A 57671-nucleotide genomic window follows, 5' to 3' on the forward strand; every position below is an offset into this window, starting at 1 on the left:
ACCTGGAAAAACGGGAATGGAACGGAGAAGGCATACGTGTATTCTTATGACCCGTTGGGACAGTTGGAATCAGCTTCTTACAAAGAGAAGAGCGGGTCTAGTTGGTCAAATACGCCCGGGAAATACAATGTTAGCGGACTCACGTATGACCTGAACGGAAACATGAAGAGTATCCGTCGTAATAATAGCAACGGTTCTGTCTTGCACGCGATAAACTATACTTACGGCACTACAAATAACGGGAACGCCATTAGCCAAATCACCCTTAATAACACGTCATCGGGGACTTACGTGTATGATAAAAATGGTAATATGACAACCGATGGGTACAGGGGCATCACGATAACTTACAATGATTTGGATTTACCGTCAGAAATAAGTAAAGGACAAACAAAAATTTCGTACATTTACAGTGCTAGAGGTGAGAAGTTAGCACAAGAGGTGGCAACATCATCGGGGAGTTCTTTGACTTATTATCGTGGGGGAATGGTGTATAATGGAAATGCTTTGGATTATATATTGCATCCGGCAGGAGTAACACGCAAAGTAAGTAGCGGCTACGTTTATGATTATTATTTGACAGACCATCTTGGTAGTACCAGGGTTGTCCTCGAAGCGAGTGGCAACACGCTTGTGCCTATACAGACGACAGAATATTACCCGTTTGGCTTGGCTTTCGCGAACAACAACCTGGATAAAAACAAGTACTTATTCAGCGGGAAAGAAATACAAAACGTGACTTTCGGCAACGAGATGTTGGGAATGTATGATTTCGGTTCCAGGTTTTACGATCCTCTATTGAGCAGATGGTTTTGCCAGGATCCAGCATCGCAATTAGCTAGTCCTTACGGGTATTGCGCAAATAATCCGATTGCATTGGTTGATCCTGATGGAGAATTCATTTTTGGGTATTTATCTGGTTGGTTCTGAGGACTCTTCAAAGGTAAAAATCCATTTAAAGAAGGTTTCAAAGCTGCTAGAAATGAAGCTAAAATCACATTGGGATTATTCAGATCAGGAGGAGACCAGAATTTCTTTCAATCAGCATGGGAAGTTGTTTCTCGTTTCACGTGGCAATTGCCTCAGACGTTAGTTGGGTATGGCTATGCAAATTACTTGAATTATACTTCTGATACCAAGATTGATTATTACGGGGGAACAACAACAATTAGTACTCCCGCGATGAAAAATGCAGTTACACTTGGTAACTATATAGCAGGAAATCCAGACCTTGAAGCAGATCCATCGAACTATTTATTCCAGCACGAGTTTGGGCACTATTTACAAAGTAAAAAGTATGGACCTGCTTATTTGACTGCTTTTGCAATTCCAAGTGGATTGAGCGTGGCTAAAGGTAACGATCATAAATTATTTCGTGTCGAGCAAGATGCAAATGCACGGGCGATTAAGTATTTTAATAAAAGAGGTGTGCTTGATTGGAAATTTGAAAAAAATCAAATTGGTGATAATCCCTACCTGTGGGATATGTCAAATATATACGAGAATGCTTCTACACGAAAATTCACAGATGAATTTAGTAGTATGCTTAACTCTGTGATGAAAAAAGCAAGTTTTGGAGATTATTTTGCTCTATTTACCACTCCTTTAGGTGTGTATACTATCGGGAATACGCATTACAATTCTTATGAAAATATTGATTGGTCTGTTGTAAACCTTAATCGAGCACTTAATGTATCAACTGGAATTAGAAGATAAAAAATATGATATTATGAAACAGTTAGTTGTATTATTACTTATTTTTATAAGTATTCTTAGTTGTAGACGCCCTAGTAATAAAGAAGGGCGTCATGAAATTCTTCGGATTAGGAATGATTCGGATAAAGATTTGTATTACATCTCAAATTATTGCGATAGTATTTTACCTATAGATAATTTCATGAAAGATGCTCAAACGTTAGTGAAAAGTAAAAGCCAAAAAAAGGAATATGAACTTGGAGGATTTGAACATGATTTTCGTTTTTGTCCATACTTTATAATACTTTTTGTAGATGCAGAACTAAAAGAAACTCCATATGATACGATCAGAAAGTATGATATGGTACTCTACAGACGAAGTTATACTTTAGAACAACTAGATTCATTAAACTGGACAGTTACTGTACCATAAATACAATATTAGTAAGTGAAACAATATAAAAAGTGAAAGTAAGTGAATCTTGGAAACGGGACAAAATATCCCGTTTCCATAAAGGTAATAAATATTATTAGCCAAATTGCGCTTAATAACACGTTCTCTAAAACTTACATATATGAAAAAATGGTAATATGACAACCGATGGGTACAGGGGCATCACGATAACTTACAATGATTTGGATTTACCGTCAGAAATAAGTAAAGGACAAACAAAAATTTCGTACATTTACAGTGCTAGAGGTGAGAAGTTAGCACAAGAGGTGGCAACATCATCGGGGAGTTCTTTGACTTATTATCGTGGGGGAATGGTGTATAATGGAAATGCTTTGGATTATATATTGCATCCGGCAGGAGTAACACGCAAAGTAAGTAGCGGTTACGTTTATGATTATTATTTGACAGACCATCTTGGTAGTACCAGGGTTGTCCTCGAAGCGAGTGGCAACACGCTTGTGCCTATACAGACGACAGAATATTACCCGTTTGGCTTGGCTTTCGCGAACAACAACCTGGACAAAAACAAGTACTTGTTCAGCGGGAAAGAAATACAAAACGTGACTTTCGGCAACGAGATGTTGGGAATGTATGATTTCGGTTCCAGGTTTTACGATCCTCTATTGAGCAGATGGTTTTGCCAGGATCCAGCATCGCAATTAGCTAGTCCTTACGGGTATTGCGCAAATAATCCGATTGCATTGGTTGATCCTGATGGAGAATTCATTTTTGGGTATTTATCTGGTTGGTTCTGAGGACTCTTCAAAGGTAAAAATCCATTTAAAGAAGGTTTCAAAGCTGCTAGAAATGAAGCTAAAATCACATTGGGATTATTCAGATCAGGAGGAGACCAGAATTTCTTTCAATCAGCATGGGAAGTTGTTTCTCGTTTCACGTGGCAATTGCCTCAGACGTTAGTTGGGTATGGCTATGCAAATTACTTGAATTATACTTCTGATACCAAGATTGATTATTACGGGGGAACAACAACAATTAGTACTCCCGCGATGAAAAATGCAGTTACACTTGGTAACTATATAGCAGGAAATCCAGACCTTGAAGCAGATCCATCGAACTATTTATTCCAGCACGAGTTTGGGCACTATTTACAAAGTAAAAAGTATGGACCTGCTTATTTGACTGCTTTTGCAATTCCAAGTGGATTGAGCGTGGCTAAAGGTAACGATCATAAATTATTTCGTGTCGAGCAAGATGCAAATGCACGGGCGATTAAGTATTTTAATAAAAGAGGTGTGCTTGATTGGAAATTTGAAAAAAATCAAATTGGTGATAATCCCTACCTGTGGGATATGTCAAATATATACGAGAATGCTTCTACACGAAAATTCACAGATGAATTTAGTAGTATGCTTAACTCTGTGATGAAAAAAGCAAGTTTTGGAGATTATTTTGCTCTATTTACCACTCCTTTAGGTGTGTATACTATCGGGAATACGCATTACAATTCTTATGAAAATATTGATTGGTCTGTTGTAAACCTTAATCGAGCACTTAATGTATCAACTGGAATTAGAAGATAAAAAATATGATATTATGAAACAGTTAGTTGTATTATTACTTATTTTTATAAGTATTCTTAGTTGTAGACGCCCTAGTAATAAAGAAGGGCGTCATGAAATTCTTCGGATTAGGAATGATTCGGATAAAGATTTGTATTACATCTCAAATTATTGCGATAGTATTTTACCTATAGATAATTTCATGAAAGATGCTCAAACGTTAGTGAAAAGTAAAAGCCAAAAAAAGGAATATGAACTTGGAGGATTTGAACATGATTTTCGTTTTTGTCCATACTTTATAATACTTTTTGTAGATGCAGAACTAAAAGAAACTCCATATGATACGATCAGAAAGTATGATATGGTACTCTACAGACGAAGTTATACTTTAGAACAACTAGATTCATTAAACTGGACAGTTACTGTACCATAAATACAATATTAGTAAGTGAAACAATATAAAAAGTGAAAGTAAGTGAATCTTGGAAACGGGACAAAATATCCCGTTTCCATAAAGGTAATAAATATTATTAGCCAAATTGCGCTTAATAACACGTTCTCTAAAACTTACATATATGAAAAAATGGTAATATGACAACCGATGGGTACAGGGGCATCACGATAACTTACAATGATTTGGATTTACCGTCAGAAATAAGTAAAGGACAAACAAAAATTTCGTACATTTACAGTGCTAGAGGTGAGAAGTTAGCACAAGAGGTGGCAACATCATCGGGGAGTTCTTTGACTTATTATCGTGGGGGAATGGTGTATAATGGAAATGCTTTGGATTATATATTGCATCCGGCAGGAGTAACACGCAAAGTAAGTAGCGGCTACGTTTANTGATTATTATTTGACAGACCATCTTGGTAGTACCAGGGTTGTCCTCGAAGCGAGTGGCAACACGCTTGTGCCTATACAGACGACAGAATATTACCCGTTTGGCTTGGCTTTCGCGAACAACAACCTGGACAAGAACAAAATGTATGAAGCCGAGGGTTATTGGGGTAAAACAACTTCCTCAGGAGATATTTTTTATGGAGACTATGCATTTGATAACTATGCCATTTTGAAAGAAACATATATGAAAGAAAGCTATCATGCAAATAGAATTAAAAAAGGATTACCTATACCCGCTGTCCCTGATGGAGTTCCCTCTAAGTATTTAGAAGAAATAAATGGATATTTATATGCCTACAAAAATAGAGGATTGTATGGAAGAGGGAGCAAAAATATTCCATGGCAAGGAATAAATCATTACAAATTTCAATTAGAACTTTTTGATGTAAAAACCCCTAATTATCCTAAAAGTTTTATATACAAAATTTCAAGAAGATGGTAAAGAAAAGTATATTATTAAGTGTTATGTTTTTCATAATTTTGAATGTCCAAGCAATACATAAGTTCAATTGTAAGATTGAGGTTGCGGATACAACTAAGTTTAGTGATGATCTTATTACTTATATAAGTACTTCTCCTGTGTTTGACGGAGATATAGAAGGATTTATAAATAAAGAATTAATATATCCTCCACAAGCTTTAGCTGATTCTTTAGAAGGGGTTGTATATGTCAGTTTGTATATTGATACATTAGGGCAAACATTTAATCATTCTATAACACGGGGTATAAACCCAGAATTGGATCAAGAAGCATTAAGGGTTGCGAAATTAATACATTTCAAAAAACCCGCAATGCAAAAAGAAAAAACAATTATAGTTCCTTTGATCGTACCTGTTCGTTTTAGACTTTCTGACATTCAATACTTATTGAATAGGCAAAATAGAGCATCTAATCAATTGGAAATTTTTATCCAATATCCAATTGTAAAACATTGTCATAATTGTTGGACTATATCATTTGAGATTGCAAAAGATACTTTACATATAAACAAAATAACTTATACGATCTTTTTCAAATCTAAAAAAGATCGTTGTTTTATAGTGCAAATATCAAAAGAATCCGAGATTTTAAGTTTTTCAAATAATCAACGTATTGATAACAATACATATACAAGCAAATATGGTTGCATTTTTTATAAGGAGAAAGATATCGAATTATTAAGCTCCTTAAAAAAACAAAAGAATATAGGTCTAAACTTTTTTAAAATGAACAATGTTGAACGTTTAAAATATCTTGATTATCTATATTACAAGTACAACAAGAACTTGTAAGTATTTATTTAAAAACATAAAATTCTTCAGATCAAAAATGATTCAAATAAAGGTATGCTTCAACTTTAGCCTACACAAATGGCTTTCGACCAGATTTATTTCATATCATTTAATACAAAAATAAAATGAGAGCAATTATATTATTATTAATTAGTTTTAGTATTTGGGGATTGTTAGGAATGAAGGCAAATAAAAAAGAAATGTTTATTCGTTACATTCCTACAAAAACTCCAACGGATTTATCGATTGTTTTTATGTCTGTTGATAGTGCAGGAGTGATGAACGAAACAATGTATAAAATTCATTATAAACGAATATTATCTGACAAGTATAATATCTCAAGAATAAAAAAATATGATTTACAATTTAATGATTCGATAGAAAGACTGAAAAATGGTAATATCCGTACCAAGAAAACAGGACATGAATATTTGAGTAATGAGAATTATCGTTGTAGTCAGTATACTTTTCTTGATTCAGTGTTATTTGGAAATGAATACATATCTGGATATCATCAAGATCGTTCAAGAATACTTGATAGTCTTTATTTAAATCAAAATAAGTGATAAAGATGTGATTGTTGAACTTATGACTTAGTATATGTTATACTGAAAAATGATTTTTGAATTGAGCAAGGAGGGAATTTGTTTTTCTCCTTTGCTCATGATTTCGTGGGACAGGTTATTTACATGGAATGAATTTATTAAAGAGAATACATTGTGGAGAAAAATTATTAATAATATATATAAAATTCCAAGAAGATGGTAAGATACACAAACATGATAAGTCTTTTGCTTATAACATTTTATAGCAAACAGATAAATGATATGAATATAGTGAAGTATGGTTATACCAATACCTCATTTATTAGTCCAAAGTTAGGACTGGATTCAATTGTTCCAGTATCCAATGATAGTATTAGTAGTGATAGTACTGACTACGAGGATTATCTTATATTTGTTTATGATGATATGCCATCTACAAAAAAAGATTTGTGTAAATTTATAAAAAAGCAAATGAATTATCCTCCTAAAGCATTGAGAGATTCACTTGAAGGTCGGGTTTATGTAGAATGTATTGTTGATACATTAGGTTTTACAATCAACCATAAAATTATTAGAGGAGTCCGTCAAGACATCGATGATGAAGCTTTAAGAATTGCTCGTTTGATAAAATTTGACAAGCCTGCATTGCAAAGGGGAAAACCTGTTGAAGTGAAATATTGTCTTCCTATTATCTTTGAATTACCCACGAAGAAAAAAGATCGGAGAAGAAAACATTTGTCAACTTTTTGAATAAAAAAACATTACATACGACATAATCAAGTCTGAATGAAACAGATTATCGTGTTATTATTGGTATTACTAGGAGCATTTAGTTGTAGACCTAAAAATAAGGAAGGGCGTCATGAAATCCTTCGAATTAGGAATGATTCGGATAAAGATTTATTTTATGATCGGGGAACTTGTGATACCTTGCTACCAATTTATAATTTCATGGGACAAGCCCCTGCATTTATAAAAAGTAAAAGCCAAGTAAAAGAATATCGCATTGGAGGTTTTGAATATGATTTTCGTTTTTGTTCGTATCTAACACTACTTTTTATTGATGCAAAATTATTAAAAATTCCGTATGATACGATCAGAAAGTATGATATGGTACTCTACAGACGAAGTTATACTTTGGAACAACTGGATTCATTAAACTGGACAGTTACTGTACCATAAATGTAATATTAGTAGGTGAAATAAAAATCCCCTCTGGCATTTTGATTCCGAGGTGACAACAGCCCGTTATTACATCCCTTCGTTCAACCTGAGCGATGCTCATTGGAATGTTGTTTCACGGGCGGCAGACGGCCAGAACGGCAAGGGTATTAGTATCATTCGCCCGGGGCACGCTTGGTGGAAACGCCTCCGTCCGGCGGTAGAAAAGTAACCGGGAATCATCCGTGGGCAAAATAGACAACAATTTGTTCGCTTACACGCGAATGGGTAAAATCATCCCGCGTAAGTCCCCCGGTAAACACAAAAAAATGTGATACAATCTCAGTTCCTATTTAGTTATTCAACTGACACAAAGGTAAAAGCAAAGCCCCGCAACATATTTGCCGCGAGGCTCAATTTGCTTTGTTCTGGAGTCCGGTTCTTATTTTTCTTTCAGGACTTTTTTGAAGAACGTATCTATTTTATCGAAAGGAATCACTTCAAGATTGTCGTACAAATCGACATGGTTAGCTCCCGGAATAATCAGCAGTTCCTTGTTATCGCCTGTCAGCCGCTTGTAGGCATCCTCGCTGAAATAGCGAGAATGAGCTTCAGCGCCGTGTATCATCAGCACGGCATTACGGATCTCGCCGATATAGGAAAGAAGGGGCATATTGATAAATGCCAGAGAACTGGTCTTGTTAATTCCTTTGTTGGAATTGGGGGAACGACGGTGATAGCCTCGCTCCGTTTTGTAATAGTCGTGGTACTGACGGACGAAAAGCGGGGCATCTTCCGGAACGGGATCTACCACGCCACCGTCGCGTTCGTAACTACCGTTACGGTAATCTTCGGTACGCTGGGCATTGAGCCGTTCGCGTAGCTTGTAACGGTCGTCCGCCGACATGGTATCGAAATAACCGTTGGCATTCACACGGCTCATGTCATACATGGTGGAAGTAACGGTCGCTTTGATACGCGGGTCGTTGGCCGCGGCATTAAGAGCGAACCCACCCCAGCCGCAGATGCCAAGGATACCAATACGCTCCGAATCGACATCCTCACGGGTGGTCAGGTAATCGACCGCCGCGCTGAAATCGTCAGTACTGATTTCAGGTGAGGTCAAGTTGCGAGGCATGCCGCCGCTCTCGCCGTAAAACGAGGGATCGAAAGCAATGGTCAGGAATCCCCGCTCGGCAAGAGCCTGGGCGTAACGTCCCGACACCTGCTCTTTGACAGCCCCGTAAGGACCGCTTACGGCGATAGCGGGCAAAGTACCTTGCACGTTTTTCGGCTTGTACATGTCTGCGGCAAGCGTGATGCCGTAGCGATTATGGAACGTGATTTTTGTATGTTCCACTTTGTCACTTTGCGGGAATGTCTTGTCCCACTCCCGCGTTAATTCCAATGTTTCCATATCTGTTGATTTTATCTTCTTTTCCTTATTACTCACGCTGCAACTCGTAAAAGCCAGCAACGTCATGATAGCAAATGCTTGTATCTTCATAATCTGCTTGGATTCATATTATTTCATCTTGTAGCGCAGCCAGACTATATCCGTCGGCCACCGCTCCACGCTTTCCAGTTTCAGACGGAACGGGTTGCATCCCGTGTCGGCTATACCGTCGAAAACGGCCGTCTGCCCTTTGCGCCCGTCAATGCCGGGGGCTACCATGATACTGACCTCGTCGATCAGTCCAGCCTCCAGAAATCCGCCGCAGATATGCCCGCCCCCGACGATTGCAAGGCGTTTAACCCCGAAATGCTCGGACAGAGCTTCCATAGCTTTAGGCAGATCAATTCGTCCTTTTCCGACCGCAATCCAAGAAATACCTTGTTGCCGAAGTGTTTCCAGATACGCTTCGGATACTTCTTCACTGACGATGCAGAGTAACGGATGCCCGTCAGCCTCATTCGCCTGCCAGCGCAGTTTCCCACGCGTATCCACTACAATGGTGTATTCATCCGATTCTCGGGCAACATAAATGGAAGTCCTGCCTATCGGGGTTCCCTCCATTCGGGAAGATTCCTCTTTGACAGCCGTACATTCCAAAGCGGTAGTCACTCGCCCGGAAAGTTTCGAGCAAGAACCGAGTTTCTCCAACGCGATATAGTATTCGTCCGCACTCAGTTGCCCGACCATCGGGCAGTCGATGCGGCCATCGACGGATGTCATCATGTGACTGATAATGTAAGGTTTCATATTTTACTGTTTTATAATAATCTGGAACAAAGGTAGCTCCGTTTAGCCGATTCGTCATTAGACAGATTACGGATTGAGCTACCATTTTTACCGATTTTAGTGTCCGACCTGTTTTTGCTGTTCGGCGTTGTAACGATCTCCCACAACCGGAATGGCAACCACCGTATCTTCCAGTTCTCTCCACTCTTCCGGAGAGAAGGAAAATTCAAGCGTGCGCAGATTCTCTTCCAAATGCGACAGTTTCGTCGTTCCGGGAATCGGCACGATCCACGGCGGCTGATGTTCATTTTATTATCTTCTTTCATGGTTTCCATAAATCTTCATGTTTTAATGTTCTGCTACAAAGTTAAAAAAAGAGCCTCGCAACATCTTTGCTGCGAGGCTCAAAACACTTTGTCGGGAAGTTCACTCCGTTAAAATCACATGCCGTTTTTTATATGCTTGATCACTTTGGCAGGATTCCCGGCAACAATAGTGTCAGGCTCTACATCGCACGTCACGACACTGCCGGCCCCGACCACCGCATTCTCACCAACGGTAACACCTGGAAGAATCGTCACACCGGCTCCGATCCACGCCCGTCGGCAGATATGTATAGGCTTGCAGGTAATTACCCACCTATTTTCCAAATCGTGATTATTGGAGATAAATTCTTCCATAAACTTACTTGCTTGCCTGTTTCGCCCATTCTCCAGCTTGCTTTACACCTCCATTAAGCAGTCTGCCCTCTTTCCACACGATTTTCGGGTAGAGTTTCTTGAGCTGTTTGACACTGCCCATTATCGAACTTCCGCCGGAAGTGGCGAACGGAATGACAGTTTTACCGGAGAAGTCGTATTTTTCGAGGAACGTATTGACCGGACGCGGACACAAATCCCACCAAATCGGATACCCCACGAATATCACGTCATAATCTTTCGGGGCAACAGATTCACCGCCCAATTCCGGTCGTGAATTCTCGGTATTCATTTCAACCGAACTTCGGCTTTTCTTGTTGTTCCAATCGAGGTCGGCTGATGTGTAGGCTTTAGCGGGAGTTATCCGGTAAAGTTTGCCGCCGGTTGCTTTGGCAATGGCATCCGCTACTTTTTCAGTTGTTCCGGTGCAGGAAAAATAGGCGACAAGGATTTTTTTGTTCGATGACGCACTGGTGTCCGTGACTTGTTTCTGCGCATTTGCCGCGCCGCTGAAACTGATAAGGCTCATAATTATCAATATTACGTGTTTCATCTCATTTTAATTTTGAATATTCTTTATCACTTACAGGCTCAAGCCATTCGTTGCTGTTATTCTCACCGGGGACCTCAATGGCAAGGTGGGAAAACCAACTGTCGGGAGCCGCTCCGTGCCAGTGTTTCACGCCCGCCGGAATATGGATAGCATCACCGGGCCGCAATTCGACCGCCTCTTTTCCCCATTCCTGATAATAACCGCGGCCTCCCACGCATACGAGCGTCTGTCCGCCGCCTTTCGTGGCGTGGTGTACATGCCAGTTGTTGCGGCAACCCGGCTCAAAAGTGACATTTACGACAGGAACGCCAGCCGTCACCACGGGCGCAACATAGCTTTGTCCGATAAAATACTTGGCATAGGCATCATTCGGCTTGCCGACTGGAAAAATGATGGTTTGTGCATATGCTTCGAGCGAATCGACTGCAGTACTATCGGCATTTTCGGTCCAAACTTCTTTTGCCATACGAAAAGCTGCCCATGCCTTGGGCCAGCCTGCATAGAAGGCGGCATGGGTGAGGATTTCGGCCATTTCGGTTTTGCTTACTCCGTTTTTTTTGGCCGATTCAAGGTGATACTTGAACGAAGAGTCGGTCAATCCCTGCGACATGAGGGCGACCACCGTTACGATGGAACGGTCACGGAGCGAAAGCAGGTCGTTGCGGCTCCAGACCTCCCCGAAAAGGATGTCGTCATTGAGATGCGCGAACTCGGGAGCGAACTCGCCGAGCGCGTCACGTCCGGCTGTTTGCTTGATTTTTACTTGTGATCTTGCCATGATTGGAAATATTAAAGTTAATAATAAAACCAATGAAGTTACTTTTGTTTTCATACCGTTTGATTTTAATTCTACTTTTTATGGAGATCGGCATTCGATTCTCAAATGCAAAGATACGAAACAAGCCTTGCAGCAACTTTGCTGTAAAGCTCAAACTTCTTTGTCAGGAGGTTCATTTTACCAAGATGGAGCTGCCCCGTATGCCTCCTTGTATATTTTGGAGAAATGCGACAAGTTTTTGAAACCTACGTCGAAGCAGACTTCTGTTACCTTCTTTTTCCCCGATTTGATCAAGTCATGAGCAGCTTCGAGGCGCCGTTTGATGATCCATTTTTGAGGTGTCAGGTTACTCACTTTGGCAAAATCCCGTTTGAACGTGGCCAGGCTGCGCCCCGTGTAGCTTGCGATTTCCTCCATCGACAAGTCGCACATATAGTTCTCGTTCAGGTAATCGAGAATGTCTATTTTCCAAGGTTCGACGAAATCGAACAGCGAAGCATAAAGGTTCCTGTCCGTGTTGAGTAAGACATAGACGCCCTCGACCATCTTCAATTTCAGAATATCCTCCGAAGGCTTCTCTCCGGCATCGAAATAAGGGACAAGCGACTCGAACAGAGAGCGGATATCCGGTCGGTTGTTCGGCAACACACGCAGACTCACCTTTTCGCGCTTTGAATCAACAGGAATCTCTTGACGGTTGAGTGTTTGGTAAAACTCCCGAAGAAAAGCCCTTGAAAATTTCAACGTGATAGAGCGATAGGGTTCCTCATCCTTTACGTGTTTCTGTAACCACATCCTGTTGTCACGTCGCATGAAAGCGCAATCCCCCGGGTGCAAAACCGTTTTCTTTCCACATTCCTCGATTTCCAATTCTCCGGAACACAGATAAATAAGCGTATGTTCCCGATTTTCGTGGGCGCATCTCCGGTCATCGGTAAAATAACTCGCTATAAGCACATTCGAGCAATTGAATACATCAAGTTTTTCCATATCCTTGGCTTCTTATTTTTGCAAAAATAGTGCATTATTTTCAGACATTGTTTGTTATAGGGATCATTTTGAAGTCAAACATTTTTTTTCATTTTCAATTGAATTTTGTCACCCATTTTCCGTTTTTTCCTGTCGTAAATAGGGTCTTTAAAATAAAAAGAGAATTGAAGTACCCTATTTTAACCTTTCGTTCGTTATAAACGAGAAAGAGAAAATATAACTAAACTAATAACAGGAACATGACGAAAAGATTCATCTTTATCTGTTGCGTTTTGCTATTTGGCGGAAGCCTTAGCGCGCAAGAACTCACGGCAAAACAAATTCTGGAAAAAGTGACCAGCAACAAACAAGGAGAGACCCTTTACTCGGAAGTCACCATGACCATCGTGCGCCCGACGTGGACGCGGGTTGTAGGCATAAAGAACTGGACAAAAGGAGAAAAGTACTCCCTGATCCTGATCACTTCGCCAGCAAAAGACAAGGGACAGGCTTTCCTGAAAAGGGATAAAGACTTGTGGAACTGGATGCCGAGCATCGACCGGATGGTAAAAATGTCCTCCTCCGTCATGGGACAATCGTGGATGGGAAGCGATTTCACGAACGATGATATGACAAAACACTCGTCCAAGCTGGAAGATTACACCCACGAGCTGAACGGAACGGAAAACGTGAGGGGCGACGAGTGCTACAAACTGACTCTCGTTCCCAGGGAAGAGGCGGCAGTGGTGTGGGGAAAGATCGTCATGTGGATTACCAAAAAAGATTTTATCGAGGTGAAATCGGAATTTTATGATGAAGATGGTGTTCTGATCAATACTTATAACGGCTACGACATCAAGGAATACCAGGGACGGAAGATTCCTTCCCGGCTGGAAGTGGTCCCGGCAGACAAGCCGAACCAGAAGACCGTCCTGACCGTGCTCAAGAACGACTTCAACAAACCCATGAGTGACGACTTCTTTTCCCAACAAAACATGAAAAAACTTAGATAACATGATAAAACTCGCCTGGCGAAATATATGGCGCAACTCCCGGAGAACCTGTATCACGGTTGCCTCCGTGTTTTCAGCCGTACTATTCAGCATATTAACCATATCCCTATCCGACGGGAGCTGGAACAAGCTCATGGACAACCTCCTGCGTACCCAAGTCGGACACATCGAAATTCACCAGAAAGGATACCGGGAGGAGAAAACGATAGACAATTACATGACGATGGACGAGGCCACGATCGAGAAATTGCGTACCCTGCCCCACATCACGAACGTATCGCCGAGGGTGGAAACTTTTGCCATGGCTTCCTCCGACAAGACCACGAAAGGGGTCGGCATCGTGGGGATCGACCCCGTGCAGGAAGACTACAAATCTTCGCTATCCCAACGTATCGTCAAGGGCAATTACCTGAAACAGGATGATGACGGCGTCCTGCTCGGCAAAGGGTTGAGCGAATTCCTGCAAGTGCAGGTCGGCGACACGATTGCCCTCATGGGACAAGGCTACCACGGCACGAATGCCATCGGGTTGTTTCCCGTCCGGGGCATCGTGTCTATCATTATCCCGGAAATGGACAAAGGCTTTATATACATGACACTCCCGAGCGCCCATTCGTATATCAACATGGAGGACGGGTACAGCGGGATGCTCATTTCCATTGACAAAGACGAGAACTTGGAAAAAGCACGCGACGCCGTGTTGACCTCCATAGATGCCTCCCCGTATGACGTGATGCGCTGGCAAGAATCCATGGAAAACCTGCTGACGCAATCAAGAGCGAATAAAGTATTTTCCAAAATCATCATGTTCATCCTGTACGTGATCGTGGGATTCGGAATCCTGGGAACCGTGATCATGATGACGAACGAACGCAGGCACGAGTTCGGGGTGGTCGTCGCCCTGGGCATGAAACGGCAAACGCTGTCGAACGTCGTGTGCATGGAGTTGTTCTTCATGACGCTTCTGGGGGCTTGCCTGGCAATAGCGGTCAGCATCCCGATCACGTTCTATTTCAGCTACTACCCCATCCGACTCACGGGAGAACTGGCAAAAATCGCGCTCGGGTACGGCATGGAACCCGTGATCCCCATGGCTACCAGCGCGCACATTTACATCAACCAGGCGCTGGTCATTCTATTTATCACGTGCCTGACGATCACGTACCCCATCAGTAAAATACTTCAACTCAAAGTCAATAAAGCCATTCGCCCATGAAAATAACACTCATGCTGATGCGCCTGTCATGGAAAAACATCTGGCGCAACAAATTCCGCAGTATATTGATCCTTAGCGCAATTGCCATCGGACTCTTTGCCGGGACCTTCACGGTCGCGTTCATCGCGGGCTGGGGACGTGCCACGATCGAAACGGAAATATGCAACCAACTATCGCACACGCAAATACACACGCCTGACTTCAGTTACAATTACGATATCAATTCCTATTTCCTCGAGGATCGGATAGCCCCGGTCGTTGACTCGGTAACCCACTTGAATAGCATCAGTTACAGGTTGAAACTATACGGGGTACTTGCTTCCGCCTCCAACACCGTGGGGACGTTCGTCCATGCTATCGACCCGGAGGAAGAAAAGGCGACCACCACGATCTACCAGTATATCCCCGATTCACTCGGTACATTCCTGGAAAAGGGTAAATTACCCATCGTGATCAGCCAAAGGACGGCAAAGAAACTGAACGCCCGCTTAAAGACCAAAGTGGTGCTCTCGCTCCAGGACGTCAACGGCGATATGCAAAGCGTGGCATTCCGCGTGGGAGGAATCTTCAAGACAAACAACAGCATATTTGACGAATCCACTATATTCGTGCGAAAAAGCGATATTCTTCCCTACACGGGGCTACCGGAAGGCGTGGCGCACGAGGCCGCCATCCTCGCCAACAACGTCAGTACCGGCAAGGAAATCACGAAAGCCTTGGGTAAAGCCCTTCCCGACATGGATGTGCAAGGCTGGAACGAATTGCAACCGGCTCTCGGGCTTATTCACGCGTGGACAGACCTGATCAACGTGATTATCTTATCCATATTCCTCGTGGCGCTCTCTTTCGGTATCGTGAACACGATGCTTATGGCCGTGCTGGAACGCACGAAAGAATTGGGCGTGCTTGCCTGCATCGGGATGAACAAAAGGAATATATTCAAGATGGTGATGTTTGAAACGCTGTGCCTGACCGTCGTGGGCAGCGGGATAGGCATCTTGCTGGCGTCGTGGGTCATCGGGTACACGGGAGAACACGGCATAGACCTCGGGTTCATGCTCAATGCCAATTACGAACGCTTCGGGTTTAGCTCGGTGGTTTACCCGATACTGGAAACCCGGGCTTTCCTGGAGATCATCGCACTCGTGGTCATTACCGGTATTATATCAGCGATCTACCCCGCCCGGAAAGCATTGAAGATCAATTCCTGGGAAGCTACAAAATGTTAACAACTAAAACCAATACCATTATGCCAATCATAGAAACCATTAATTTATACAAGACATACAAAGAACAAACGTCTGAAGTACACGCCGTTGACAACGTAAATATCAGTATTACCGAGGGGGAATTCACAGCCATCGTGGGTCCCTCCGGCTCCGGCAAGACCACTCTGCTGAACCTGATCGGGGGATTGGATACCCCAACTTCCGGGAATCTGTTTATTGACGGGCAAGACATCTCGCGCTTGAAACCCAAGGAAATGGTAGATTTCCGGTTGCACCATATCGGGTTCGTGTTCCAGTCGTTCAACCTTATCCCCGTGCTAAGCGCCAAAGAAAATGTCGCTTTTGTCATGGAACTGCAAGGACGGAAAAAAGGTGAACGGGACACGCGGGCACAAGAACTGCTGGAAGCCGTGGGGCTTGGCGACCGGGCAAACAGCCGCCCTTCCAAACTTTCCGGCGGACAACAGCAGCGTGTGGCGGTGGCTCGTGCCCTGGCATCGAAACCCAAATTCATCCTTGCCGACGAGCCTACCGCGAACCTGGATAGCAAATCCGCCGAGAACCTTTTGGACATGATGGAAAAACTCAACCAGAAAGAGAATGTCACGTTCGTGTTCTCGACACACGACCCGCGGATCATGGCAAAAGCAAGGCGGATCATCACCCTCGAAGACGGTAAAATCATTAACGACATCGTGAAATGAAAAAATATATTGTTCTTTTTTGTGTTATCATTTCATCCCAAGACCTCTTCTCGCAAGAGGTCGGCAAGATCGAATTCACAGGCTACGTGAACGAAATGTTTTCCGTGTTCACCGAGAATTTGGATAATTCATGGTACTGGCAAAACACCGTGCACAACCGCCTGACGTTCGGTTGGCAACCCGGAGAATACTGGAGAATCGACGCCGGCATACGAAACCGATTGTTTAGCGGCGACTTTCTCGATATTCCCGGGTACGCCAAAAACATGGGAAAAGACAATGGCTACATGGACTTGTCGTGGAACATCATGGACAAGAAAAACGCCCTGCTGAACATGGCGTGCGACCGGCTCTATCTCACGTTCGAGAAAGAAAAATGGTGCCTGAAACTGGGACGCCAACGGGTAAACTGGGGACAGACGTTCGTGTGGAACGCGAACGACCTGTTCAATAGCTACTCGTTCTTTGATTTCGACTACATCGAACGTCCCGGCTGCGATGCTTTCCGGGGAACGTATTACCACAACGCCACCTCTTTCAGCGAAGTGGTCGTTTCCCTCGACCATTCCAAAAAGGTCACCGCCGCCCTTTTACACCACGGCACGATCAAGAACTTTGACTACCAAGTTATGACCGGTATTCAAGCGGAAGACGATTATGTCGTGGGAGGCGCTTTCACGGGAGATGTAAAAGGAGTGAATTTACGCGGGGAATTTGCTTACCGGCAGCCTTTGGACAATTTCGGCAAATCAACCGGGATTATTGAAGCCTCTTTCGGAGCCGACTACCTGTTCTCCAATCAACTGATGTTGCAGGGCGAGGTCATGTACAACAATAAAGGAAGCATCTTCTCGGCAAATAATATCCTCAACCTCATACTCCATCCCTCGTCGGCAAACATCATGAGTGCCATGAATAGCTGGAACGTGGTCGGCATGGTATTCTATCCCCCGACCGACCGCCTGTCCCTGTCCATTTCGGGGATGTATATGTCCGGGTTGGAAACCTGTTTCGCCGGGGTGATCATGGATTATTCCCTGTGGAGGAATCTTGATTTCTCGGTCATCTCGCAATACTTCACGACCGTGGGCGACACGATTCCCATTGACGCGAGGGCTTGGTTCGGTTTCGCCCGTTTAAAATTTTCGTTCTAAAGTAATGATTCATTCAAAAAAACTATATATTTGCAGTCGCAAATCATTCTTGGAACAAAGGGGAGATACCAAAGTGGCCAACTGGGGCTGACTGTAACTCAGCTGACATCGTCTTCGTAGGTTCGAATCCTGCTCTCCCCACGAGTAAAAAAACACCTCGGGTGAGGTGTTTTTTCCTATCTAACTAGGAACTAATACTATAGCAAACAGTTATCACATTCTATACACGCTCGAATTAGAGTCTTATCAAATTCGTCCCCGAAGGACTTTGAAAGGAGTTTGTAAGGAGTTTGAAAGGACTTTGTACCGGAACTACACCGGAAATTCAACGGGATTACACCGTGATTTCCTGGAAAAAAACACCTGGAGTTTCGGAAGTCAAAACGGCGACAAACAGCTGCAAAAGAAGCTCACGCACGTTACCAGACGTTCGTGTGTATCCGCTCCTCGACGTCGATTTCTTTTTGTTTGGGCAGAAAGGCGTTTTTCGCAGGATAACCCATCGTAAGCAGACAGGTGAACTCGTAGTCTTCTGGGGCGCCGACAATCTTCTTGATTTTTTCTACTTCGTCGGCAACAGGAATATGGAACACGGTCCCCAATCCTTCGGCAGTGGCGGCGAGCAGCATATTCTCCAACGAGCACCATGCCGAAGCAAAGTAGTTGAGCGAGCTTTGCTCTTTAGGTTGTAGCAGCGGACTTTGTTTCTGGCGGAAGAAAGGCAGGATCAGCACTCCGCTCTGCACCAGCATACGCTGTTGCTTGGGCAGGGCATCGGCAAACATATCCATCTTGTCCTTGTCGCCTGATTCGTCCACTTCATGCACCAGTTTCGTGAATGCCGCCATATTTTTGGCAAGCGGTTCAATTACTTTAGCAATGTTTTCACGTCCGCGCACCACGATGAACTCAAGCTGGCGCAGATGGTCGTTTGTCGGGGCTTTAAATGCCGCACCGATTACTCTTTTAAGGATTTCATCACTTACTTCACGGTCGGAATAGTCGCGATACGTGCGGCGTTTCTCCAATACTTCGTACAATTCCATAATGATATTATTTTGGTTTTACATATTGTTTTCGAGTGCAAAATTAGATATTCATGTTGTCTGCCATTTGTATTATTGTATCAAAAACTTGTTGCATATTTGCATCAAAATTTTGTTTCATGGAAGATACAGCCATACCATACAAGCTGCCTGAAGTGGAGAATCATTCGTTTTTCTTCATCGACCAGCGGGTGGAGCCGAGCCTCGAAGCCAAGCTCCATCGGCATGACGCATGGGAGTTATATTATGTTGTTCATGGACGAGGTAACCGGGTGGCAGGAGATACTTTACAACCTTTTGAAGCAGGAAATGTGGTACTGATACCACCTTCAATGCTTCACCGTTGGGAATATGAACCGAAGTCAATAGACGAGGACGGTCGCGTGCGTTATCTGATGGTGGCTTTCAGCCATTCGTTCGTTGAACGGTGTATGGAAGTGTTCCCGGAATTAAGGAACAGATTGGCTGGAGTAACATTCCCGACAGACGCGATGAAATACGGAACTGAAAGTTCACGGATTATCCGTAAAGCTTTGTTGGAAATAAATGAGATGAATGAGCTTGAACGATTGTGTGCAATGTTCCGCCTTCTACCTGTTGTATTTACCTCGTCAGACTGTACGTTTGCGGGGAGACCTATGCGTATCGAGAAAGACGCACGGCGTATGCAGCAGATTTCGGCGTACGTTATGAAGCACTACGTTCATTCCATCACGCTGGATGATATAGCAGCAGAAGTTGGGATGAATCGTTCTGCATTCTGTTCTTATTTTAAGCGGTGTAAGGGAATGACATTTTCTCAGTTCGTCACACGGTATCGATTGAACACCGCTTGTGAGTTATTGAAACACTCTCAAAAGAGCGTGTCGGAAATCTGTTATTTGGTCGGATTCAACGACCTCCCTCATTTCGTAAGAGTGTTTACAAGTTCTATCGGGATGCCACCATCAAAATATAGAAAATCGTTTTAATCGAATTAATCTATTATTGATACTTCCGATCTTCTCCCAAATATTCTTCCTTGAATATGTTCACGCAGAACGCAAAAATAGCCAACAACAAAGGTCCGAAAATCACTCCCATGAACCCGAATAAGGAAAGCCCGATAATCACGCCGAAAATCGTGATCAGGGGATGCGTGTCCGCCATCTTTTTCTGCAACATGAACCGTACAAGGTTATCGACATTGGCTATCACGATGACCGCGTAAACAGCCAAGCCGATGGCTGCCCCCCAATGCCCGGTCATCCCCATGTACAATGCCAGGGGAGCCCATACCAGAGCGGTCCCCACGATCGGGATGACCGTGGCAAAGCAGGAAAGGAATCCCCAAAGCAACGGGCTCGGGACACCGAAAATGAAGTACCCGATCATTGCCACCACGCCTTGAATCAATGCCAGTAACGGTATGCCAATGGCGTTCGACTTCACGATCATATTGAACTCGTGCAATATACTCTGTTTATTCCGCTTGTTAAATGGCAAAATATCGCTCACGTATTCCTCCATCTTGGTTCCCCCGATCAACATGAAATAGAGCACGAAAAGAAGCACCACCACGTTGATGGCAAAACTACTGATGCTTCCCATTAACATCTGCCCGATCTTGGGCAGCATCGAAAGCAAGGAATCCACGTTCGACTTGCTCATCACGTCATACCCGATACGCTGCTCGATAAGGTCTGCCACGTGTTCCGCGGGAGCTATCATGCTGTGCGGATCGAGGTTGATTTCCTGCAACTTACTCACGAACAGCCAAACGACCAAAGACAAGGGTACCAGAAAACAAAGAATCGTTTCCACCAGCAACAAAGCAGCCATCAGGCTCGGGCGCATCCGTTTCTTCACGGTCAGGTACAGCATCTGGTTGCGCAACAGGATATAAATAGTCATCGCACCTAATATCCCGCTGATAAAAGGCAGGCTTTTGAAAAATATAATCGTTCCCAGCAACAGGATGATTATTACTAGGGAATATCTCCAATATTGTTCTTTCAAACTCATTTTTTATTTATTTACAGTTAAATCATCATAAAGAAGAAGCCATCTCCTTCTACCCCATCTTTAACGAAATAAAGAATAAAAATGTTATATTTAAACCACCGGAATATAATCACATTATAGCCCGCCGCAAAGCCTGCCAATCAAGTATCGTGATCTCCCGCCGGTTCACGGTAATCAGCCCCTCGTCCGCCAGCTCGTACAGAACCTTAGCCAACGCCGGACGAGTGACCCCGAAGTATTCAGCCAGCTCTTGTTGCGACTTATCCAACATCACTTTTTCTTTTCCCGAAGAAGCCAATTCCAATATATAATGGATCAATTTGCCACGTATCGTCTTGAAGGAAAGGAATTGCAACCGCCCCGTCAGGAAAGTGGTACGATTGGAGTTCACGGCAAGGAAGTTTCGCATAAAGACCTCGCTATGTCCCAATTGCCGGAATACAGACTCTTTCGTGGCGATAAAGACCTCGGTTGCCTCTGCCACGGTAGCCGTCACCGGAAAATGATTGTCCTCGGCAAAAAGAAACGCGGGAGCGAGTGCCCGAGGTGCCCGAATCGTTTCAATACGCAACATGGCACCCGAATCATCGGTCATCTCCGCCTTGATTTCTCCTTCCAGCAGGATATACAGGAAACGACAAGGCTCCCCTTGCCGGAAGACGATCTCGTCACGGGCATACGTTCTGACCGTGTAGTCAAAACCTTCCAGAAAACGTTCCCGTTCTCCCTCGGGAATGCCAATACATAACGGACAATCGAAAAAACGAGCTATTGCCATACGTGTAAACTTTTGATACTCTCGCAAATATACCATTTTATCCTTGACTATACATTTTTTCCCCTTTCTTTTTTAACCTTTACACGAGTTGTCCGTATAAATTATTGAATATTAAACTCAGTTTGTAATTTATATTACAATTATTGTTTTCACGCACCCTTACATTCGCACCAAACAATTGAAAAGAAAAATTCATTTAACACACTAGACTATGGAAAAAATGTTTTGTTACCAATGCCAAGAAACCGCTAAAGGTACGGGATGTACGGTACGCGGCGTATGCGGAAAGACTCCCGACGTGGCTAATTTACAAGATTTACTTTTATTCGTCTTGAAAGGAATCGCCCACTACCGGGTACAACTACGGGCTTTGGATGCCGTAGACCACACTGCCGACCGTTTTATCCTCGACGGACTTTTTATGACCATCACGAATGCCAATTTCGACAAGCAACGTTTTATCGAGAAGATCAAAGCGGCTCTCGACCTGCGGGAACAATTGAAACAAACTTTCCTGGCAAAAGGCGGAAAAATCGAAAGCATCACCTTTGAAGGCGCACGCTGGACAGCCTCCACCCCGGAAGAGATGGAAGCCAAGGCGGGATGCGTCGGGGTGTTATCTACCGAAAACGAGGACATCCGCTCCCTGCGCGAGTTGCTCACCTACGGAATGAAAGGAATGGCGGCATACACGGAACACGCCCATAATCTCGGTCACGAGAATCCCGGCATATATGAATTTATCGACCGGGGATTGGTTGCCACCACAATTCCGCTTTCTGCCGACCAACTGGTGCAACTAGTGCTGGAATGCGGCAAAAACGGGGTCGATGCCATGGCATTGTTGGACAAGGCAAACACAGACACTTACGGGAACCCGGAAATCACCAAGGTTGACATCGGCGTCCGGAAGAACCCAGGCATCCTGATCAGCGGACATGACCTGCGTGACCTGTACGAATTACTGGAACAAACCGAAGGAACGGGAGTCGACGTGTACACGCATAGCGAGATGCTCCCCGCACACTATTATCCCGCTTTCAAGAAATATAAACATTTCGCCGGAAATTACGGCAATTCATGGTGGCGCCAAGTGTACGAGTTCCAGCATTTCAACGGTCCCATGCTATTCACCACGAACTGTATCGTACCGCCGCACCCGGACGCTAATTACAAAGACAGGGTATACACCACCGGATCTGCCGGCTTCCCCGGATTCAAGCACATCGAGAGAAAGCCGGGACAACCGAAAGATTTCAGCGAAATCATAGAACACGCCAAGAAATGCCCGCCACCGGAAGAAATAGAGAACGGTAGCATTATCGGGGGATTTGCCCACAATCAAGTATTCGCGTTGGCAGACAAAGTGGTGGAAGCCGTTAAATCGGGAGCTATCCGTAAATTCTTCGTCATGGCAGGATGCGACGGTAGAATGAAAAGCCGGGAATATTATACTGAATTCGCACAAAAACTACCGAAAGACACGGTGATCCTCACCGCCGGATGTGCTAAATACCGTTACAATAAACTTCCTCTCGGGGATATTAACGGTATTCCGCGGGTACTGGACGCCGGACAATGCAACGATAGTTACTCGCTCGCCGTTATCGCCCTCAAGCTGAAAGAAATATTCGGGCTGGAGGATGTGAACCAGTTGCCTATTGTCTACAACATTGCCTGGTACGAGCAAAAAGCCGTCATCGTGCTGCTTGCCTTGCTTTATCTCGGCGTGAAAAACATCCACCTGGGACCAACTCTCCCCGGATTTCTTTCCCCGAACGTGGCAAAAGTGCTGGTCGACAAATTCGGCATCGCCGGTATCACTACCGCGGATGATGATTTGAAATTTTTCCTGGAAAACTAAGAATGAGTTTACCCGAGGGTGTGTTTTGAACACACCCTCGAGTCTATAAAGTCTTTAAAGTCCATAAAGTCGTAAGGTCAAAATACTACAAACACATAGATAATCATATTGATATTCAATATTTTGTATAATATTTGACTTTATGAACTTTCAGAACCGAAGGTTCGACTTTATGGACTTTATGAACTAGGAGGTGTGACACACCTCCTCTTATATCATCTGTTTCAGAATCTTCAACGTATGCGTGTATCTTTTCATTTCCTCGTTGAAGATACCGTGATGGTCGATTTTATCTATTCTTACCCGTCCCGAGGCATGAATAATTCTTCCTTGCTCCCACAGGATACCGACGTGAGTGATACAACCGGAAGCATCCCCGAAGAAGGCTAAATCGCCGGGTTGGGCTTCCTCCAAAAATGACAATATCTGCCCTCCGTTCACTTGTTTTTCCACGTCCCGGGGAATAGAGATTCCCGCGAGGCGATATACCATCTGCACGAAACCGGAACAATCAACCCCTTTAGGCGTTCGCCCTCCCCAAAGATAAGGTGCGTTATAATACATCAACGCGTATTGTATCAATAACTCCCGCAAACTCTCGATGCCGACCTCCCGCAAGGCTCCCAAAACCACGTATTCCTCGTCACCCAGAAACATCTTCTTGGCGTAAGCATCATAAAACGGAAGCACGCTTCCGGCAACAATCAGGCGGTTCTCCCAATCTCCCTGTTTCACGACTAAATTGAAAACCTCACCCATGATTAATTGGTCAGACGCCCGGTAGTTTTCCACGTATGCCTCATCCACCTCCCGAAAAACCTTCTTCTCTACCCATCCCCTGCTATCATCATGCAGTAAGCGGATATAGAGCCACTTCTCGTCTATTTCCAACACCTCGTACACCTCACCAAACAGCACCTGGGAAACCATCTCGCTTCGCTCCGACCGTTCCCGCCGCATGGGGGTAATACTCAAATCCGCTATACCAAAACTCATAATAATGTAAAAGCCATTTTCATTTCAATCCCGCAAAAATAGGGCAAAGTTTTGAAATATCATAACGGAACACCTTTCACGAGTAAGATTTTTTACATAACTTGCTCTCGCATTCAAGGAATAAAACTTTATTTGATTATGAAGAAGTTAGTCGTTTTAACAGGAGCAGGCATGAGTGCCGAAAGCGGAATCCGTACTTTCAGAGATAGTGACGGGCTATGGGAAGAATACAACGTCATGGATGTCTGTACCCCCGAAGCATGGGAACGTGACCCGGAATTAGTCAACCGTTTCTACAATGAACGCCGGAAACAACTCTACGACGCGAAACCGAATGCCGGACATTACGGGCTTGCCGACCTTGAAAAAGATTACGACGTACAAATCATAACACAAAATATCGACGATCTTCACGAGCGGGGCGGAAGCACCAAGGTGCTGCACTTGCATGGAGAACTGAAAAAAGTAAGAAGCAGCCGGAATCCGAATTTGATCTACGACCTCGACGGCTGGGAATTAAAACTCGGCACCAAGGCAGAAGACGGTTCCATCCTGCGCCCCCACATCGTTTGGTTCGGGGAATCGGTTCCCAATATCGAACCGGCTATTGACCTGGTTCGGGAAGCCGATATACTGGTCATCATTGGCACCTCTCTTGCCGTGTACCCCGCGGCAAGCCTGTTACACTACGCCCCCGCCGGATGCCGTATCTTGTTGATCGATCCCAAAATACCGGAAGGCGTCAGAAACAGTAAAATCGAATTCATCGAGAAAGGTGCCTCCGAAGGAGTCAAGATTCTGAAAGAAAAACTTAAATTATAAATCCAAAATTGGAAATATGCGTGGTAAAAAGCCCCTACTGGAAAACGTTGAAATCAAAAAAATAGCAGCCGAAGGAAAATCCATCGCTTACGTGGACGAGAAAGTATTGTTCGTTCCTAATACCGTCCCCGGCGACATCGTGGACGTGCAAGTCACCCGAAAACGCAAGAGTTTTCTGGAAGGCTACATCGTTAATTTTCGGAAATACTCCGACATCCGCACCAAGCCTTTTTGCGCTCATTTCGGCGTGTGCGGTGGTTGCAAATGGCAAAATTTGCCTTATCAACTTCAAACCGAATTCAAGCAACAGGAAGTCATCGACAACCTGGAAAGAATAGGCAAAGTCGAATTGCAAAACATTGCCCCCATCATCGGTTCGCCCAAAACCACTTATTACCGGAACAAATTGGAATTTACCTTTTGTAACAAACGCTTCCTCACCCGCGAGGAAATAGCGGAAGGGAATGACCTCAATCGTACCCCGGCAGTCGGATTCCACGTGCCGGGACTTTTCGACAAGGTGATTGATATTGACACGTGCTACCTTCAGGCAGAACCGTCAAACGCCATCCGTAACTTTATCAGGGAATACGCTCTCAAGCGAAGCTTGAACTTTTATGACATCCGGGAGCAATCCGGCTTCCTGCGCACCTTGATCATTCGCACTTCATCCACCGGAGAGGTAATGGTCATCGTTACTTTCGGCAAAGAAAACCGGGAAGCGAGGGAAGCCCTGCTTCACGCTCTTGCGGAACAATTCCCGGAAATCACGTCCCTGATGTACGTGGTCAACGAGAAAATGAACGATACCATTACCGATCAAGAAGTAGTATGCTTCCACGGTCAAGATCACATATTCGAGCAGATGGAAGACCTAAGATTCAAAATAGGTCCGAAGTCCTTCTATCAGACCAACTCGGAGCAAGCCTACAACCTGTACGCCAAGACAAGAGAACTTGCCGGACTTACCGGGAAAGAAGTCGTGTACGACTTGTACACGGGTACAGGAACCATTGCCAACTTCGTCGCCCGCAACGCCAAAAAAGTCATTGGCATCGAATACGTACCGGAAGCCATCGAGGACGCCAAAGTAAATTCCGCCCTTAACGGTATCGAGAACACGTTATTCTACGCCGGAGATATGAAAGATGTCTTGAACGAAGAATTTATCGCTCGACACGGTCGCCCGGATGTCATCATCACAGATCCACCCCGTGCCGGTATGCACAAAGACGTCGTGGACACCATCCTGAAGGCAGCCCCGGAACGTATCGTGTACGTGAGTTGCAACTCCGCCACGCAAGCCCGGGACTTGAATCTCATGGATGCCGACTACAAAGTCATGGCTGTCCAAGCGGTCGATATGTTTCCCCACACGCATCACGTGGAAAACATCGTTCTGTTGCAACGCAGGTGAAAGAGTTTCAACCGGATCTCGTAGCGGTCAGAGCGACGACGGGAAGGAATGGAGCCACTCCACGGGTAGACGATTTCGATAACATTTGTGCCGCACTTATCCCATGAGATGCCGTGCAGCCGATGGGTAAATGTTGTATTGGAGTTGTTGCTCGTCCTCTCCCTTTTCTCGACCTGTTCACGGCTTGTCCTCCTTAAGAACGCCTCGCACACCCGAAGCATTGCGAGTAATAATAGTCTGTCATATCACCCAATTCGTATCCGGGTTGTGGCAGATTCATCCATTTGGAGAAGGCAATACCCGAACTACAGCAGTGTTTACCATCCAATATTTACGTTCGATGGGATTCGATGTTGAGAACGACCTTTTTGCCAATCATTCTTGGTATTTCCGTGATGCTTTAGTTAGAGCCAATTATCAAAACATACAGAAAGGTATCAAAAGAGAGTCTATGTATTTGGAACAATTCTTTCGCAACCTATTGATAGGAGAAAACAATGAGTTGAAGAATCGTTTTATGATAGTCAATGCGCCCGAAAACATGGTCACCTCCACCCCGACAAGTACCCCGACAAGTACCCCGACAAGCCTCGCCAGAAATATCTGTTAACTATTAAAGGATTGGCAGTGTATAACTCTAACAATCTGAAATAATAATAAACAAGAACAATTCATATATACGCACATTAAACCTGCACCGGGAAGTTGTTTCCCTGGACGGGTTATTTATGTTTATTTGTTGTTTTCAAGAGAGCGGGCTTTATGCAATCCTTTCACTTTGCCGAGGAACCGGAAACGGGAGTGGAAGTCGTCGCGGTAAGCGGAACTTACCATAAAATCCTGCTTGCCAATGTAGATCGTGTTGCCGATCACCCGGTCCACGAGGTCCAGGCAGACGGCATAACCGCGGTGTACCCGAGCGAATCGCTCGGGAGGAAGTGCCGCCAACACTTCTTTCAACGGGTGTATCACGATGATTTTGGTACCATCTTTGAGATGAATGTAACAATAAGCCCGATCCGCCTGCAACCAGGCGATACTCGAGAACAAGACCAAGCGGTACGAGCCATTACTCCAAACGAAAATACGATCGTTCATCAAACGATCACTTACCACAGCGGCAGGTTCTGCCGGGAGGCTATTTTCTATCTCTATGTTATTTTGTTTCTGTGTCATAATCTTTTAATATTATGCCCCAGGAAACAAGCCTCCCGGCAAGTAGTCAATGATACACCACATTCCCCAAAGTGGGTATCAAAAAGCATGAATTATCAACCTTCGATCAACCGACGAAACGCACTCACCGGAACCGTCAACTTCACGTTCATCTGCAAATAATAAGGAGGTTGATGCGAATAATATATCGCACGTATACAAGACACCATCGCCACCATATTCCCCCGGTCATCCATGATCGGCCCACCACTTGATCCCTTGGCAAAATCAGCCGTCATTTCCATCCGATTAGCAAAAGGATCTTCGGGATTCAACGTGACCGTCCGAGAGACTATTCCTCGCGTGTAAGTGTACGGGTATCCCTCTGGATTACTCAACAAATGCACGTCTGACCCTATCGGCAAATCTCGCCCTACAGGCATCGGAACCAACACATCTCCACGGGTATCTATCCTAAAAAAAGCCATGTCCGCCGCCCGGTTAAAACTCAAAACTTCCATAATTGGATACACCCGGCCATTTTCCGCGGCTACAAACATAACACTATCCCGCGGATTCAACTTCACTCCCGCATCTAACAATTCCCCAAACACGTGGTAATTCGTCACACAAATTCCATTCTCAGACAACACGACAGCCGTAGCCCAATCCGTGACCATTTCCGACCCTGCCATAGCCCGTAAATATTTATTCACCGTCAACACACTTTCACGCCTCCGCTCAATAATTTCTTCCGGTAGCAGTTTACGTCTTTCCTCTCTCCGAAGTTTAACATTTACCGGAGCACTCTCTTTCACCTCCAACACCTGTTTCTTCAACTCGTTTATTCCTTTAAATAAGGACATCACGTTCCCCCGTTTTAATGAATCAAGCAAAACCGCCTCCCGACGAGTATAATCGCGATAAACAACACCCCCTTCCTGTTGTGCCCGACAGGTTGTACCGATCAAACTCCCCAACAATACGACACATAATAATCTACAATAATATCCCATAACTCTATTATTCATCCGTATGACATTACAAAACATCTCTCGTTTTCCTTACCCCCTACCTTGGTTCAAAAACTTGCTCTAATACCTTTTCTAACTTTTCACCTCTCAAATCCACCGCCAAAATTTTTCCTTCCGGATCCATCAAGAAATTACTGGGGATTGCGCTCACCCCGTATAACTTTGCCACATCAACGCAACCGCTCCCTAAACCGGACAATTGTATCCAAGGCAAAGCATCTTGTCCGACAGCATTTTGCCATGATTTCCTGGAAGAATCCAAGGAATACCCTATCACCATAAAACCTTTCTCTTTAAAACGTTCGTACACTTTCAACACATTTACATTCTCCCGACGACAAGGCCCGCACCATGATGCCCAGAAATCCAATAACACATAATGTCCTCGAAAAGAACTTAACGCAACTTTTTCACCCGCAAGATTCTCTGCCGTAAAATCGGGAGCCAGATTACCCGGCTCGACGGATAAAGTTGCGGACAACAATTCCTTGTATTTCTTTCCCGGGATCGAATTTTTCACCCCTTCACTCAATGATTCAAATAAAGGAAGAATCGTTGACTTTTTCCGGGCTATATTGTAACTCCTTGCCAACCAATCCAACGACACGAAAGAGCCCGGGTGACTATCAAAATACCTTTTCTCGACCTCAAACTTTTTCTTCCTTACAACTACATTTTCCCCGTTCAAATCATCTAACGCCTTCCCGTCCCTATCCCGGTAAGCCTTCCCAAATCTCTCGCGATAGCCATCCAACCAATCACGATAAAAGCGAATGCTATCCGTGTAAACCCGGAAGTCATCATTCGAGGGTGTCCCGCTCACCACTGCCCCTCTCAACGTCTTATTTGCGACAACCCGTATATCTCCTTTTTCAAGAAACACGAATATCGCGTCGTCCGTGTAATCCACGCCTTCCTCAAAGGCTTCCGGCTGTCGTTGATTTCCCCGCATCACTCGCATCAGTGCCCGTTGAGGATAAGCGACACGTCCTTTCATCATGAATTTTCCCCCCTCGTAAACAGCGGAATCCACCCGAGCGCTATCATTTTCGCCTTTATAAAACAAGTAAAGCTTATTCCCGGGATCAGTTTCCGACATCGTGACCGTTAACGAAAATTCTCCTTCCCTCGCGAACCGATTACAACCGCACAAGAGCAAGCCACAAATCACCAATACAAATATCTTATTAAAAATCATATATTTTACAATCCTTTCAATTTACTCAATATTTTCTCAAATTTTACATCCGAAGGTTTCGGCAAATTCAAATCTACCACCCGCCCTTTCTTATCCAACAATATCAAACGGGGAATCGCCACAACTTGAAACGCTTTCATGAAATCGCCATTCCCCGCCCACCATTGTTTGACAAGTTTCGTCTGCAAGAAACCAAGTTCATTTTGCCATCTCCTTTCCGATTGGTCACAGGATACACTCACGAATACAATATCCTTTCCCTCGTATTTTTTCTCCAACTTCTTCAAATTCGGGAATTCCCGCTTGCATGGATAACACCACGAAGACCACACGTCCACGACCACATACTTCCCTTTGAACTGTTCCAAAGTCACCTCTCGCCCCTCCACATCCTTAAAAACAAAGGCAGGGCACCGATCACCTTTTTTCAAAACCTTTGTATCGTCCTCCTCCTGGCTCCATCCCCCGAAAGGGAGCAACAACCCTACTCCAAGTATTAATAACAATCTCTTTAACATACTACATCTCTTATCATTAGAATTTCAAATTCCGATTTGGAATCACACAGCTTGCGGTCTCGATTATTTTCAACCATCGTCACGTTCCCTTCCCTCGCGATAAATTAGAGGAGCCCACGAACTTACATTTCATGGACTCCACGAAACTCATAAAACTATAAATTCGGAATCATGGCATTGGCAAAATTCACCAACCCGTCCTTCAATACTACATTCTTTACCCGCTTAGACAAATCTCTCGACATTTTATCCAATTCCTTCTTGTGCGCATCACTCCATTTCCCCTTCAACGTCAATATCGGGTGAAAATACAGATACGCCAACTTCTCGTCAGACATCGAGGTAAACAATTTTTTACACACGGATAAAGCCTGTCCGGCATCCTTCGTGATCATAGCTTTCGCCAAAGTCACGTAATCCGACAAATCCTCCCGTCCCGGCAAGTTACACGCCTCCAACCGTTGTTTAAGCTTCTCCACATCAGCCAATGAGGCATTTTTATTCCGCCCGCGAAGAATATCTTCCAATTGCGTTTCCAACAATGCGGCCAACTTGGCATTCACGGTTTTTTCTCCCACTCCTTTCCGGAAATTATCCGCATGATCCAACAAATAATTCACGTTCTCCGAACCGATCGGCGAAATATTAACATCCTCGTAAATAAACCAATAGGTACCAAAAGACTTTTGACTATCATTCATTGTTTTCAACAACTCGCTTGAAACTGCCCGAGCTTTGTCAAATTGCTCCGTAGCCTGCAACGCCTTCAAATACGACAACACGAAGCGGGTCATTCGATGACCGTTAGCGTATAACGAATCCATCTTCACCGTCGAAATATCTCCCAAAGCTAATTTCACCTTGTAAACGAACTCCTCGCCCGTCGTGGTCATTCCGACAAGCGGCTGAATCAAAGTCCCATCCGCTTTTAACAACAAAAATGTAGGATAAGCCTCCACGCCATACTTTTTCGCGATTTCAGGACCTTCGCCTTTTTCCATGTCATATTTCACACACACGAATCGCTCGTTCAAGAAATCTCCCACTTCCTTCAACGGCAATATTTTTGAAGCCATCATTTTACACGGACCACACCACGAGGTGTAACAATCTACCAGCACCATTTTACCCTCACCTTTTGCTTTCTCCAAAGCTCCGGCTAAATCCAATTCTTGAAAATTCGTCTGGGCAAACAAGAACGACATTAAAAACATACAGAAAAATAACAATACTAACTTTTTCATATCACCATTTTTTTATCATAATACACTTTACCAAGACCCATATATCACACCTTATGGATCTCAGATATTTATAAACTTTATTAAAGAATTTCTTGTTTCAAAAACATCCCTTACAAGGGAGTTCTATTCAAGTTTCAGGGTTAGTAAAATTAACCCTGAAACTTTCTATCTTACCAACTCCATTGAGTAAACGTCAATTTCGCTCTATAAAAACGAGGATCTAAAATTTTCAATTCATCCGTAGGCACAATCTCAAAATGCAAGCAATATTGCATCGAGAACTTAGAACTTCCAACAAAAGCTTCCGGATCCCGCATCATAATCACCGGAACATCCACATAAGAAACAGCAGGAGGAATCACGTAATATTTCTGCATCTCAGGATCGTCAAACGCTATATAATTCACTCCCGGAACAGCCACTTTTACTCCTCCCATGTAATACGAAGAAGAATCTATTGCCGAAAGCGTACTCTGCTTCAATGAAAAACTACGTTCTTTATCACTTAGGTTTCCCATCACCAGAATCCTAAACCATAATGTATCTCTCGGGCTTGAATTTGACAAGGAACCCGACTGAACGGAACTTCCTCCCGGGTACGGATCCGCATCGTAAGGCCCAACCTGGTCATAATAGAAATTAATTCCATCCGGTCCCGTGTAAATAGAAGGCACCACTTCTTCCGTGCAAGCACTCCACAAGCACACGCTGCACAATATCGTAATCCATGCGTTTTTCATCTCATTCACTATTTTTCTGTTATAAATTCAGCTTCCGGTATAGGTACAATATATTGTTCCTCGGTACAATCCGTTATTGCCCCCACCATACGTCTCACGTTATTCCGTTTATACATCCCAAAATTCTGCCCTTCTCCCACGTATTCACGTACGCTTTCCAAAATCACCCGATCTTGTCTGTCATTCTCTGTCAGAGGTATATAAGAAATATTTCGGGCAGCACAATACTCCTCGTAAACCGCATTGGCTTCCTCCAGCGTACCACATTCCATGATAATAAAATACATCTCGGGCAAACGTACTATCGGCGAATTCATCTTGGCCCCGGAAGTCGTACTACTGGAAAAGTCGCTATATTTCCCGATTGTAATGGAAAGGACCCTATACTCCGGCAACATATTTCCCTCGTCATCATACCATGATCCCGCTCCGGTTCGCCAAAAATGCTGATAACGCAAATCATCCTTATAATCCGCACCATACAGAACTTCACCAAATTCAGGAACATTAGAAAGCGAAAGCCTCCGGTAACTCCAAGATGACTCATCAAAATAGAACTTGTCACACTTTACCCCGCATATATGCTCCGTGTAATGTGTTTTATCCGTCGTATAATAATTTGTCACGTCATCCGACGGTGTTGTCAAACGAAAATGATTCTGCATCGTACCATAATTATCATAACTCGCATCCTTTACCAACTTGGCATACCGTAATGCTTTCGTCTTATCCCCCCTCCACAAAGCAGCACGGGCTTGTAATCCCAACACGCCATAATAATTCAAACGGCTTTTACGATAAGGCCACTCTGCACTCGTGTACTCCGTATTTGAAAATGATGTAGTCAAAACCGGCTCGTATTGCGCTAACAAAAATTCCGCACTATCCAAATCCGCCTGTACATAATCCATAAATTGATCAAAAGTATGATACTCATAGTTTTCATTACTATTCACACGCACGTAAGGCAAATAAGTTTTTGCCGGATCGGTCTTCGATGGAACCGGACCATACACGCGCAATAAATCAAGATGAGCACAGGCTCTCAAAGCAAAAGCCTCCCCTCGCACGATAGCGTACACTTCCGAGGTAATATCATCCCGATTTTTCACCATTTCATTAATCAACGAATTTAAATTAGCAATAAGATTATAAGATTGCATAAACGCTGACTTGTTTACGTTTTCCTGGCTATCCGTCTGTCCATACGTGTGGTTGGACCACAAATAACCATCTGTTCCCGATGCAAAAGAATAAGTATTTGCCATCTCCTCGACAATTCCCCCTCCCACCATAGCACTTGTCGGTCCATAAATATATTGGGCTATATAATAGGCTCCATTCAAACCTTGTTGTACGCCATCATCCGTTGCGAATAAGGTTTCGGCAGTCATGGAAGTTTCCGGTTGTATTGTCAACCAATCCGTGCAGGCCTCACACATCAATACGCCCCACACTCCTAATATATACATAATTTTTCTCTTCATAGTTCAAAATTTAGAATGTACAAGAAATAGAGAAATTCGGATTTCTAGAGAACGGATAATCAGTACCTCTCTCGCGTTTTATTGTTGAAAAATAGAATATATCCGATAAACTTGTTGAAACAGCAATACTTTCCACCCCTATTCTTTTTAACCATTTTTGGGGGAAAGAGTAATCAATATTGATATTATTACAGCTAAACACGTTATCCTTATGTACAAACGCATCGCAAGTGAACGTACTTATATCACTGAAATCTCCGTACTGGCTTTTATAACGTGCCTGGTCACCTGGTTTACTCCAGCCGTACTTCAATAAGCGTCGATCCAAATTCGAGGAAATAAATATGTTTTCTCCTTTATTCAGTTCTGTCATATTAATTTGTTTTCCTCCCCATTTCACACCAAAACCAACCGTGATTCGCAAACCACTCCAGGCAAATGAAGTGCTGATATTTCCATTCAACTTAGGCTGACGGTTTCCCAGGTACACCAAATCATCGGCCGTTTGCTCCAACGTGGTGGTCACGCCATCTTTCTTCAAAAATATACGCTGTCCGGAAGTAGGATCAACTCCCACGGTACGCAAGCCGTAAATCGCATCCAAGGATTTCCCTTCCTGATATTTCACCAGATCAGCTGCCGTAGACATACTACGTTGATGAGACGCAATTAATGTTTTGAATCCTTCCGACAATTTTACCACGGTATTCCTATTATTACTAAATCTCGCGTTCACATACCAATTTAATTTCTTCGCTTCATTCCTGTAAAGATTACAACTGACACCCCACTCCAATCCTTCGTTACGTATCTTTCCAATGTTTCCTTTTATCGCATCAAAACCGTGTGAAATGGCAAGATACATATCCGTCAACGTATTATTTGTCAATTTATTATAATAATTAAAGTCGAAAGAAATACGCTCGCCAAAAAGCTTCAACTCACCCCCGACATTATGTTGAAGAGTATTCTGTTGTTTCAAATCAGGATTGGCAAACGAACTTAAAGTCCAACAAAGCCCACCCAGATAAGTGTATGAAGAATTTCTATTGAATACTTCCATGGATACGGAAGGTTCAACAAACATATTTCCGGAAATCCCGACCGAATAACGTAACCGAAAATGACTGATAAAAGGAAGATTATCCTTCATAAAAGATTCATTACTAATCAACCAACCGGTCCCGAAAGAATAATAAGGAGAGAAACGGCTATTCGCACCGAACGAAGATCCCCCGTTATACGTGAAAGAAGCATCCACAAAGTAACGTTGATCATAATAATAATTAGCCGCAACACTTAATGATGCCCTGCGTGATTTACTCTTATCTCCCGAAGCACCTCCAGTCGTAGGATATCCCATTGACATTCCCGGATGACTCACGTTAGAAGCGATAAAACCTTTAGCCGTCCAATGAACACTTTCGGATACCGATTCTGATAATTCCCCATTGGCTCCTAAAGTTACCATGTGTTTGTCATTAAATACCTTTGCATAATCCAATCTCAAACTCAATTGCCAATCAGACATATCTTGATCACCACGGGCAAAAGATCCTTTTTGTTCCACTTCAGTTATAGATGCAAAATTTTTATGATTAGGGGGATAATAGGTATCCATTCTTGTACTCTTACGGGTTAAACCTAAGCTAAGCATAGAACTAAATCCTTCCATGATATCAAAACGCACCTGAGTACTGCTTCTCACGTTAAAATATTTCGATTTATTCCATACTCCCACTTCTTTATCATATACTGGATTATCAATACCACCATACGTTGATTTTGGATGATAAAAATAATCAATAGGCTTACCGTCTTCATCATAGGGTTTCCAATAACGATTCATTGCCGCATAGGAAGAAAATTCTCCATAAGGAGAGTCCTGATTATTATTTATACCTATGGATAAACCTTGAGAAATATTCCATTTATTTTTACGGTACCCCAAGGATATCGTGCCATTAAAATTTTTACGGTCGGATTCTTTCATTACTCCTTTCGTATCCTGGTATGATAAATCAAGCGAGTATCTCCAAGCCTCTTGGCTTCCCATAAAACTCAATATATGAGTTTGCCCCACACCAGTACGAGTCGGCACCTTCAACCAATCATAATTTATCCCGTCAGCAATCGCATTTTCAATCTCGTCATACGCATCTTGCACGGATTGTCCATTAGGTAAATACGAATTCAAGTTATCCCACACGCCATAAACTTTTTCCATCTCGAACTTTTCCTTGGCTGTCATCAGATTATCATAGGTTCCCAAATCCGGTAATTGAATGTTAACCCGCCCTTCATACCTCACGGTTAATGCCCCGGCATTAAGCCGTGTTGTAGTAATCACCACGACACCATTCGCCCCGCGTGCACCATAAAGAGAGGTCGCACTTGCATCTTTCAATATCGTGATACTTTCAATTTCATTCTCGTTCATATCCATCACACGCTCCAACTCGACCTCGAAACCATCCATAATAAATAAGGGCTGATTATATTCCGGGCGAGATTTTTGATTTTGAAGATCCGTTAAATCCAACATTGTCGAAGCTCCTCGCAATTGAATCTCCGGCATCACGTTCGGATTCGAACCGGCCTCATTATTTTGAATAATCCGAAAACTCGGATCAATATTCGCCAATGTCTGAAGCACATTTCGAGAATAATTTACCTTTAAGTCCTCTTTAGTAACCACAGACACCGCCCCCGTAAAGCTCTCTTTCGGCTTATTGAAAATTCCTGTCACAACGACCTCTTCCACCTGCTGCAAATCCTCCTCCAACACGATCTTCAACGTGTCCGTTTTTTCCGTGAAATCTATCTGTTTCTTTTTATATCCCACGAAAGAAAATTCCAATTTTCCACTCTTCATGGGCAGCTCGATAGCAAACCATCCTTTCGTGTTAGTTGAGGTTCCTAACGGAATCCCAACCACTTTCACGGTCACTCCCGGAAGAGGTTGTTTCTGGGTGTCATACACAAACCCTTTCACCCGCACGCTTTTTTGTACCGATTCCACGTTATCCTTCCGAGGCACGATCAAAATGACTTCCCCTTGCGCGATAGCAACCAGACGAGTTCCCTGCAAGGCGGTTTCCACTGCCTTGATCACTTGAACGTTTTCCAAATTCAAGGAGACTTGCTTGTTCGCCTTTTCCAGCTCTTCCCGTTTGTAACTGACCGAATTTCCACTCAAACGATTGATTTCCTTCATCGCGTCAAGGAGAGTTACCTTGTCCAATTTCAACGAAATTAATTTACCACTCTGCTGCCCGAATAGCAAGGGCGAGGTAAGCATCATCCAAATCAGCATACTGATCACCGATAATCGCCTACACGAAGCAGAAAACATCTTCGGATGTTTCATTTCATGATTTTTTTGCATAGATTTGTAAAATATTAGTTTTATAATTTCTTGGTTTCCCAAGAGGTTAAATGACCGGGGCATCTTCCACATGCCGCCGGTTATTTTTTAGTATATATACACTGTCGTTCCCACGATCTCGAAACGAGGTCCTCCCAATAAGGTCAACGTACTCAACACGCTTCCCAAATCCTCGTTCCGGTTAATCTTACCCGTGAAGGTATGCCTAACGTTTCGGTCGCCTTTCCACTCGTAAGTCACGTTATACCAGCGAGCCAGCATCCGCATCACGCTCTCCAGTTCATCATCGTCCAGCATGATGATTCCATCCCGCCAAAGCGACTGTATATCCATGTTTACCTTCTTCACTCCAATATTATCGGAACCGATTTCCCAGTTTGCTTGCATCCCCGGCAGCAACACCTCTTTCAACGGGGTATCATTCACAGATACCTCTACCCGCCCGGTAAATAAGGTCGTTCGTATAGCGGGTTCGTCTGCGTACGCCAAGATATTAAAAGAAGTCCCAAGAACACGAGTCTGCATCTCTCTAGCGTTCACGATAAACGGTCGCAGCGAATCGGGGGTCACGTCAAAGAAAGCCTCTCCCTTCAAATAAACGTTCCTATTCCCTTCTGCAAACTTTGCCGGATACCGCAATTCCGATTCGGAATTCAAAAATACCTTTGTCCCGTCACTTAACACCAACGAATAAATCCCCCCCCGGGGTACAACAATCGTGTTGTATTCAACACCTGTTTCTTGTACCTCGTCTTTCATTTCATAGACGACTTGCCCCATCTGAATATTAATATTCGAGGAAGCCGTGGTCACTAACGTATCACGCTCCTGCAAGGCAATTTTCCTGCCATCATCCAAAAGCAATAACGCCCGCATTTTCCCCGGTTCTATCACCGCCATCCGCACAACATTCTTGTCCTCTTTCATTTGTTTTAAACCGAACCACAATCCCAAAGACAGTAACAAAGCCACCCCGGCAACATAAGCCGACCACCTTCTCCATCCGATTGATTTCTTTTCTCTCGTGAGTCGATCCAATCGCTGCCACTGATCTCCCGGATCTGATAATCTAATGATCTCCCGGAACTCGGCAAGGCTTTGTCCACCCACAACCTGCCGGAACAATTCCTGATGTTCCCCGGATTCTTCCAACCATTTCCGCAAACGTAGTTCTTCTTCTTTACTTAATTCATTATATTTCAATGACTTCTTCGCCACGATGTCCGCAATCTCTATTTTATCCCTTACATTATCCATTGTGCTCCTTTATAAATTACATACTATAATTGCGCAACTCAAAAAAACGGGTGAATAGAATGCGATTTTTTTTTTACAATCTCTATCCGGATTTAGTAATTTCACGACGATTTTCAATAGATTAAAATGATAAAATAGATATGTCTAAATTACGCAGTTATGTACTCCCGCTTGCCATCGCACTCGGGCTATTATTACACAGTTGGTGCGGATGGTTGGCATGGATTGTTCCGTATCTCATTTTCACGATCCTGCTTCTGAACTTCGTGGCTGTCGATTTACGCAAGTTACATATATCCTCTATGAATCTGTGGATCATGCTATTTCAGATTGTAATAAGCATAGGAGGCTATTACATGATAAAATTATGGTTTACAGATGAAACAATAGCACAAGGAATTTTGATAGGAGTTTTATGTCCCGTGGCTTCATCCGTTGTTGTCATTGCCAGTATGCTGGGAGCCAACAGGGAAACAACCACAGCCTACACGATCGTGGGAAATCTCATGGTAGCCATCATCGCTCCCGTGTATTTTTCTTTCATCGGCGTACATCAAGATATATCCTTTGGGGATTCCTTTTTGTTGATTCTCGGAAAAATCAGCCTCGTGATCGCCCTACCGTTCTTCGTCGCACTCGTATTACAGGTTTTCACGCCTAAAGCCAACTATTTCCTCAATCACTATAAAGGTATTTCATTTTACCTTTGGGCAATATGCTTGCTGCTCACATTAGGACAAACCATTAACTTTATATTTATACACGGTAAAGGGAATGAACACACGATTCTAGCTTTAGGCATCTCATCCGTCATCGTCTGCACGATTCATTTCGCAACAGGCAAATGGCTCGGAAGCAAATACGGTGATCGCGTCGCCGGAGGACAATTGTTAGGGCAGAAAAACACCGCCATGGGCATCTGGATGGCAAACACGTACTTGAATCCCCTGGCTTCCGTGTTCCTTGCTTTTTACTCCATCTGGCAAAACCTTTTTAATAGCTGGCAATTATGGAATCAAGACAGGAAACATGTTTAAGAAAATCACCCCACGGACAAAAAGAACAAAACCATCCTCAAATGCTTCAATTTTACCCTCAAAGCTTGATAGCCTACTTTTTTCAATGTCTTCACCGTATTGGGAGAAATCTGCATCTCTTCTGCAATCTTCTCCACGGTCATTTCCTGCATACTCAACTCAATGACCCGACGGGTCTGCGTGGGAAGTTCCCGAATAGCCTGTTGCACCTGTCCACATATTTCGGCTGAAATCAAGATGTTATCCTCTGTCGTACTTTCCTCCCACTCGATACTTTCCAAGATGCGTTTCCGGTTAGCAGTATCACGAATAAGTGCCAATACCTTGTTTTTAACAACCGTGTATAAATAAGTCTTTACCGCTAACAAGTTATTGAAATTACTCCGATTACCCCAAAACAAGACAAAGGTATCCTGAATAATATCCTCGGCTTGTTCCTTATCATGTAATATCTTGTACACGTAATAAAACATCCGCTGATACAGCTCCTCGTGCAACTTTTTAAAAGCAACCCGGTCACCTTTTGCAACTCGTTCTATGTGTGAGTTATCAAGCATTTATGAATCTCACTTCCTCTCGTTAAATCTTTATCTTTAACTTCTGTCCCGGCTTCAAGTTCTTCGCCGTCTTGTCAGAAAGACCATTCCATTTCATAATATCCCGGTTAGAAACTCCCGGGTATTTTTGGGCTATTGACCACAAATTATCCCCCCGTCTGATCGTGTAATAGAAAAATTCACCTTCAGCTAACGACTCGGCTTCCACCTCGGCATTCGCCGCCACCCCGGCATATTTAGCGTTAATCTTGGACTGGTAATATGCCACTTTATCTTTGGGCACGTACACCGTTAATTTCTGCCCGATATTAATACGATCTTTCGTCATCCCGTTCCAATATTTCAAATCGGACAGGCGCACGTTGAACTTCGTCGCAATTCTCCCGATCACGTCCCCGCTCTTCACCGTGTATATCAGTTTCGCCTTATTGCTCGGAGCCGCATGAGCGTGAGCGTATTTTTTGAAACGAACTTTCGGGTCGGCAGTGCGGTCACTGTCATTAAAATAAGAATTCCGGTTATAAGCGAATATCGTATCCTGCTTGTCGATGAAATCCCCCACGTGATTATAAGGCATCCGCAAAGCGTAACACTTCCCGAACCCGGCAGGCACAATGTCCGAACGGTATTGCGGATTCAAATCCCGTATCTGCTCAACCGAAACATCCATCAGCTTGGCAATCTGTTCGAAATGCAAGGCATCCGAAATCATGATCGTGTCACACATCGTCGGCAACTCGTTTTCCAGCGGGTATATATTATGTTCCTTATGATAATTAAAAGTGTACATCGCCGCGATAAAAGCCGGCACGTACCCACGGGTTTCTTTCGGCAGGTGGAAATAAATATCCCAGTAATTCTTCTTGCTTCCGGAACGGCGGATGGCTTTATTCACGTTCCCCGGTCCGCAATTGTACGCGGCAATCACCAGAATCCAGTCCTCGTATATCTTGTACAAATCCTTCAAAAAACAAACTGCAGCCTCGGTAGACTTCACCGGATCACGGCGCTCGTCAAGAAAAGAATTAATTTCCAGCTTGTACATTTTTCCCGTCCCATACATAAATTGCCAAAGCCCGCAAGCTCCCGCCCGGGAAAAAGCTCTCGGGTTCAAGGCACTTTCAATCACGGGCAAGTATTTCAACTCGTGAGGCAAACCTTCCCGGTCTAAAACCTCCTCGAACATGGGGAAATAATAAGAACTCAACCCCAGCATCGCCCCCACCTGGGCACGACGCCGCACGGTGTAAAGTTCAATATAATTGCGTACAATATCATTGTACGATAGTTTGATAGCCGAATTTAAGGCATCCAAACGATTCAGATAAACCGAATCGGGTACTGCCGGACCGCTATCATATTCCATGAGATAAACGGAATCCACGTAATTACCTTCCTGTAAACGATTCACGTACCATTTACTATACAAATCATCCAATCGTTCAACGATCGCTCCCGGGATAGAATCCACGAGTAAAGCCGGCTCCGGTAAATTCAACCGTGATGGCGGCTCAAGCCGCACTTTCAGCGAATCGCGATCACTTTCGCCGAATACCGTGTTACAACATAAAATAGCACATAACCATACAAATAAACAACGCATGTTTTTCCCTTTAAAAATTAAAAGTTAGTGTTAATCCCACTGTTCCCCCGCTGACAGGAGAGAATCCGGTAGAAGGTCGGACATTCAAAGATATATCATCATTTATCTCGAAATCGTAGAAATGCGCGAACACCGTGGCGTCAATAATCTGAAGCACGTATATTCCTCCCGAAACAATGTACAACAAATCCCGATTTCGTTTATAATTATCCTTTTTAGTCTTCAACTGTTCCTGCAAACGCTTCCGCTGGCTCGAATTGAAATTACTCGCGTTCCTGCCGGGCATCATCAATTTATCCCAGCTGGGATTCTCCGGGTAAGGCATATCCGGATTCTCTTCCAGCTTATTTATGTAATCCGTGTAATCCACGAAAGCGGTCCGGTACTTTTTAAAATACTTCATATTCCAGGACAAACCGTACACCGTAGCCCCGATACCGGCATACAAAATCGGCACCTTCCACCACTGCCCGTTATATACCTGTGCTGACCCCGGAAGTACCATCGCCATGATAGTAGCCTTTTTGGGTGAATGCGGCCCACGGTCTTTCTTTATCGAGGCTTTCAATGCCTCTTCCTTTCCCTCGAATAATAAAGAATCCGTGTCCACGATCGTGTCCCGTGAAGTCACGGGGAACTCCATGCGGCATTCCGATGCTTTCATTCCCGTACCTATCAACAAAACCGGGATGATCAAAATTATTTTCTTTAAAATCCTTCTCACCGTAAATTCTATTTCTTGTCCATCTTATCCAGTAACTCCACAATACGTTCCAGTTCGCTGTCGGACTTAAAAGATATAACAATTTTTCCCCGCCCTTTTTCGTTACGTTTCAAATCCACTTTCGTGTCAAAATAACGTGCCAAATGGGATTGCAATTCTATATAATCACCAATAGGTTCCCGTTTCTTCTCTGCTTTTTTCTCTTTCGTCTCTTCCGGCTGCATCAATTCCCGAACAATTTCCTCCACCTTGCGAACAGAGAAATCATACTTCAGTATCTGCTCGAAAATCATATTCTGCGTATCCGGATCTTCTATATTAATAATAGCTCGGGCATGCCCCATGCTGATCTCACGATTTTTGATCGCCAGCTGGATAGGAGCCGGGAGCCTCAATAAACGCAAGTAATTGGAAATCGTCGTTCTCTTTTTACCCACGCGTTCACTTAGAGCATCTTGAGTTAAATTGCACTCGTCGATCAAACGCTGGTACGAGATAGCGATCTCGATGGCATTCAAATCCTCACGCTGAATATTCTCGATCAATGCCAATTCCAGCATCGACTCCTCCTCCACCTTCCGAATATACGCTGGGATCGTTTCCAATCCCGCTAATTTAGACGCCCGGAAACGGCGTTCCCCGGCAACAATTTCATATTTTCCTCCCTCAACTTCTCTTACGGTGATCGGTTGCACGATACCGATAGATTTTATCGAAGCGGCAAGCTCCTGCAACGCCTCTTCATCAAAAATAGTTCTCGGCTGGTTCGGGTTTGGACGAATATCACTCAATTTCAGTTCCTCCTGCAAAGCGGAAGAAGTTCCCCCTCTTGGTTTCACTTCCTCTGCCGCATCCTGCAACAACGCACTTAACCCCTTACCTAATGCACTCTTTTTCGCCATAATCTTAATATAATTTCAGATTTTAGATTTATGATTTCAGATTCATTCAGCATCTCGCGTATCCAATCATAAATCGTAAATCATAAATCGTAATTTTTTTAGCTTTTTTTATTCTTTTCCAGTAACTCGTTTGCTAAACTCAAGTAATTCACGGAACCGCGACACTCCGCATCGTACAGGATGACAGGCTGCCCATAACTCGGGGCTTCGGCAAGCTTCACGTTCTGTTGTATCAACGTGTCAAAAACCATCTCTTCAAAATGCTTTCTCACCTCTGCCACCACTTGGTTAGACAAACGTACCCGACCGTCATACATGGTCAGCACAAATCCCTCTATTTCCAAAGCCATGTTCAGACGCTTCTGGATAATCTTGATCGTATTCAACAATTTTCCCAGACCTTCCAACGCGAAATACTGGCATTGAACCGGGATCATCACAGAATTAGCCGCAGCTAAAGAATTAACCGTCAACAAACCCAAAGAAGGCGAACAGTCAATCAAAATATAATCATACTCATCTTTTATCCCGGCAAGCATCTTCGCCATGACACTTTCTTTCTCATCGAAATTCAGCATCTCCAACTCCGCTCCGACCAAATCGATATTTGACGGCAGTAAAAATAAATTCTCGATATCTGTCTTTAAAATGGCTTCCTTCGGATCCAATCCATCGACCAAACACTCGTATATAGTTGCTTTCAATTCTTTCAAATCATACCCCACACCCGTTGTCGCGTTTCCTTGAGGGTCTGCATCTACCAACAAAACTTTCTGCTCCAACACGGCTAAACTAGCTGCCAGATTCACAGAAGTTGTTGTCTTTCCTACCCCTCCTTTTTGATTCGCGATAGCTATTATTTTGGACATAAAATTCACGTTTTACGATTATGTGGTAAAAATACAATTAAAAAAGATACGTCCCCCTTTTTTCGTCAATTTTTTAATAACAACAGGCACTTTTTTACTAACAATAATTACCTTTACACCGGGAATTAAAGAACGAGAGGGAATATGAGAAATACCACGAAAGAAATTATAAATGAATTGAATAAATACCGGAATGAAGAAAAGGCGGCTTTCTTGCCACGTTTCTTCAAAACGGGAAAAGGACAATACGGGGAAGGCGACCAATTTATCGGGATCGTTGTTCCCGACATACGCGTCGTGGCAAAACAATATATCGATGCCGATCAAGATACCTTACGGGAATTATTGGCATCCCCGGTACACGAGTATCGCATGACGGCACTCTTGATATTGACGTATTATTATGCCAAACATAAAGACAACGCCGAAAGGAAAGCTTGTGTCGATTTCTATTTAAGCCAGGTGGACGCCATCAACAACTGGGATCTCGTGGACCTGAGTTGTTACAAGATACTCGGGCACTGGTTGCACGACAAAGACAAGCAAATCCTGTACGATTGGGCTCACGCCGATCATCTTTGGAAACAACGCATCGCCATGATATCATGCATGCATTTCGTGAAACACGGTGAATTCCAAGACGCCCTGGCGATAGCGGACATCCTGCAACACCACCCCCACGACCTCATGCACAAGGCTGTCGGGTGGATATTACGGGAAACAGGCAAGAAGAACGAACAAGTACTAACGGACTATCTCCTACCCCGTTACAAGCAAATGCCCCGCACGATGTTGCGATACGCCATCGAACGCTTTGAAGAACCCAAACGCAAAGCTTTCCTTCTCGGGGAATATTAAAATGACAGCGTCATTTCAAATCTAAAATCTAATATCATTAAATCTAAAATTGATACATGGTTAGTTTTCTACAAGTCGATAGTCTGAGTAAACGTTTCGGAGAGCACTTATTATTCGAAAATATCACGTTCAGCATAGCTCAAAACCAAAAAGTAGCCTTAATCGCCAAAAACGGAATGGGTAAATCCACCTTGCTACGCATCATTGCCAACAAGGAAACCCCAGACACCGGTACGGTCATTTTCAGAAATGACATCACCATCGGAATCCTCGACCAAGACCCGGAACTAAACCCGGAAAACTATGTTTTCGAGGAAGTATTCAACACGGAGAATCCCACGTTAAAACTAATCAAAGCATACGAACAAGCCGTGCAAGACAATGACACGGCAGCATTGGAAGAGTTAATTCCCCAAATGGATGCCCTGGCGGCATGGGATTACGAAACTCAGATCAAGCAAATATTATCGGAACTAAAAGTAGACAAGTATAGCCAACGCATCCGGGAACTTTCCGGGGGACAAAAGAAAAGAGTCGGGCTGGCAAAAGTATTGATTAGTAACCCGGATTTCTTGATCCTGGACGAGCCGACCAACCACCTGGATGTGGAAATGACCGAGTGGCTGGAAGATTATCTAGATAAAACCAAAGCCACCCTCCTCATGGTAACACATGACCGCTATTTTCTGGACAGAGTATGCGACAAAATCGTTGAAATAGACGATTTCGGCATTTTCTCCTACGACGGCAATTATTCGTATTACCTAGAAAAAAGAGATGAACGCATCGACGCCCGCAATGCGTCAATCGACAAAGCCAAAAACCTTCTCCGTACCGAACAGGAATGGATGCGCCGGATGCCGCAAGCCCGGAGCCACAAGGCAAAATACCGCATCGATAACTTCTACAAGATCAAGGAAGTCGCCTCACAGAACACGACAGAACAACAACTGGAACTGGATATAAAAGGACAGCGGTTAGGCAAAAAAATCCTTGAACTGGAACACGTCAACAAAAGCTTCGGGGACTTGTGTGTATTAAAGGATTTCTCGTACAAATTCGTGCGAAGCGAAAAGATCGGGATCATCGGTAGAAACGGTATCGGCAAATCCACATTCCTCGACATCATCACCCGACAGATCGAACCGGACAGCGGAACAATCGAGATCGGCGAAACCGTCGTTTACGGGTATTACAAACAAGCGGGCATCACTTTCAAGGAAGACGACCGCCCCATAGATATAGTCAAAAACATATCCGAGAAAATAGACCTCGGGAACGGGCGCATCATGTCCGCCTCCCAATTCCTGGAATATTTCCTGTTCCCGGACAAACTGCAATATTCTCTGGTAGCCAAACTCAGCGGGGGTGAACGCAGGCGGCTCTACCTATTGACCGTCCTTATGAGCAACCCGAATTTCCTGATTCTGGACGAGCCAACCAACGACCTCGACATCATGACGCTGAACGTGCTGGAAGAATACTTGAAATCTTTCCAGGGATGCCTTATCATCGTGTCGCACGACCGTTTCTTTACCGACAAAATAGTCGACCGGATATTCGCTTTCGAGGGCGACGGAGTCATCAAAGATTTCCCCGGCAACTATACTCAATACAAGAATAAAAAGGAGGAAGAAGAACTCCAGCGCAAACAAGCGGAAAAGAAAACTGCCCCTACCCCTAAACCTATGCGGGAAAAGGAAAAAGTACGCAAACTCACGTTCAAAGAGCGACAAGAAATGCAACAGTTGGAATCCGACATGGAAAACCTAAACGCCGAAAAATCCGAATTAGAAAACATCTTAAACTCCGGTACTCCGGAAGCTGACAAATTGGTAAAATCCGCCCAACGCATTGCCGAAATCATAAACCTCTTGGACGAGAAGGAAATGCGCTGGCTAGAATTAAGCGAGATCGAATCATAGATTATTTTTCCCATAACAGACTCATTCTTCATGGATAGAGAATGAGTCTGTTACTTTTTAACAGTATCCTCACTTCTCCTCTTCCTCCAAATCATCCTCCGACTAAAAAAAGAACTGTCTAAAACTTATTAGACAGTCCCTTTGTTTCCATGATTAAAACTATTTAGCAACTTGCTTGACGGATTCATACATAGATATCAAACTTTCATAATGTACTCTATCGTCACGATTAGCAGACGCCACTTTACCCTTTAATAAAGTAACCACCCGCTTCAACATTGCTTGATTATACCCGAAAGTTTCATCAATCACACCTATTTCCACCTCGCCTTGGAAAGGACTAGCAGCTTGACCGAACTGAACAGGCAACAATTCCCGGGCTACAGCTCCCGCTCCACGTTCCTGCTCCATTTCCTGCAAATAACTATACATTTCATCCATGAAGCCTTTAGAGAACAAATTATATACCCGAATCTCGTCCAAAGAAGGACTCAAGTTACTGATTGCCCGCGTATTCTTAATATAATCGGTACAAGTAATCCCCATTCGATTAAAAATATTCTTCTGCAACAATTTTTCCTCTTGATTCAACTTCTTTCCTTGTATGGTTGGAGCAAAAACACCGGCATACAAATCATCATAATAATCGCCAATCGTGTAAAGATTCTTATCTCGTGAAACATGAGAAGAGAGAATAACCATTGCTCTTTTGCTTTCAATAGTCTTGCTCACGGCAGCAATGATTTTTGCAGACGGATACACGGCTAACCCTGTTTGATTAATCAACTCCGGACGATCAATCCACGAACAGTTGCGCAACTCTTTCAACACCCATGCCAACGCTTCTTTTTGCTTTGCACGTGCTACCGATTTCACGGCTTCCCCGGCAGTCCCGTCTTTCACCTGCGATAAATAAATACCACCGACCTGATACAAAGCATTCAACAAATAACGTGTATATTGCATCTGAATATTCTCGTAAAGTTGCTTCCGGTGAGAGAAATCCGCATCATCTGAAATCCACTCGTTCAAGTGGTTCAAAATATACTTCAAATTCTTTATACCGTAGGTTCCTGCCTTTACCGGATCATCCCCCAAATCTTCTTCCAATGCGCTAGGATCTATACGGAAACTCAATTGCTGGCGACCGTAACGGTAAAGAGGATCTCCCGCCTTCTCGTCAATCCATTTCTCGGCGATTTTAGATTCTTCCCACATATCCTTGGCCTCCGGGATAGGAGAATACAACCATTTAATCACGTAATAATCATACACGCCAAGCTCGGGAGGTGTCAACTTCACCCCTTTGTCTCCCGGTTGCGCCACGTAATTGAATCGGGCATAATCCATGATAGAAGGAGTTGTCCCGTATTTTTGAGTGAAAGAAGCGGAACGTAACGAATCCACCGGAATAGAAGCCGAGGCTGACATATTGTGCAACATTCCCAAAGTATGACCGATCTCGTGAGTGATAACATACGTAAGCGATTCATCAAAAACATCCTTTGGCATTTTAGTGGCACGCACACGAGGATCCACCTGTGCGGTCTGAACAAAACGCCAGTTATTAATCAACTGAACAACATTATTGTAAACAATCACGGAAGCGTTAATAATCTCCCCAGTAGTCGGATCCACCCAAGACGGTCCCATCGCATTTGCCTCCGCGTTCGGGCAATAACGAATACAAGAATATTTCAAGTTATCGGGATCAAAATTAGGGTCATCCTTCGGAAAATCTCTCGCCACCATCACGTTCTTGAAACCAATTTTCTCGAAAGCCTTATTCCAATTCAAAACAGCCGCTTTAATCGGTCCCCTCCACTCGTCCGGGAACGCATCATCCACGTACCATACAATCGGTTTCACGGGTTCTACAAGCTCTCCTCGCTTCCATGCTTCCATGTCTTTCGGTTCCACTCTCCAGCGATTAGCCAGAACATACGTCTCGAATCCATCTTTCTCTTGAGATATTTTCCGGATCGGGAACTGCATTCTTGCGCTCGCCGAATTCAACGTGTAAAAAATTCCGACACGGGAATCCTGTACACGAGGCCGCATCTTAGATTCCGGCAACAAAAGAAAAGTAATTACGGAACGCGTAGACACCTGTCCCAAGGGTATAGACCCCAACAACGTCATATATTGAGCCTCCACGGGCTGAGCCACTTCCACCGATGCGTTATCTTCAAACGCCTTCACTCCTTCAAACGTGAATTTATTGGCAACCGGAGAAGAAGTGAGCAAACCTCCACTGACTTTCGGTGCAAGCCCCTTGTTATCTTTTATAAATGAAGTCACTTCGATCACCACAGCCGAACTGTCTGCGTTATATGAATGAATAGAGAACGATCTTGATGGAATATCGATATAACTCTTCTCCATGGCTTTCCTCACCCATTCCTTATCCTCTCCCATCGTGGCAGCCAAATTAGGTTTGTTGAACACAATAGACGAATCTTTCTTTACCACACGATAAAGCACGGGATTATTGTATTTATACCCCACGTTAAGCATAAAAGGCTCTGAGGTGGCAGATAAAGTTCCCCCTACCAATATATCACGCCCCATATATTTCAACGGATATTCCAAATAAATCTTCTGATCTATTTTATGAATGGTCAAGAAATCCCCCTTTGCGGTAACGATACCCGGACTTTTCATCAACGTTTCGTACTTACTTTTCTTCTTTTTAACAGGCTCTTTCACCTCTTCGGCTATCGCTATTTTCTTCTTTTTCTTGAACAATTCCCCCGCATAGCTCTCCCCGGTAGCGGGAACGAGCAGGGATAACAGCACCAAGAATGCAAACAAATCTCTCATTTTTCAATGATTTAAAATTAAACATTATGATTATATAAAATACGAACTTTCATAAAAACAATCAACGCACCTGTTCACGTTGGGAATTCAACAGATCTTGCACCTTCTTACGCAACACGTTTCGATGCAATTCCTTGGCCACAAACCTACCCTCTCTATCTAAAACCACCAAATAAGGGATACCCTCGATTCCCAAATCTGCACGGATACCATCTCTTTTATAGCCAAACGGATTCCGGTAACTCTTCCATGGAAGTTGCTCTTCTTGACAAGCTTTCAGCCATTTTTCCCTAGAATCATCCAAAGAAATACTCATCACGCGCAATCCTTTGTGTTCGAAATCTTTATACAAGCGCCGCAAACTTTTCATCTCACTCCGGCAAGGTCCGCACCACGACGCCCAACAATCAATAACCGTGATATATCCTTTCAAAGAATCCAAACGAACGGAATCACCCGCTTCATTCTCCAAAATATAATCCGGGAAAGCCTGCCCGATAGCACTCACGGACACTTTTTCCAACTTATCACTTAAAGCCTGCCCGGCTCTCGATTGTTGTATTTCAGGCGACAACAAATCATACATCTCTCGTCCCCACTCGTAATGCGACTTCATCTCCGCACTCGCCAAATAAGCGGCATACACGTTATCAGAATACTTCCTCACCAAATCTCGGGCGATAGAAAAACGTAAATCATCAAACCACAACCTTTCAGACATCAAACTATCAAACAACACCTGATCGTTCCTCGTTGAAGCCTGAAAAATACTTAACCCGGAAATGTTCTTCTCTACCACTTTATCGTAAAGTTCATGAAATGCTTCCGAACATGCCTTTCTTATTTCGTTAGCTCTCGATCCCCTTAAACTATCCTCACGAATTCCCTGTCGTGAAGAAACGGTTATACTCATCTCCTCCCCATCCAAAAACAAATCAGCTTGCTGCTCATTAATTCTCAGACGATATACCCCCGGGTCCCGGAGAATTCCTTTAAAAACATATTGCCCATCAACCAATTTTCCGGAATACAATTCCTCCGGCTCCTCACCTGTCGTAAACAAAGCAATTTGCCCCGTGTCCGCATCCACCACATTTACCTTCAACCGGAAAGATTGTCCATCTCGCGATGAACAATTAATCATTCCGGCCAAGAACATGAATAAAAGCAGTATTCTCATTTTACTTTACTGTCAAATCTTTTTTAACCGAATCGACGAGCTTTTTCATATACTCATACTTACTCAATATAATCGAATGATTGGCATGAGTAGCTTTAAAATTAGCTTCATCGTCTTTCAACACCTCTATGACAAAATCAAGAACATCCGCGGATTCTGTCGGGCAAACATAAGAACTTGGTGAATAATGTGTAGAAGGCGTAGAACTTAAAAATCCATATTCTTCTTTAGGCTTCCAAACAAATACCCCTCCGAAAAAACTATTTTGAATATCTTGTTGATGCATAGCTTTTAGCTCTCCTTTCGCATTGAAATTATCCGAAAGCCGATAAAAATCTTCCAACTCCCCTGAATAATTATTCACTAAAGCATGTGCCCATTCTGATCCCCGAACTCTCAAACCAAACGCTTCTTTATCTTCCCGGGTCATCTCTTTCAATTCCGCGAGACGAGAAACAATAGCCCCAGACATTCCATAATAAACATCTAACGAATTATCACTAAGTATCAGTTCTTCAACAAGTAAAAAACATTTAGGCTTCATACCTGCCTGCTGAAAAGGAATAACATATTCTTCCAAAAACTTCACCCCCTCCAGAATATCTTCACGTTGTTTCGAGAGAGAATACTTCATACTCGTCACGTTCTCCTCTATCGAATAGCCTAACATCAATGTCTTATAATAAATAATGGAATCCCCGTTCGCATCCATTCCCCTATACTCCATTCCAATCGTATCATTATAATAAACAGACATTTTATATTCACTATAAATCTCATAAATCAAATGATCCAACTCGTCATCGGGATTATCCTTTATCACATACCAATCCACGTCCACGTATGATGGAGACAACTCCCCGTTCTCGTCATCTTGACAACTTGCCAAAGCAAACAATGACACTAATAATATTCCAACTAAATTTTTCATCATCAATCACTTTTTCAATTACCATTAATATTCCACATACACGGGATCAGGTCTTTCATTATTTACCATATTACCATCCGTAAACTGTAATTCATAAGTAGGAATTGGCAAAACCCATCCACCGTTAGGATAAGCTTGCAACTCGTAATACCCGTACGCAATTCCACTATCTTTCACACGCATCTCGTGCTTTAACGGCTTTGCATCCGGATATTTAGAACTCACGGAATACCGGCGCAAATCAAACCAACGATGTCCCTCGAAACACAATTCCAAACGACGCTCATTCCGAATAAAATCCACTAAATCTTTCCCCGTTTTCGATTGAATATCCGGTGCGCTTCCCGCACTATAACGAGTGGCAAGAAAAGAATTCATGACCTCTCTCGCGCCCTCCTCCTCGTCGGACATCGCCAATGCCTCCGCCTTATTCAAATACACCTCGGCATATCGGATCAAATTACAATCCGACACGCCTCCATCCGACCATCTTTTAAATTTCGAAGGATAATTCCCATAAGAACTCAACTCAACCCCCAAACTATATCGCTGATCGCTTGATTTATCCAAAAAAGCAGCTTCCAAATCATTCGACAATGCGTAAGTAACCTTTGATTTAAAACCCACCATCGCGTTCAAACGATATTCTCCTTGAGAAAAAATCGTCTCAGGTGACTTAGAGGAAAGTATGCTGGAATTAGACGACAAAGTATTCAAGTCCTGTAAACGATAAGTCGCCTGCATAATCGTATCACACTGTTTATCACACCCTTCCCATTCTCCCTTATACAGATACACCCGGCTCAACAAAGCTCGTGCCGCCGACTCGTTAGCCCGGTAAACTGAAGGCTGCACGATACCCTTCAATTCCACGATCGAATTCAGCAAATCTGTCTCGATCAAATCATACACATCCGCCACCGGATCTCGAACAAAATCCTTATCTTCAACCTCTGAACTCACTTTAATCGGAACCCCCAAATCCGTGGTCGCAGTTCCTGATGCATAAGGTTTAGCATACAAATTTACTAACCAAAAATAGTAAGTAGCTCTCAAAAACAATGCCTCCCCCTTAACCCGATGGTAATCCGAACCGGCATCCTGAAACGCTTCTACTTCATCCAGTATCACATTCAAAGAAGCAATATGCTCGTACAATCCACTCCACACGTAATCGTTCTCGATACTACCGTTCTCACTCGTACCGGGCAACTTCAGCCACTCGTAATACCCCAAGTAAAGCGCATTCCCCAACGATTCCCAATAAACAGGTTTCGATGACAACTGCACATCATCATCCATCAAATGAATCCATGAAGCTATCGTGGTTTCTCCCTTATCCTCATCTTCTCCTATTTCCCGAGAGATCATGTAACCGTCCCCCACCAACAATTCGCTTAAATCCGAGATCGAGTTCACGTATAACAAATCCCTGGGATACTCCTCCAGAAAATCCCCACAAGACACCAACAACACACTCCACAGGACACCAAATATATTTACTATCTTTTTCATATGCTATAATTTAGAATGTTACATTTAAATTCATTGAAAAAGTCGGGCAAAGAGACATGTTAATAGATGGAGCTGATCCCGATTGAACAGCCGGATCCTGTCCCTTCAACTTTTTATCACAAATCATGAATAAGTTCGTGCACGAGAAACCGATATACGCTGACTTCATATACAGTTTTCTCGCGAAAGCATCCGGTACATTATAACGCAACGACAAAGATTGCATCTTCAAGTAATTACCGCTGACTACCCGAATATTGGAATTATCCCACATATTCCAAAGATTCTTCCCGAAATTATAAGGTTCTTCCACGCACCACATTCCCATCGTCTGTCCAAACCTCCCACCGGAAACAATACCCGGAATCGTTGTTTTACGTTCATCACCGGGATATCTCCAACGATTTATAAACTCTTTCCTCGCGTTTGCCGCCGGCTGCGGAGCGATAGTCCCGTACGTGCTTTCCAAATCCGGATACATCTTCAACAGACGCACCTTAGAACCCAAACTATAAGCCAAATTAAACGACAGCGTTAATCGACGATAGGTAAAACTATTAGTCAACCCTCCCTGGATAACAGGCACACGAGTTCCGGAATGTTCCAATACCGTGGTAAACACATCATCACGCTCCATGGAATCATACAAAGCCTTTCTATCCAAAACAACATTTCCCTCCTCGTCATAATCATACTGGTCCACATCGTAAAACATCGGGCATCCGTCAGTCGGATCCAATCCTTTAAATTTATACGAATAGAAAGTATTCAAGGGGCGTCCCACGATCTGTGCACTACCATTCAAATAATTTTCATAAGTGTACCGGTCATGCATAGATTTATCTTTCACCTTCCGGCCTTTCGTCAACTGATTCAACACCTGCCCCAATTGAGGGTCGAAAATCCACCGGAAACCATTCGGATTCTCTGCCGAAATCGTGTTCACGGGAATGACTCTCAATGAAAACTCGAAACCCTTGTTTTCCAATGTTCCCTTATTCAACACGTAATCTTCTCGCCCGTTAACCCGTGATATGGTCTTCGTCAGGAAAGTATCATTTGTCTTTTTATAATAATAACTAACACTGGCAGATAACCTTCCCTTGAACAAATCGAAATCCAACTGCACGTTCGTGGAAGCCGTTTTCTCCCATTTCAACCCGGGATTCGGGAAAGTGTACACGTAAGAGGCATATTCACCCAAAGTTGAATTCATATCTCCCTTGCGTATAACCAACTTCGAACTTTCAGTCTCCAGCATATTCCCTTGATAACCAAAAGAAGCCCGTAAAGATAAACTTCCCAACCAATCAATTCCCTCGAACAAATCCTCCTTGATATTCCAACGTCCCGACACGGACCATATAGGAGTAATTTTATCATTCGCTTTCGTTCCAAACTTATTAGAAGTATCAAAACGCATATTCGCGTTAAACATATACAACCCCTTGTAATCATACGATAACGAAGCGTAACCGGAGATCAAATTAGTCTTGGAATCCGAAAATATACCTCTCGCCTCGCTAGACTGAGTCCACCGGCGAAAAGCCTGATAATAAGCTAAATCAATTTCAGAAACCATCAAACCCCGATCCGGAGTATATCCCCGGTACGTTTTACGCGAACCCGTGTAATGGCTGGAAGAAGCCTCCGCACCAACGGTCGCCACGATTTGATGATTATTCTCCATATCCAAATACTTGTTGAAATCCAGTTGGGCACGCAACGTCCAAGATTCGTTATCCGTATTTTCCTTTTTCAACTCGCCTCCCACGGGACACTCGTTCACCCGATCCTCATCCTTATCGGGATCCTTTAACAAACTATCCGTACGCCTCAATTTTCTCACGTAAAAAGACTCCTGTCCATACCAAGTATCTACGTCTGTTGAAGAAGTCGAATAAGCAAAAGTCACCCCCAACTTCAAAGGCTCAATCACACGCCAATCAACCATAGCATTCACGCTCATACTTTTAGACTTCATATCATACGAACTATTATTCATTTCATTGATAATACTATACGGACACCAGTCTATCGAGCTCCCCGTACTATTGCCCCTACGTTTATAATACCATAAACTGCCATCCTCGTTAAAAGCCGGAAGGGCCCTGCTCGTGTTGTAAGCATATCCCAACACATCCACCTCCGAGGGAGTATAAGTTCGATCAGATACATTCCCGCTCATACCGAAACGCAACGTAACATTATTCAAATTAGCCGTCAAATTCACACTCGTCGTGTAATTCTTCATACCTTCGCCTTTCGTCGTTCCCTGGCTATCGTTGTATCCTAAAGAAGCGTAATACTTTAACGAAGAAGAGCCTCCCGAAATTCCCAGGGTATGCCTATGAGACCAGGAATTCTGTAATAACAAATCCAACCAATCCGTGTTCATCGACTCGTACCGTCCCACCTCACGCTGGAACTGATTAAAATCTATCCGGTCATTCCAATAGTCGCGTAGTGCACCCTCGTATCCGACCCAAGAATCAAGCGTGTTATACGTAATCCCCTTCTCGACCAATTCCCGGGATAAAGCGATTCGCTCCCTTGAATTCATCATATTCACGCTTTTATCCCCGTAATGCGGACGGCGCGTAAAAGTTCCAGCGACAGAATAACTAATCGAAGGAGGTCCTTCTTTCCCTTTTTTAGTCGTGATCACAATTACACCGTTTGCAGCACGCGCCCCGTAAATAGCTGTAGCCGAAGCGTCCTTCAACACATCAATCTGCTCAATATCCTCCGGATTCAAACCGGAAATAGCATTTCCCAACAAATTCACGAAATCCAAATCATTAATCTGCGCCGGGTCAATATCCACCGGATCCTGCTGAATAATTCCATCCACCACCCAAACAGGTTCTTGATTCCCCAAAATAGTAGAAGTTCCGCGGATTCTCAAACGAGGCACAGCCCCCACCTGACCTGAATTCTGCATAAAAATCATTCCCGGCACATGTCCCTCCAACATTTGGTCTATCGTATTTAATCCCGGCACGACAATCTCCTCGGCCTTGATCGACGTCACGGCACTTGTTAATTTTCGTTTATCAATCGTCTGGTATCCCGTACTTACGACAACCACCTCATCCAAAGCTACATCTGCTTCCTTCATCACCACGTCGATCGTATCCTTACCCGTGTAAGCGACCTCACAATTTTCCATGCCCACAAAAGAGAACAACAAAGTAAACTTTTCCATCATCGGCAAACTCAAAACATACCGTCCCTCAGCGTTTGTCACCGTCCCCAGGGTCAACCCCTTCACCAGTACAGTCACACCCGGAAGAGGAAGTTTCTGTTCGTCCGTTACCCTTCCCACGATACGGATATTTTTCTTCTGTTCGTCATCCGCCACTTTCACCCCACGTTTCACCACGATAACCTTCCCCCTGAAACTGTACACCAAATCCGTCCCTTCAAAAATACGCTTCAACACGCTCTCCACAGTTTCGCTCTCTGCCTTGACAGACAATCTCCCCAATTGGTTCGTCTGTTCCGTGTTAAAAAGAAAATGTAAATCAGTCTGTCGTTGAATCTCATCAAACAACATTTTCACCGTTACATTCTTCATGTCCAAACTCACTCTCTCTTGCTGGGCAAAACTACTCGCCGAAAGAGAAAACGTAAACCCGATCATTAAAACGAGAAACACTCTCATAATTTTCCCAAATTTGCGTCCACATTCCCACAAGAATGGAGGACAAGTTCCAATTTTTTCCATACATTTGTGATATAATAATTAAC

At 43.7% G+C, this 57671-nt stretch carries 54 protein-coding genes, 1 tRNA gene and 2 pseudogenes; 26 read left to right on the forward strand and 31 right to left on the reverse strand.

Translation table 11 applies throughout. The features are described 5' to 3' along the window. The 12 genes from BN8899_RS19855 to BN8899_RS20880 all read left to right on the forward strand — a co-directional run. On the forward strand, positions 1-930 hold a 930-nt coding region (locus BN8899_RS19855), incomplete at its 5' end, for an RHS repeat-associated core domain-containing protein (RefSeq protein WP_231932444.1). Positions 931-999: 69 nt separating this feature from the next. Next, on the forward strand, positions 1000-1716 hold the full coding sequence (locus BN8899_RS19860; RefSeq protein WP_065220632.1) for a hypothetical protein: 717 nt from the start codon (positions 1000-1002) through the stop codon (positions 1714-1716). 13 nt (positions 1717-1729) lie between these two features. Then, complete coding sequence (locus BN8899_RS19865) at positions 1730-2128, forward strand: hypothetical protein (RefSeq protein WP_148375556.1); 399 nt, start codon at positions 1730-1732, stop codon at positions 2126-2128. A gap of 158 nt (positions 2129-2286) precedes the next feature. Continuing rightward, positions 2287-2904, forward strand: coding sequence for an RHS repeat-associated core domain-containing protein (locus BN8899_RS19870; RefSeq protein ID WP_065220638.1), 618 nt, complete (start codon positions 2287-2289; stop codon positions 2902-2904). A gap of 69 nt (positions 2905-2973) precedes the next feature. Continuing rightward, a complete protein-coding gene (locus tag BN8899_RS19875; protein ID WP_065220632.1) occupies positions 2974-3690 on the forward strand; it encodes a hypothetical protein in 717 nt (238 codons plus the stop codon). Between the two features lie 13 nt (positions 3691-3703). After that, positions 3704-4102, forward strand: a complete 399-nt coding sequence (locus tag BN8899_RS19880; RefSeq protein ID WP_148375556.1) for a hypothetical protein — start codon at positions 3704-3706, stop codon at positions 4100-4102. A gap of 423 nt (positions 4103-4525) precedes the next feature. Then, positions 4526-5014 (forward strand): hypothetical protein, encoded by a 489-nt coding sequence (locus BN8899_RS19890; protein WP_065220640.1) that lies wholly within the window; start codon positions 4526-4528, stop codon positions 5012-5014. Then, positions 5008-5844: an energy transducer TonB gene (locus tag BN8899_RS19895; protein WP_065220641.1), complete on the forward strand. Its 837-nt coding sequence runs from the start codon at positions 5008-5010 to the stop codon at positions 5842-5844. Before BN8899_RS19890 ends, BN8899_RS19895 begins: the two co-directional genes overlap by 7 nt. A gap of 125 nt (positions 5845-5969) precedes the next feature. Continuing rightward, positions 5970-6410, forward strand: a complete 441-nt coding sequence (locus BN8899_RS19900) for a hypothetical protein (RefSeq protein WP_065220642.1) — start codon at positions 5970-5972, stop codon at positions 6408-6410. Positions 6411-6671: 261 nt separating this feature from the next. Next, on the forward strand, positions 6672-7139 hold the full coding sequence (locus BN8899_RS19905) for an energy transducer TonB (protein ID WP_187376971.1): 468 nt from the start codon (positions 6672-6674) through the stop codon (positions 7137-7139). Positions 7140-7175: 36 nt separating this feature from the next. Continuing rightward, on the forward strand, positions 7176-7571 hold the full coding sequence (locus tag BN8899_RS19910) for a hypothetical protein (protein WP_065220644.1): 396 nt from the start codon (positions 7176-7178) through the stop codon (positions 7569-7571). A gap of 52 nt (positions 7572-7623) precedes the next feature. Further along, positions 7624-7782 (forward strand): hypothetical protein, encoded by a 159-nt coding sequence (locus tag BN8899_RS20880; RefSeq protein ID WP_157237437.1) that lies wholly within the window; start codon positions 7624-7626, stop codon positions 7780-7782. A 210-nt stretch (positions 7783-7992) separates the two neighbouring features. Here the strand turns inward: BN8899_RS20880 and BN8899_RS20995 are convergent, their stop codons facing one another. The 7 genes and pseudogenes from BN8899_RS20995 to BN8899_RS19940 form a co-directional block, all read right to left on the reverse strand. Next, positions 7993-9057, reverse strand: a complete 1065-nt coding sequence (locus BN8899_RS20995) for an alpha/beta hydrolase (protein WP_065220645.1) — start codon at positions 9055-9057, stop codon at positions 7993-7995. Between the two features lie 18 nt (positions 9058-9075). After that, positions 9076-9753: a RibD family protein gene (locus BN8899_RS21000; RefSeq protein ID WP_065220646.1), complete on the reverse strand. Its 678-nt coding sequence runs from the start codon at positions 9751-9753 to the stop codon at positions 9076-9078. A gap of 96 nt (positions 9754-9849) precedes the next feature. Beyond that, a pseudogene (locus BN8899_RS20545) lies at positions 9850-10026 on the reverse strand (aldo/keto reductase); the annotation flags it as partial. A 146-nt stretch (positions 10027-10172) separates the two neighbouring features. Further along, positions 10173-10406: pseudogene (locus BN8899_RS19925) on the reverse strand (DapH/DapD/GlmU-related protein); the annotation flags it as partial. Positions 10407-10416: 10 nt separating this feature from the next. Continuing rightward, on the reverse strand, positions 10417-10983 hold the full coding sequence (locus BN8899_RS19930; RefSeq protein WP_065220647.1) for a flavodoxin: 567 nt from the start codon (positions 10981-10983) through the stop codon (positions 10417-10419). A 1-nt stretch (position 10984) separates the two neighbouring features. Then, positions 10985-11815: a carboxymuconolactone decarboxylase family protein gene (locus BN8899_RS19935; RefSeq protein WP_082987143.1), complete on the reverse strand. Its 831-nt coding sequence runs from the start codon at positions 11813-11815 to the stop codon at positions 10985-10987. Between the two features lie 123 nt (positions 11816-11938). After that, positions 11939-12751 carry a helix-turn-helix domain-containing protein gene (locus tag BN8899_RS19940; RefSeq protein WP_065220648.1) on the reverse strand — a complete coding sequence of 271 codons (813 nt, stop codon included), beginning with the start codon at positions 12749-12751 and terminating at the stop codon, positions 11939-11941. 239 nt (positions 12752-12990) lie between these two features. Here BN8899_RS19940 and BN8899_RS19945 point away from each other — a divergent pair, with 239 nt between their 5' ends. From BN8899_RS19945 to BN8899_RS19970, 6 genes are all read left to right on the forward strand, one after another. Beyond that, on the forward strand, positions 12991-13743 hold the full coding sequence (locus tag BN8899_RS19945; protein WP_065220649.1) for an outer membrane lipoprotein-sorting protein: 753 nt from the start codon (positions 12991-12993) through the stop codon (positions 13741-13743). A gap of 1 nt (position 13744) precedes the next feature. Further along, positions 13745-14959, forward strand: coding sequence for an ABC transporter permease (locus tag BN8899_RS19950; protein ID WP_018339102.1), 1215 nt, complete (start codon positions 13745-13747; stop codon positions 14957-14959). Continuing rightward, positions 14956-16188 (forward strand): ABC transporter permease, encoded by a 1233-nt coding sequence (locus BN8899_RS19955; RefSeq protein ID WP_082987144.1) that lies wholly within the window; start codon positions 14956-14958, stop codon positions 16186-16188. Before BN8899_RS19950 ends, BN8899_RS19955 begins: the two co-directional genes overlap by 4 nt. Before the next feature lie 20 nt (positions 16189-16208). Further along, positions 16209-16892, forward strand: coding sequence for an ABC transporter ATP-binding protein (locus BN8899_RS19960; RefSeq protein WP_065220651.1), 684 nt, complete (start codon positions 16209-16211; stop codon positions 16890-16892). Then, on the forward strand, positions 16889-18046 hold the full coding sequence (locus BN8899_RS19965) for a hypothetical protein (RefSeq protein WP_065220652.1): 1158 nt from the start codon (positions 16889-16891) through the stop codon (positions 18044-18046). The genes BN8899_RS19960 and BN8899_RS19965 overlap by 4 nt, the downstream gene beginning before the upstream one ends. A 59-nt stretch (positions 18047-18105) precedes the next feature. Then, positions 18106-18187: transfer RNA gene (locus tag BN8899_RS19970), tRNA-Tyr, on the forward strand. Positions 18188-18465: 278 nt separating this feature from the next. On the opposite strand, the gene BN8899_RS19975 is transcribed toward BN8899_RS19970, so the two are convergent. Further along, entirely contained in the window at positions 18466-19092 is a 627-nt protein-coding gene (locus BN8899_RS19975; protein ID WP_018339106.1) for a nitroreductase family protein, read from the reverse strand. 119 nt (positions 19093-19211) lie between these two features. Between BN8899_RS19975 and BN8899_RS19980 the strand changes: the two genes are divergently transcribed. Then, positions 19212-20063 (forward strand): AraC family transcriptional regulator, encoded by an 852-nt coding sequence (locus BN8899_RS19980; protein ID WP_065220653.1) that lies wholly within the window; start codon positions 19212-19214, stop codon positions 20061-20063. A 13-nt stretch (positions 20064-20076) separates the two neighbouring features. On the opposite strand, the gene BN8899_RS19985 is transcribed toward BN8899_RS19980, so the two are convergent. Both BN8899_RS19985 and BN8899_RS19990 read right to left on the reverse strand, forming a co-directional pair. After that, positions 20077-21096 carry an AI-2E family transporter gene (locus BN8899_RS19985; protein WP_065220654.1) on the reverse strand — a complete coding sequence of 340 codons (1020 nt, stop codon included), beginning with the start codon at positions 21094-21096 and terminating at the stop codon, positions 20077-20079. A 109-nt stretch (positions 21097-21205) separates the two neighbouring features. Then, positions 21206-21874, reverse strand: a complete 669-nt coding sequence (locus BN8899_RS19990; RefSeq protein WP_040372004.1) for a Crp/Fnr family transcriptional regulator — start codon at positions 21872-21874, stop codon at positions 21206-21208. Between the two features lie 220 nt (positions 21875-22094). On the opposite strand from BN8899_RS19990, the gene hcp reads away from it, so the two are divergent. Beyond that, positions 22095-23738: a hydroxylamine reductase gene (gene hcp / locus BN8899_RS19995; RefSeq protein WP_065220831.1), complete on the forward strand. Its 1644-nt coding sequence runs from the start codon at positions 22095-22097 to the stop codon at positions 23736-23738. Between the two features lie 210 nt (positions 23739-23948). On the opposite strand, the gene BN8899_RS20000 is transcribed toward hcp, so the two are convergent. Then, complete coding sequence (locus BN8899_RS20000) at positions 23949-24734, reverse strand: C40 family peptidase (RefSeq protein ID WP_065220655.1); 786 nt, start codon at positions 24732-24734, stop codon at positions 23949-23951. Between the two features lie 138 nt (positions 24735-24872). Here BN8899_RS20000 and BN8899_RS20005 point away from each other — a divergent pair, with 138 nt between their 5' ends. Both BN8899_RS20005 and rlmD read left to right on the forward strand, forming a co-directional pair. Further along, a complete protein-coding gene (locus BN8899_RS20005; RefSeq protein WP_018339113.1) occupies positions 24873-25556 on the forward strand; it encodes an SIR2 family NAD-dependent protein deacylase in 684 nt (227 codons plus the stop codon). A 16-nt stretch (positions 25557-25572) separates the two neighbouring features. Beyond that, positions 25573-26973, forward strand: a complete 1401-nt coding sequence (gene rlmD, locus BN8899_RS20010) for a 23S rRNA (uracil(1939)-C(5))-methyltransferase RlmD (RefSeq protein ID WP_065220656.1) — start codon at positions 25573-25575, stop codon at positions 26971-26973. On the opposite strand, the gene BN8899_RS21005 is transcribed toward rlmD, so the two are convergent. Further along, the gene (locus BN8899_RS21005) at positions 26937-27194 is read right to left on the reverse strand and encodes a hypothetical protein (protein ID WP_187376997.1); all 258 of its coding nucleotides are present in this window, start codon (positions 27192-27194) and stop codon (positions 26937-26939) included. The two genes, rlmD and BN8899_RS21005, sit on opposite strands and share 37 nt — an antisense overlap. Before the next feature lie 119 nt (positions 27195-27313). Between BN8899_RS21005 and BN8899_RS20890 the strand changes: the two genes are divergently transcribed. After that, complete coding sequence (locus BN8899_RS20890; RefSeq protein WP_369800431.1) at positions 27314-27583, forward strand: hypothetical protein; 270 nt, start codon at positions 27314-27316, stop codon at positions 27581-27583. Between the two features lie 122 nt (positions 27584-27705). Here BN8899_RS20890 and BN8899_RS20020 read toward each other — a convergent pair whose 3' ends face one another. From BN8899_RS20020 to BN8899_RS20060, 9 genes are all read right to left on the reverse strand, one after another. After that, a complete protein-coding gene (locus tag BN8899_RS20020) occupies positions 27706-28149 on the reverse strand; it encodes a LytR/AlgR family response regulator transcription factor (protein ID WP_065220657.1) in 444 nt (147 codons plus the stop codon). Between the two features lie 95 nt (positions 28150-28244). Next, entirely contained in the window at positions 28245-29159 is a 915-nt protein-coding gene (locus tag BN8899_RS20025; protein ID WP_065220658.1) for a S1 family peptidase, read from the reverse strand. 40 nt (positions 29160-29199) lie between these two features. Further along, the gene (locus tag BN8899_RS20030; RefSeq protein WP_065220659.1) at positions 29200-30360 is read right to left on the reverse strand and encodes a TlpA disulfide reductase family protein; all 1161 of its coding nucleotides are present in this window, start codon (positions 30358-30360) and stop codon (positions 29200-29202) included. A gap of 5 nt (positions 30361-30365) precedes the next feature. Continuing rightward, positions 30366-30878 (reverse strand): TlpA family protein disulfide reductase, encoded by a 513-nt coding sequence (locus BN8899_RS20035; RefSeq protein ID WP_065220660.1) that lies wholly within the window; start codon positions 30876-30878, stop codon positions 30366-30368. Positions 30879-31033: 155 nt separating this feature from the next. Continuing rightward, the gene (locus BN8899_RS20040; protein ID WP_065220661.1) at positions 31034-32122 is read right to left on the reverse strand and encodes a thioredoxin family protein; all 1089 of its coding nucleotides are present in this window, start codon (positions 32120-32122) and stop codon (positions 31034-31036) included. Between the two features lie 170 nt (positions 32123-32292). Continuing rightward, positions 32293-32862, reverse strand: a complete 570-nt coding sequence (locus BN8899_RS20045; RefSeq protein WP_065220662.1) for a DUF4843 domain-containing protein — start codon at positions 32860-32862, stop codon at positions 32293-32295. A gap of 8 nt (positions 32863-32870) precedes the next feature. Then, positions 32871-34349, reverse strand: a complete 1479-nt coding sequence (locus tag BN8899_RS20050; RefSeq protein WP_081619496.1) for a RagB/SusD family nutrient uptake outer membrane protein — start codon at positions 34347-34349, stop codon at positions 32871-32873. Positions 34350-34359: 10 nt separating this feature from the next. Then, positions 34360-37719 carry a SusC/RagA family TonB-linked outer membrane protein gene (locus BN8899_RS20055; RefSeq protein WP_187376973.1) on the reverse strand — a complete coding sequence of 1120 codons (3360 nt, stop codon included), beginning with the start codon at positions 37717-37719 and terminating at the stop codon, positions 34360-34362. 105 nt (positions 37720-37824) lie between these two features. Continuing rightward, a complete protein-coding gene (locus BN8899_RS20060) occupies positions 37825-38994 on the reverse strand; it encodes a FecR family protein (RefSeq protein ID WP_065220664.1) in 1170 nt (389 codons plus the stop codon). Between the two features lie 140 nt (positions 38995-39134). Between BN8899_RS20060 and BN8899_RS20065 the strand changes: the two genes are divergently transcribed. Next, entirely contained in the window at positions 39135-40031 is an 897-nt protein-coding gene (locus BN8899_RS20065) for a bile acid:sodium symporter family protein (RefSeq protein ID WP_065220665.1), read from the forward strand. Between the two features lie 5 nt (positions 40032-40036). Here BN8899_RS20065 and BN8899_RS20070 read toward each other — a convergent pair whose 3' ends face one another. The 5 genes from BN8899_RS20070 to BN8899_RS20090 all read right to left on the reverse strand — a co-directional run bounded on the left by BN8899_RS20070 (position 40037) and on the right by BN8899_RS20090 (position 44686). Further along, positions 40037-40588 (reverse strand): RNA polymerase sigma factor, encoded by a 552-nt coding sequence (locus tag BN8899_RS20070; RefSeq protein ID WP_065220666.1) that lies wholly within the window; start codon positions 40586-40588, stop codon positions 40037-40039. Positions 40589-40610: 22 nt separating this feature from the next. After that, the gene (locus BN8899_RS20075; protein WP_065220667.1) at positions 40611-42191 is read right to left on the reverse strand and encodes a lytic transglycosylase domain-containing protein; all 1581 of its coding nucleotides are present in this window, start codon (positions 42189-42191) and stop codon (positions 40611-40613) included. A 10-nt stretch (positions 42192-42201) separates the two neighbouring features. Then, on the reverse strand, positions 42202-42915 hold the full coding sequence (locus BN8899_RS20080; protein ID WP_231932446.1) for a DUF5683 domain-containing protein: 714 nt from the start codon (positions 42913-42915) through the stop codon (positions 42202-42204). An 8-nt stretch (positions 42916-42923) separates the two neighbouring features. Next, positions 42924-43817, reverse strand: coding sequence for a ParB/RepB/Spo0J family partition protein (locus BN8899_RS20085; RefSeq protein WP_018339128.1), 894 nt, complete (start codon positions 43815-43817; stop codon positions 42924-42926). Positions 43818-43915: 98 nt separating this feature from the next. Beyond that, positions 43916-44686 (reverse strand): ParA family protein, encoded by a 771-nt coding sequence (locus tag BN8899_RS20090; RefSeq protein ID WP_018339129.1) that lies wholly within the window; start codon positions 44684-44686, stop codon positions 43916-43918. A 144-nt stretch (positions 44687-44830) separates the two neighbouring features. On the opposite strand from BN8899_RS20090, the gene BN8899_RS20095 reads away from it, so the two are divergent. Next, complete coding sequence (locus BN8899_RS20095) at positions 44831-45544, forward strand: DNA alkylation repair protein (protein ID WP_065220668.1); 714 nt, start codon at positions 44831-44833, stop codon at positions 45542-45544. A gap of 56 nt (positions 45545-45600) precedes the next feature. Further along, complete coding sequence (locus BN8899_RS20100; RefSeq protein ID WP_065220669.1) at positions 45601-47469, forward strand: ABC transporter ATP-binding protein; 1869 nt, start codon at positions 45601-45603, stop codon at positions 47467-47469. Positions 47470-47628: 159 nt separating this feature from the next. Here BN8899_RS20100 and BN8899_RS20105 read toward each other — a convergent pair whose 3' ends face one another. The 5 genes from BN8899_RS20105 to BN8899_RS20125 form a co-directional block, all read right to left on the reverse strand. After that, positions 47629-50292 carry a zinc-dependent metalloprotease gene (locus tag BN8899_RS20105; protein ID WP_065220670.1) on the reverse strand — a complete coding sequence of 888 codons (2664 nt, stop codon included), beginning with the start codon at positions 50290-50292 and terminating at the stop codon, positions 47629-47631. 61 nt (positions 50293-50353) lie between these two features. Further along, entirely contained in the window at positions 50354-51472 is a 1119-nt protein-coding gene (locus tag BN8899_RS20110; RefSeq protein WP_065220671.1) for a TlpA disulfide reductase family protein, read from the reverse strand. Position 51473: 1 nt separating this feature from the next. Next, positions 51474-52406 carry a hypothetical protein gene (locus BN8899_RS20115; protein WP_065220672.1) on the reverse strand — a complete coding sequence of 311 codons (933 nt, stop codon included), beginning with the start codon at positions 52404-52406 and terminating at the stop codon, positions 51474-51476. A gap of 21 nt (positions 52407-52427) precedes the next feature. After that, a complete protein-coding gene (locus BN8899_RS20120; protein WP_065220673.1) occupies positions 52428-53918 on the reverse strand; it encodes a RagB/SusD family nutrient uptake outer membrane protein in 1491 nt (496 codons plus the stop codon). A gap of 10 nt (positions 53919-53928) precedes the next feature. Continuing rightward, complete coding sequence (locus tag BN8899_RS20125; RefSeq protein ID WP_065220674.1) at positions 53929-57648, reverse strand: SusC/RagA family TonB-linked outer membrane protein; 3720 nt, start codon at positions 57646-57648, stop codon at positions 53929-53931. Positions 57649-57671 lie beyond the last annotated feature (23 nt).

Source organism: Butyricimonas sp. Marseille-P2440, from assembly GCF_900091675.1.
Classification (GTDB): Bacteria; Bacteroidota; Bacteroidia; order Bacteroidales; family Marinifilaceae; genus Butyricimonas; species Butyricimonas synergistica.

Excerpts from the sequence above, each read along its gene's own strand:
- BN8899_RS19865 (WP_148375556.1), top strand. The coding sequence starts at position 1,730 with ATGAAACAGTTAGTTGTATTATTACTTATTTTTATAAGTATTCTTAGT.
- BN8899_RS19870 (WP_065220638.1), top strand. The coding sequence starts at position 2,287 with ATGACAACCGATGGGTACAGGGGCATCACGATAACTTACAATGATTTG.
- BN8899_RS19880 (WP_148375556.1), top strand. The coding sequence starts at position 3,704 with ATGAAACAGTTAGTTGTATTATTACTTATTTTTATAAGTATTCTTAGT.
- BN8899_RS19895 (WP_065220641.1), top strand. The coding sequence starts at position 5,008 with ATGGTAAAGAAAAGTATATTATTAAGTGTTATGTTTTTCATAATTTTG.
- BN8899_RS19900 (WP_065220642.1), top strand. The coding sequence starts at position 5,970 with ATGAGAGCAATTATATTATTATTAATTAGTTTTAGTATTTGGGGATTG.
- BN8899_RS19905 (WP_187376971.1), top strand. The coding sequence starts at position 6,672 with ATGAATATAGTGAAGTATGGTTATACCAATACCTCATTTATTAGTCCA.
- BN8899_RS19910 (WP_065220644.1), top strand. The coding sequence starts at position 7,176 with ATGAAACAGATTATCGTGTTATTATTGGTATTACTAGGAGCATTTAGT.
- BN8899_RS20995 (WP_065220645.1), bottom strand. The coding sequence starts at position 9,057 with ATGAAGATACAAGCATTTGCTATCATGACGTTGCTGGCTTTTACGAGT.
- BN8899_RS21000 (WP_065220646.1), bottom strand. The coding sequence starts at position 9,753 with ATGAAACCTTACATTATCAGTCACATGATGACATCCGTCGATGGCCGC.
- BN8899_RS19930 (WP_065220647.1), bottom strand. The coding sequence starts at position 10,983 with ATGAAACACGTAATATTGATAATTATGAGCCTTATCAGTTTCAGCGGC.
- BN8899_RS19935 (WP_082987143.1), bottom strand. The coding sequence starts at position 11,815 with ATGAAAACAAAAGTAACTTCATTGGTTTTATTATTAACTTTAATATTT.
- BN8899_RS19940 (WP_065220648.1), bottom strand. The coding sequence starts at position 12,751 with ATGGAAAAACTTGATGTATTCAATTGCTCGAATGTGCTTATAGCGAGT.
- BN8899_RS19945 (WP_065220649.1), top strand. The coding sequence starts at position 12,991 with ATGACGAAAAGATTCATCTTTATCTGTTGCGTTTTGCTATTTGGCGGA.
- BN8899_RS19950 (WP_018339102.1), top strand. The coding sequence starts at position 13,745 with ATGATAAAACTCGCCTGGCGAAATATATGGCGCAACTCCCGGAGAACC.
- BN8899_RS19955 (WP_082987144.1), top strand. The coding sequence starts at position 14,956 with ATGAAAATAACACTCATGCTGATGCGCCTGTCATGGAAAAACATCTGG.
- BN8899_RS19960 (WP_065220651.1), top strand. The coding sequence starts at position 16,209 with ATGCCAATCATAGAAACCATTAATTTATACAAGACATACAAAGAACAA.
- BN8899_RS19965 (WP_065220652.1), top strand. The coding sequence starts at position 16,889 with ATGAAAAAATATATTGTTCTTTTTTGTGTTATCATTTCATCCCAAGAC.
- BN8899_RS19975 (WP_018339106.1), bottom strand. The coding sequence starts at position 19,092 with ATGGAATTGTACGAAGTATTGGAGAAACGCCGCACGTATCGCGACTAT.
- BN8899_RS19980 (WP_065220653.1), top strand. The coding sequence starts at position 19,212 with ATGGAAGATACAGCCATACCATACAAGCTGCCTGAAGTGGAGAATCAT.
- BN8899_RS19985 (WP_065220654.1), bottom strand. The coding sequence starts at position 21,096 with ATGAGTTTGAAAGAACAATATTGGAGATATTCCCTAGTAATAATCATC.
- BN8899_RS19990 (WP_040372004.1), bottom strand. The coding sequence starts at position 21,874 with ATGGCAATAGCTCGTTTTTTCGATTGTCCGTTATGTATTGGCATTCCC.
- hcp (WP_065220831.1), top strand. The coding sequence starts at position 22,095 with ATGTTTTGTTACCAATGCCAAGAAACCGCTAAAGGTACGGGATGTACG.
- BN8899_RS20000 (WP_065220655.1), bottom strand. The coding sequence starts at position 24,734 with ATGAGTTTTGGTATAGCGGATTTGAGTATTACCCCCATGCGGCGGGAA.
- BN8899_RS20005 (WP_018339113.1), top strand. The coding sequence starts at position 24,873 with ATGAAGAAGTTAGTCGTTTTAACAGGAGCAGGCATGAGTGCCGAAAGC.
- rlmD (WP_065220656.1), top strand. The coding sequence starts at position 25,573 with ATGCGTGGTAAAAAGCCCCTACTGGAAAACGTTGAAATCAAAAAAATA.
- BN8899_RS21005 (WP_187376997.1), bottom strand. The coding sequence starts at position 27,194 with ATGCTTCGGGTGTGCGAGGCGTTCTTAAGGAGGACAAGCCGTGAACAG.
- BN8899_RS20890 (WP_369800431.1), top strand. The coding sequence starts at position 27,314 with ATGGGATTCGATGTTGAGAACGACCTTTTTGCCAATCATTCTTGGTAT.
- BN8899_RS20020 (WP_065220657.1), bottom strand. The coding sequence starts at position 28,149 with ATGACACAGAAACAAAATAACATAGAGATAGAAAATAGCCTCCCGGCA.
- BN8899_RS20025 (WP_065220658.1), bottom strand. The coding sequence starts at position 29,159 with ATGAATAATAGAGTTATGGGATATTATTGTAGATTATTATGTGTCGTA.
- BN8899_RS20030 (WP_065220659.1), bottom strand. The coding sequence starts at position 30,360 with ATGATTTTTAATAAGATATTTGTATTGGTGATTTGTGGCTTGCTCTTG.
- BN8899_RS20035 (WP_065220660.1), bottom strand. The coding sequence starts at position 30,878 with ATGTTAAAGAGATTGTTATTAATACTTGGAGTAGGGTTGTTGCTCCCT.
- BN8899_RS20040 (WP_065220661.1), bottom strand. The coding sequence starts at position 32,122 with ATGAAAAAGTTAGTATTGTTATTTTTCTGTATGTTTTTAATGTCGTTC.
- BN8899_RS20045 (WP_065220662.1), bottom strand. The coding sequence starts at position 32,862 with ATGAAAAACGCATGGATTACGATATTGTGCAGCGTGTGCTTGTGGAGT.
- BN8899_RS20050 (WP_081619496.1), bottom strand. The coding sequence starts at position 34,349 with ATGAAGAGAAAAATTATGTATATATTAGGAGTGTGGGGCGTATTGATG.
- BN8899_RS20055 (WP_187376973.1), bottom strand. The coding sequence starts at position 37,719 with ATGAAACATCCGAAGATGTTTTCTGCTTCGTGTAGGCGATTATCGGTG.
- BN8899_RS20060 (WP_065220664.1), bottom strand. The coding sequence starts at position 38,994 with ATGGATAATGTAAGGGATAAAATAGAGATTGCGGACATCGTGGCGAAG.
- BN8899_RS20065 (WP_065220665.1), top strand. The coding sequence starts at position 39,135 with ATGTCTAAATTACGCAGTTATGTACTCCCGCTTGCCATCGCACTCGGG.
- BN8899_RS20070 (WP_065220666.1), bottom strand. The coding sequence starts at position 40,588 with ATGCTTGATAACTCACACATAGAACGAGTTGCAAAAGGTGACCGGGTT.
- BN8899_RS20075 (WP_065220667.1), bottom strand. The coding sequence starts at position 42,191 with ATGCGTTGTTTATTTGTATGGTTATGTGCTATTTTATGTTGTAACACG.
- BN8899_RS20085 (WP_018339128.1), bottom strand. The coding sequence starts at position 43,817 with ATGGCGAAAAAGAGTGCATTAGGTAAGGGGTTAAGTGCGTTGTTGCAG.
- BN8899_RS20090 (WP_018339129.1), bottom strand. The coding sequence starts at position 44,686 with ATGTCCAAAATAATAGCTATCGCGAATCAAAAAGGAGGGGTAGGAAAG.
- BN8899_RS20095 (WP_065220668.1), top strand. The coding sequence starts at position 44,831 with ATGAGAAATACCACGAAAGAAATTATAAATGAATTGAATAAATACCGG.
- BN8899_RS20100 (WP_065220669.1), top strand. The coding sequence starts at position 45,601 with ATGGTTAGTTTTCTACAAGTCGATAGTCTGAGTAAACGTTTCGGAGAG.
- BN8899_RS20105 (WP_065220670.1), bottom strand. The coding sequence starts at position 50,292 with ATGAGAGATTTGTTTGCATTCTTGGTGCTGTTATCCCTGCTCGTTCCC.
- BN8899_RS20110 (WP_065220671.1), bottom strand. The coding sequence starts at position 51,472 with ATGAGAATACTGCTTTTATTCATGTTCTTGGCCGGAATGATTAATTGT.
- BN8899_RS20115 (WP_065220672.1), bottom strand. The coding sequence starts at position 52,406 with ATGATGAAAAATTTAGTTGGAATATTATTAGTGTCATTGTTTGCTTTG.
- BN8899_RS20120 (WP_065220673.1), bottom strand. The coding sequence starts at position 53,918 with ATGAAAAAGATAGTAAATATATTTGGTGTCCTGTGGAGTGTGTTGTTG.
- BN8899_RS20125 (WP_065220674.1), bottom strand. The coding sequence starts at position 57,648 with ATGGAAAAAATTGGAACTTGTCCTCCATTCTTGTGGGAATGTGGACGC.